The organism is Pseudomonas sp. 8(2025), from assembly GCF_052665325.1.
Window position 1 is genome coordinate 445,198 of record NZ_JBQOIE010000001.1, and the last position, 55,917, is coordinate 501,114.

General features: G+C 61.3%; 54 protein-coding genes (2 of these 54 cut by a window edge). 42 read left to right on the plus strand and 12 right to left on the minus strand.

Features of this window, described 5'->3' with window-relative positions:
- The 9 genes from ACUXVH_RS02130 to coaA form a co-directional block, all read left to right on the plus strand.
- On the plus strand, positions 1–1,121 hold the 3' portion of the coding sequence (locus ACUXVH_RS02130) for an OprD family porin (protein WP_065365060.1). Its footprint begins 277 nt before the window's first position; only the last 1,121 of its 1,398 coding nucleotides appear in the window; its start codon lies off the left edge, out of view; it ends in the stop codon at positions 1,119–1,121.
- Positions 1,122–1,393: 272 nt separating this feature from the next.
- Complete coding sequence (locus ACUXVH_RS02135; protein WP_011064112.1) at positions 1,394–2,032, plus strand: peroxiredoxin; 639 nt, start codon at positions 1,394–1,396, stop codon at positions 2,030–2,032.
- A gap of 310 nt (positions 2,033–2,342) precedes the next feature.
- Complete coding sequence (gene ssuE / locus ACUXVH_RS02140; protein WP_011064111.1) at positions 2,343–2,936, plus strand: NADPH-dependent FMN reductase; 594 nt, start codon at positions 2,343–2,345, stop codon at positions 2,934–2,936.
- A gap of 89 nt (positions 2,937–3,025) precedes the next feature.
- Positions 3,026–3,991 carry a sulfonate ABC transporter substrate-binding protein gene (locus ACUXVH_RS02145; RefSeq protein WP_011064110.1) on the plus strand — a complete coding sequence of 322 codons (966 nt, stop codon included), beginning with the start codon at positions 3,026–3,028 and terminating at the stop codon, positions 3,989–3,991.
- A gap of 24 nt (positions 3,992–4,015) precedes the next feature.
- Positions 4,016–5,164 carry an FMNH2-dependent alkanesulfonate monooxygenase gene (gene ssuD / locus ACUXVH_RS02150; protein ID WP_015637415.1) on the plus strand — a complete coding sequence of 383 codons (1,149 nt, stop codon included), beginning with the start codon at positions 4,016–4,018 and terminating at the stop codon, positions 5,162–5,164.
- Positions 5,165–5,173: 9 nt separating this feature from the next.
- Positions 5,174–5,962, plus strand: a complete 789-nt coding sequence (gene ssuC / locus ACUXVH_RS02155) for an aliphatic sulfonate ABC transporter permease SsuC (protein ID WP_011064108.1) — start codon at positions 5,174–5,176, stop codon at positions 5,960–5,962.
- Complete coding sequence (gene ssuB / locus ACUXVH_RS02160; protein ID WP_011064107.1) at positions 5,959–6,765, plus strand: aliphatic sulfonates ABC transporter ATP-binding protein; 807 nt, start codon at positions 5,959–5,961, stop codon at positions 6,763–6,765. Before ssuC ends, ssuB begins: the two co-directional genes overlap by 4 nt.
- Positions 6,766–6,799: 34 nt before the next feature.
- Positions 6,800–7,015: a TOBE domain-containing protein gene (locus ACUXVH_RS02165; RefSeq protein WP_011064106.1), complete on the plus strand. Its 216-nt coding sequence runs from the start codon at positions 6,800–6,802 to the stop codon at positions 7,013–7,015.
- 117 nt (positions 7,016–7,132) lie between these two features.
- The gene (gene coaA / locus ACUXVH_RS02170) at positions 7,133–8,050 is read left to right on the plus strand and encodes a type I pantothenate kinase (protein ID WP_011064105.1); all 918 of its coding nucleotides are present in this window, start codon (positions 7,133–7,135) and stop codon (positions 8,048–8,050) included.
- A gap of 8 nt (positions 8,051–8,058) precedes the next feature.
- Here the strand turns inward: coaA and ACUXVH_RS02175 are convergent, their stop codons facing one another.
- Both ACUXVH_RS02175 and ACUXVH_RS02180 read right to left on the minus strand, forming a co-directional pair.
- A complete protein-coding gene (locus tag ACUXVH_RS02175) occupies positions 8,059–8,697 on the minus strand; it encodes a TetR/AcrR family transcriptional regulator (RefSeq protein WP_065365062.1) in 639 nt (212 codons plus the stop codon).
- A 140-nt stretch (positions 8,698–8,837) separates the two neighbouring features.
- Positions 8,838–10,214, minus strand: coding sequence for a glutamine synthetase family protein (locus ACUXVH_RS02180; RefSeq protein WP_011064103.1), 1,377 nt, complete (start codon positions 10,212–10,214; stop codon positions 8,838–8,840).
- Positions 10,215–10,492: 278 nt separating this feature from the next.
- On the opposite strand from ACUXVH_RS02180, the gene ACUXVH_RS02185 reads away from it, so the two are divergent.
- From ACUXVH_RS02185 to ACUXVH_RS02220, 8 genes are all read left to right on the plus strand, one after another.
- Positions 10,493–11,275, plus strand: a complete 783-nt coding sequence (locus ACUXVH_RS02185) for a gamma-glutamyl-gamma-aminobutyrate hydrolase family protein (RefSeq protein WP_065365063.1) — start codon at positions 10,493–10,495, stop codon at positions 11,273–11,275.
- 38 nt (positions 11,276–11,313) lie between these two features.
- The gene (locus ACUXVH_RS02190; RefSeq protein WP_011064101.1) at positions 11,314–12,672 is read left to right on the plus strand and encodes a glutamine synthetase family protein; all 1,359 of its coding nucleotides are present in this window, start codon (positions 11,314–11,316) and stop codon (positions 12,670–12,672) included.
- A gap of 56 nt (positions 12,673–12,728) precedes the next feature.
- Positions 12,729–14,093: an aspartate aminotransferase family protein gene (locus ACUXVH_RS02195; protein WP_011064100.1), complete on the plus strand. Its 1,365-nt coding sequence runs from the start codon at positions 12,729–12,731 to the stop codon at positions 14,091–14,093.
- A 184-nt stretch (positions 14,094–14,277) separates the two neighbouring features.
- Positions 14,278–15,375: a polyamine ABC transporter substrate-binding protein gene (locus ACUXVH_RS02200; RefSeq protein ID WP_026020018.1), complete on the plus strand. Its 1,098-nt coding sequence runs from the start codon at positions 14,278–14,280 to the stop codon at positions 15,373–15,375.
- Positions 15,376–15,564: 189 nt separating this feature from the next.
- The gene (locus ACUXVH_RS02205; RefSeq protein WP_015637412.1) at positions 15,565–16,659 is read left to right on the plus strand and encodes a polyamine ABC transporter substrate-binding protein; all 1,095 of its coding nucleotides are present in this window, start codon (positions 15,565–15,567) and stop codon (positions 16,657–16,659) included.
- A gap of 71 nt (positions 16,660–16,730) precedes the next feature.
- Positions 16,731–17,873 (plus strand): ABC transporter ATP-binding protein, encoded by a 1,143-nt coding sequence (locus ACUXVH_RS02210; protein WP_041120308.1) that lies wholly within the window; start codon positions 16,731–16,733, stop codon positions 17,871–17,873.
- Between the two features lie 35 nt (positions 17,874–17,908).
- A complete protein-coding gene (locus tag ACUXVH_RS02215) occupies positions 17,909–18,790 on the plus strand; it encodes an ABC transporter permease subunit (RefSeq protein WP_169892555.1) in 882 nt (293 codons plus the stop codon).
- On the plus strand, positions 18,787–19,677 hold the full coding sequence (locus tag ACUXVH_RS02220; protein WP_011064095.1) for an ABC transporter permease subunit: 891 nt from the start codon (positions 18,787–18,789) through the stop codon (positions 19,675–19,677). Before ACUXVH_RS02215 ends, ACUXVH_RS02220 begins: the two co-directional genes overlap by 4 nt.
- Before the next feature lie 148 nt (positions 19,678–19,825).
- Here ACUXVH_RS02220 and ACUXVH_RS02225 read toward each other — a convergent pair whose 3' ends face one another.
- Positions 19,826–20,467 carry an HD domain-containing protein gene (locus tag ACUXVH_RS02225; RefSeq protein WP_065365064.1) on the minus strand — a complete coding sequence of 214 codons (642 nt, stop codon included), beginning with the start codon at positions 20,465–20,467 and terminating at the stop codon, positions 19,826–19,828.
- Positions 20,468–20,672: 205 nt separating this feature from the next.
- Here ACUXVH_RS02225 and ACUXVH_RS02230 point away from each other — a divergent pair, with 205 nt between their 5' ends.
- Positions 20,673–21,641, plus strand: a complete 969-nt coding sequence (locus tag ACUXVH_RS02230) for a GlxA family transcriptional regulator (RefSeq protein WP_065365065.1) — start codon at positions 20,673–20,675, stop codon at positions 21,639–21,641.
- Between the two features lie 90 nt (positions 21,642–21,731).
- On the opposite strand, the gene ACUXVH_RS02235 is transcribed toward ACUXVH_RS02230, so the two are convergent.
- A complete protein-coding gene (locus tag ACUXVH_RS02235) occupies positions 21,732–24,152 on the minus strand; it encodes a penicillin acylase family protein (RefSeq protein ID WP_065365066.1) in 2,421 nt (806 codons plus the stop codon).
- A gap of 95 nt (positions 24,153–24,247) precedes the next feature.
- Entirely contained in the window at positions 24,248–24,835 is a 588-nt protein-coding gene (locus ACUXVH_RS02240; RefSeq protein ID WP_019093425.1) for a DUF6436 domain-containing protein, read from the minus strand.
- A 110-nt stretch (positions 24,836–24,945) separates the two neighbouring features.
- Between ACUXVH_RS02240 and ACUXVH_RS02245 the strand changes: the two genes are divergently transcribed.
- Entirely contained in the window at positions 24,946–25,884 is a 939-nt protein-coding gene (locus ACUXVH_RS02245) for an alpha/beta hydrolase (RefSeq protein WP_065365067.1), read from the plus strand.
- Positions 25,885–26,018: 134 nt separating this feature from the next.
- On the opposite strand, the gene ACUXVH_RS02250 is transcribed toward ACUXVH_RS02245, so the two are convergent.
- Positions 26,019–26,771 (minus strand): DUF2059 domain-containing protein, encoded by a 753-nt coding sequence (locus ACUXVH_RS02250; protein ID WP_011064089.1) that lies wholly within the window; start codon positions 26,769–26,771, stop codon positions 26,019–26,021.
- Positions 26,772–26,932: 161 nt separating this feature from the next.
- On the opposite strand from ACUXVH_RS02250, the gene ACUXVH_RS02255 reads away from it, so the two are divergent.
- Entirely contained in the window at positions 26,933–27,565 is a 633-nt protein-coding gene (locus ACUXVH_RS02255; RefSeq protein WP_011064088.1) for a 2OG-Fe(II) oxygenase, read from the plus strand.
- A gap of 2 nt (positions 27,566–27,567) precedes the next feature.
- Positions 27,568–28,056 carry a DUF523 domain-containing protein gene (locus ACUXVH_RS02260; protein ID WP_011064087.1) on the plus strand — a complete coding sequence of 163 codons (489 nt, stop codon included), beginning with the start codon at positions 27,568–27,570 and terminating at the stop codon, positions 28,054–28,056.
- 149 nt (positions 28,057–28,205) lie between these two features.
- On the opposite strand, the gene ACUXVH_RS02265 is transcribed toward ACUXVH_RS02260, so the two are convergent.
- On the minus strand, positions 28,206–28,991 hold the full coding sequence (locus ACUXVH_RS02265) for a transporter substrate-binding domain-containing protein (protein ID WP_065365068.1): 786 nt from the start codon (positions 28,989–28,991) through the stop codon (positions 28,206–28,208).
- 132 nt (positions 28,992–29,123) lie between these two features.
- Between ACUXVH_RS02265 and ACUXVH_RS02270 the strand changes: the two genes are divergently transcribed.
- The gene (locus tag ACUXVH_RS02270; protein ID WP_011064085.1) at positions 29,124–29,561 is read left to right on the plus strand and encodes a DUF4399 domain-containing protein; all 438 of its coding nucleotides are present in this window, start codon (positions 29,124–29,126) and stop codon (positions 29,559–29,561) included.
- Between the two features lie 60 nt (positions 29,562–29,621).
- Here ACUXVH_RS02270 and serA read toward each other — a convergent pair whose 3' ends face one another.
- On the minus strand, positions 29,622–30,851 hold the full coding sequence (serA, locus tag ACUXVH_RS02275) for a phosphoglycerate dehydrogenase (protein WP_011064084.1): 1,230 nt from the start codon (positions 30,849–30,851) through the stop codon (positions 29,622–29,624).
- Between the two features lie 204 nt (positions 30,852–31,055).
- On the opposite strand from serA, the gene ACUXVH_RS02280 reads away from it, so the two are divergent.
- The 4 genes from ACUXVH_RS02280 to ACUXVH_RS02295 all read left to right on the plus strand — a co-directional run bounded on the left by ACUXVH_RS02280 (position 31,056) and on the right by ACUXVH_RS02295 (position 35,257).
- Complete coding sequence (locus ACUXVH_RS02280; protein ID WP_065365070.1) at positions 31,056–32,450, plus strand: FAD-binding oxidoreductase; 1,395 nt, start codon at positions 31,056–31,058, stop codon at positions 32,448–32,450.
- A 43-nt stretch (positions 32,451–32,493) separates the two neighbouring features.
- On the plus strand, positions 32,494–33,159 hold the full coding sequence (locus tag ACUXVH_RS02285; protein ID WP_011064082.1) for a fumarylacetoacetate hydrolase family protein: 666 nt from the start codon (positions 32,494–32,496) through the stop codon (positions 33,157–33,159).
- A 164-nt stretch (positions 33,160–33,323) separates the two neighbouring features.
- Positions 33,324–34,250 (plus strand): SdiA-regulated domain-containing protein, encoded by a 927-nt coding sequence (locus ACUXVH_RS02290; protein WP_065365071.1) that lies wholly within the window; start codon positions 33,324–33,326, stop codon positions 34,248–34,250.
- Between the two features lie 101 nt (positions 34,251–34,351).
- Positions 34,352–35,257 carry an SdiA-regulated domain-containing protein gene (locus ACUXVH_RS02295; protein ID WP_065365072.1) on the plus strand — a complete coding sequence of 302 codons (906 nt, stop codon included), beginning with the start codon at positions 34,352–34,354 and terminating at the stop codon, positions 35,255–35,257.
- Between the two features lie 73 nt (positions 35,258–35,330).
- Here the strand turns inward: ACUXVH_RS02295 and rpiA are convergent, their stop codons facing one another.
- A complete protein-coding gene (gene rpiA / locus ACUXVH_RS02300) occupies positions 35,331–36,002 on the minus strand; it encodes a ribose-5-phosphate isomerase RpiA (RefSeq protein ID WP_016963479.1) in 672 nt (223 codons plus the stop codon).
- Between the two features lie 202 nt (positions 36,003–36,204).
- Here rpiA and ilvA point away from each other — a divergent pair, with 202 nt between their 5' ends.
- From ilvA to ACUXVH_RS02320, 4 genes are read left to right on the plus strand one after another with little or no spacing between them, the layout of a single operon-like run.
- Positions 36,205–37,719, plus strand: a complete 1,515-nt coding sequence (ilvA, locus tag ACUXVH_RS02305) for a threonine ammonia-lyase, biosynthetic (protein WP_011064078.1) — start codon at positions 36,205–36,207, stop codon at positions 37,717–37,719.
- Positions 37,720–37,759: 40 nt separating this feature from the next.
- Complete coding sequence (locus tag ACUXVH_RS02310) at positions 37,760–38,188, plus strand: DUF2269 family protein (protein ID WP_011064077.1); 429 nt, start codon at positions 37,760–37,762, stop codon at positions 38,186–38,188.
- Between the two features lie 15 nt (positions 38,189–38,203).
- Positions 38,204–39,460 carry an SDR family oxidoreductase gene (locus ACUXVH_RS02315; protein WP_065365073.1) on the plus strand — a complete coding sequence of 419 codons (1,257 nt, stop codon included), beginning with the start codon at positions 38,204–38,206 and terminating at the stop codon, positions 39,458–39,460.
- Positions 39,457–39,924, plus strand: a complete 468-nt coding sequence (locus ACUXVH_RS02320) for a DUF2269 family protein (protein WP_011064075.1) — start codon at positions 39,457–39,459, stop codon at positions 39,922–39,924. The genes ACUXVH_RS02315 and ACUXVH_RS02320 overlap by 4 nt, the downstream gene beginning before the upstream one ends.
- A gap of 50 nt (positions 39,925–39,974) precedes the next feature.
- Here the strand turns inward: ACUXVH_RS02320 and ACUXVH_RS02325 are convergent, their stop codons facing one another.
- Entirely contained in the window at positions 39,975–40,631 is a 657-nt protein-coding gene (locus ACUXVH_RS02325; RefSeq protein ID WP_019093432.1) for a histidinol-phosphatase, read from the minus strand.
- A 144-nt stretch (positions 40,632–40,775) separates the two neighbouring features.
- On the opposite strand from ACUXVH_RS02325, the gene ACUXVH_RS02330 reads away from it, so the two are divergent.
- Both ACUXVH_RS02330 and ptsP read left to right on the plus strand, forming a co-directional pair.
- Complete coding sequence (locus tag ACUXVH_RS02330; protein WP_011064073.1) at positions 40,776–41,255, plus strand: RNA pyrophosphohydrolase; 480 nt, start codon at positions 40,776–40,778, stop codon at positions 41,253–41,255.
- Positions 41,256–41,277: 22 nt separating this feature from the next.
- A complete protein-coding gene (gene ptsP, locus ACUXVH_RS02335) occupies positions 41,278–43,557 on the plus strand; it encodes a phosphoenolpyruvate--protein phosphotransferase (protein ID WP_011064072.1) in 2,280 nt (759 codons plus the stop codon).
- Between the two features lie 73 nt (positions 43,558–43,630).
- Here ptsP and ACUXVH_RS02340 read toward each other — a convergent pair whose 3' ends face one another.
- Positions 43,631–44,377, minus strand: coding sequence for an NRDE family protein (locus ACUXVH_RS02340; protein WP_011064071.1), 747 nt, complete (start codon positions 44,375–44,377; stop codon positions 43,631–43,633).
- Positions 44,378–44,500: 123 nt separating this feature from the next.
- Here ACUXVH_RS02340 and ACUXVH_RS02345 point away from each other — a divergent pair, with 123 nt between their 5' ends.
- From ACUXVH_RS02345 to ACUXVH_RS02385, 9 genes are all read left to right on the plus strand, one after another.
- Positions 44,501–45,283: a sulfite exporter TauE/SafE family protein gene (locus ACUXVH_RS02345; protein ID WP_026020005.1), complete on the plus strand. Its 783-nt coding sequence runs from the start codon at positions 44,501–44,503 to the stop codon at positions 45,281–45,283.
- Positions 45,284–45,364: 81 nt separating this feature from the next.
- The gene (lgt, locus tag ACUXVH_RS02350) at positions 45,365–46,174 is read left to right on the plus strand and encodes a prolipoprotein diacylglyceryl transferase (protein WP_011064069.1); all 810 of its coding nucleotides are present in this window, start codon (positions 45,365–45,367) and stop codon (positions 46,172–46,174) included.
- A 46-nt stretch (positions 46,175–46,220) separates the two neighbouring features.
- Positions 46,221–46,925: a thymidylate synthase gene (gene thyA / locus ACUXVH_RS02355; RefSeq protein ID WP_445493769.1), complete on the plus strand. Its 705-nt coding sequence runs from the start codon at positions 46,221–46,223 to the stop codon at positions 46,923–46,925.
- Positions 46,926–47,156: 231 nt separating this feature from the next.
- Positions 47,157–48,263: a tyrosine-type recombinase/integrase gene (locus ACUXVH_RS02360; protein WP_445493771.1), complete on the plus strand. Its 1,107-nt coding sequence runs from the start codon at positions 47,157–47,159 to the stop codon at positions 48,261–48,263.
- Positions 48,260–50,608 carry a site-specific integrase gene (locus tag ACUXVH_RS02365; protein WP_445493773.1) on the plus strand — a complete coding sequence of 783 codons (2,349 nt, stop codon included), beginning with the start codon at positions 48,260–48,262 and terminating at the stop codon, positions 50,606–50,608. Before ACUXVH_RS02360 ends, ACUXVH_RS02365 begins: the two co-directional genes overlap by 4 nt.
- The gene (locus ACUXVH_RS02370; RefSeq protein ID WP_445493775.1) at positions 50,605–52,686 is read left to right on the plus strand and encodes a tyrosine-type recombinase/integrase; all 2,082 of its coding nucleotides are present in this window, start codon (positions 50,605–50,607) and stop codon (positions 52,684–52,686) included. The genes ACUXVH_RS02365 and ACUXVH_RS02370 overlap by 4 nt, the downstream gene beginning before the upstream one ends.
- Positions 52,683–53,189: a hypothetical protein gene (locus ACUXVH_RS02375; protein WP_445493777.1), complete on the plus strand. Its 507-nt coding sequence runs from the start codon at positions 52,683–52,685 to the stop codon at positions 53,187–53,189. The genes ACUXVH_RS02370 and ACUXVH_RS02375 overlap by 4 nt, the downstream gene beginning before the upstream one ends.
- A complete protein-coding gene (locus tag ACUXVH_RS02380) occupies positions 53,186–54,019 on the plus strand; it encodes a thymidylate synthase (protein ID WP_204149668.1) in 834 nt (277 codons plus the stop codon). Before ACUXVH_RS02375 ends, ACUXVH_RS02380 begins: the two co-directional genes overlap by 4 nt.
- A 132-nt stretch (positions 54,020–54,151) precedes the next feature.
- Complete coding sequence (locus tag ACUXVH_RS02385) at positions 54,152–55,135, plus strand: hypothetical protein (RefSeq protein WP_445493780.1); 984 nt, start codon at positions 54,152–54,154, stop codon at positions 55,133–55,135.
- 51 nt (positions 55,136–55,186) lie between these two features.
- Here ACUXVH_RS02385 and ACUXVH_RS02390 read toward each other — a convergent pair whose 3' ends face one another.
- Positions 55,187–55,663, minus strand: a complete 477-nt coding sequence (locus tag ACUXVH_RS02390) for a helix-turn-helix domain-containing protein (protein WP_445493782.1) — start codon at positions 55,661–55,663, stop codon at positions 55,187–55,189.
- Positions 55,664–55,840: 177 nt separating this feature from the next.
- Between ACUXVH_RS02390 and ACUXVH_RS02395 the strand changes: the two genes are divergently transcribed.
- Positions 55,841–55,917 carry the beginning of a metallophosphoesterase gene (locus ACUXVH_RS02395; RefSeq protein WP_445493784.1) on the plus strand. The gene runs 658 nt beyond the window's last position, so 77 of the gene's 735 nt are visible here — the first part of the coding sequence; it begins with the start codon at positions 55,841–55,843; its stop codon lies beyond the right edge, outside the window.

Here is a 55,917-nt window from a genome sequence, read left to right on the forward strand (position 1 = left end):
CCGGTGGCGGCACCAACGGCGCGACCACCACTTCTTCCGGTGGCACTGTTTTCCCGACTCACTCCTCCAGCGGCAAGAACGCTCAAGCGGTGAACGATTATTCCAGCCTGGGTCTGACCGGCAAGGTCAAGGTTTCCCAGACCGAGCTGAAAATCGGCACCCTGATGCCTAACAACCCGGTGATCAAGTACAACGACGGTCGTCTGCTGCCACAAACCTTCCAGGGTGGCCAGATCACTTCGAACGAGATCAAGGACCTGACCCTGACTGCCGGTCAGATCGAGCACGCCAAAGGCCGTAACTCGAGCAACAACGAAGGTCTGTCCATTGCTGGCGCCAACGCCGGCTCCAACTATGATGCCGGCAAGTTCAGCAACAAGTTCTACTACGGTGGTGCTGACTACAAGATCACCAAGGATCTGACCGCTTCGTACTACTACGGCGAGCTGAAGGACTTCTACTCGCAGAACTTCCTGGGCCTGGTGCACAACTGGTCCATCGGTCCTGGCGTACTGAAAAGTGACCTGCGCTACTACCGCAGCCGTGACAACGGCTCCAACGGCGACACCGCGGCCTACTACACCACCGGCTACTACCCGGACAAAGGCCTGTCGGCGATCACCAAAGGCAAGGTCGACAACAACCTGTACAGCTACCTGGCCCTGTACTCGGTTGAAGGCCACACCTTCGGTGGCGGCTACCAGTACAGCAACGGTGACAGCGATTTCCCTTGGTTGAACCAGGGTGACGGCTCGTCCAACAGCACCATCACCGACATGCAGATCCAGAAGTTCGCCCGTGCCGGCGAGCGTACCTGGCAGGCTCGCTACGCCTATGACTTCGCCAAGGTCGGCCTGCCTGGCCTTACCGCCGGTATCATCTACCTGCGTGGCAACAACATCGACACAGCCGGTAAGGTTGGCGCTGCACAGAAAACCACTCTGGGCACTGGTGGCACCGAGTGGGAACGCGACCTGACCCTGTCCTACGTGGTTCCGCAAGGCCCACTGAAGAACCTGGGTCTGACCTGGAAAAACGCCATGTGGCGTAACGACATTCCGGGCCAGCGCGACCAGGACGAAAACCGCCTGATCGTCAGCTACTCGATCCCGCTGAAGTAATTGCGGTTGAAGCCTCGCCCGGCGCAATGCCGGGCGAGGTGTTGTTTCAAGTCAGGCCCACCCCCGTGAGCCCTTCCTGAATCCCCCTCTTTTTACAGCTACTCAAGGCCTTCTCGAACCTTGTTGAGAAGGGTGGTCTTCGCTCGTCCGCGAGTCCAGTGAAGAGATTTTTAATATTCAATTCAGTTATTAATAAATCGATATATATTCTTTTTAAATAGTCTCCCGTGCAGGCAGAGTAGCTTCATCACGCACTCACAGGAGCAGCACCCATGAGCCTCAGACTGGGCGACATCGCCCCCGACTTCGAACAGGATTCCAGTGCCGGCAAGATTCGTTTCCACGAGTGGCTGGGCGATAGCTGGGGCGTGCTGTTTTCCCACCCGGCGGACTTCACGCCGGTGTGCACCACCGAGTTGGGCTTTACCGCCAAGCTCAAGGACGAATTCGCTCAGCGCGGGGTGAAGGCCATTGCCCTGTCGGTGGACCCGGTGGACTCCCATCACAAGTGGATCGAAGACATCAACGAGACCCAGAACACCCGGGTCAACTTCCCGATCCTGGCGGATGCCGATCGCAAGGTCTCGGACCTCTATGACCTGATCCACCCCAATGCCAACGACACCCTGACCGTACGCTCGCTGTTCGTCATCGACCCGAACAAGAAGATTCGCCTGACCATCACCTACCCGGCCAGTACCGGGCGCAACTTCCATGAAATCCTGCGGGTAATCGATTCGCTGCAACTCACCGACAACTACAAGGTGGCCACCCCGGCCAACTGGCAGGACGGTGACGAAGTGGTGATCGTGCCTTCGCTCAAGGACGAGGAAGAGATCAAGCGTCGCTTTCCAAAGGGCTATCGCGCAGTGAAGCCCTATCTGCGCCTGACGCCGCAACCCAACCGCTGATACACCAACCGCCGTAGGAGCTCGCTTGCCGACAAAGGCGGTCGTGAGGCCGGAGCAAGTTTCGCGGACCCTTTCGCGGGCAAGCCCGCTCCTACGGAGCACGCAGGAGCAACAGATCCATAAAGCAGGGGTTTAAGGCCGTTCCGACGGCCTATTTTTTTGCCTGCGGAAAATACTTCCTTATATATTATTAAGGAATAAACAAATGAATAAATAAGATTTATAGATATAAAAATAGGCTGTTAAGGTCTCTCCAATTCGGCGAGATCGCATCCCGCGAATCGCTTTCTTCGTTCAAGGAATTCTCTGCATGCTGGTGGTCTCTCTCGGTGGCAGTCCCAGCCAACGCTCCCGTTCCGGGGTGCTGCTGGAGTTGGCCAAGCGCTGGTTACAGCAGCAAGGCGTGGAAGTGGTCAGCTACCAGGTACGGGACTTCCCGGCCGAGGATCTGCTCCACGCGCGCTTCGACAGCCCCAAGGTCATCGACCTGCTGCAACAGATCGAACAGGCCGATGGCCTGCTGATTGCGACGCCGGTGTACAAAGCGTCGTTTTCCGGGGCCCTGAAAACCCTGCTCGACCTGCTGCCCGAGCGGGCCCTGAGCCACAAGGTGGTGCTGCCCATGGCTACCGGCGGCAGCATTGCCCACATGCTGGCGGTGGATTACGCATTGAAGCCGGTGCTTTCGGCCCTCAAGGCCCAGGAGATGCTCCAGGGCATCTTTGCCGAGGACAGCCAGATCGCCTACGGCGAGGGCAGCGCCCAGCCGCAATTGGCCGAGGCCCTGGAGCAACGCTTGAAAGAAGCGCTCGAGCAGTTCCACAGCGCCATGGCCCGTCGCCCCAAGCCGCTGGATCCGCATCTGCTCAATGAACGCCTGTTGAGTGCTCGCTGGAGCATTTGAGCCTCACCCCCGATTGAAATACTCGCCTTACTCGCCCGCCAACGGGCAAGCAGGTGCAGCCACAACCCCACAGCAAAAAGGAGAGCGCCATGCGCCCTGTCATTTTGCGTCGCGGTCTGGTCGCTCTGTTTGCTGCGGCTGTGTCCTTCGGCGCCATTGTTCAAGCTCAGGCCGAGACCTTGCGGATCGGTTATCAGAAGTACGGCACCCTGGTGCTGCTCAAGGCCAAGGGTTCCCTGGAGAAGCGCCTGGCGCAGCAGGGCGTCGAGGTGCAGTGGACTGAATTTCCCGGAGGCCCACAGTTGCTGGAGGGCCTCAATGTCGGGTCCATCGACTTCGGCGTGACCGGCGAGACCCCGCCAGTCTTTGCCCAGGCCGCCGGTGCCGACCTGCTGTATGTGGCCTACGAGCCGCCGGCCCCCCATAGCGAAGCGATCCTGGTGCCCAAGGGTTCGCCGATCCAGTCGGTGCAGGACCTCAAGGGCAAGAAGGTGGTGCTGAACAAGGGCTCCAACGTCCATTACCTGCTGGTCCGCGCTCTGGAAGACGCCGGCCTGAAATACAGTGATATCCAGACCGTGTTCCTGCCGCCGGCTGATGCCCGCGCCGCATTCGAGCGGGGCAGCGTCGATGCCTGGGCCATCTGGGACCCTTACCAGGCAGCCGCCGAGCAGCAGCTACAGGCTCGTACCCTGCGTGACGGCTCGGGCATCGTCGACAACCACCAGTTCTACCTGGCCACCAAACCCTACGCGCAACAGCATCCCGAGGTGATTACCGCCCTGGTGGAAGAAGTACGGGCGGTGGGCGAGTGGTCCAAGGGCAATCCGCAGGAGGTCACCCAACAGGTGGCACCGCTTTTGGGCCTGCCGGCCGACATCACCCTCACTTCGGTTAAGCGCCAGGGCTATGGCGCGGGCTTCCTGACCCCGGAAGTGATCGCCGCGCAGCAGAAAATCGCCGACAGCTTCTACCAGCTCAAGCTGATTCCCAAGCCGTTGAGCATCAAAGACGTGATCTGGACGCCCACCGCCGCCGTGGCCAAAGCGCCGTAATTCGACCCCTTAGGAGACAACTCCATGAGCCTCAATATCTTCTGGTTCCTGCCTACCCACGGCGACGGCCATTACCTTGGCACCGCCGAAGGCGCTCGCGCCGTCGATCATGCTTACCTGCAGCAGATCGCCCAGGCTGCCGATCGCCTGGGGTTCGGCGGCGTGCTGATCCCCACCGGACGCTCCTGCGAGGACTCCTGGCTGGTGGCGGCGTCGCTGATCCCGGTGACCCAGCGTCTGAAGTTCCTCGTGGCCCTGCGCCCGGGGATCATCTCCCCGACGGTAGCGGCGCGCCAGGCAGCGACCCTGGACCGGTTGTCCGGCGGCCGGGCGCTGTTCAACCTGGTGACCGGGGGGGATCCGGACGAACTGGCCGGCGACGGCCTGTTCCTCGACCATGAGGAGCGCTACCAGGCTTCGGTGGAGTTCACCCGTATCTGGCGCCGGGTGCTGGAAGGTGAAACCGTGGACTACGACGGCCAGCACATCAGCGTGAAGGGCGCCAAGCTGCTCTATCCGCCGCTGCAGCAACCCCGTCCGCCGCTGTATTTTGGTGGCTCCTCGGAAGCGGCCCAGGACCTGGCCGCCGAGCAGGTGGAGATGGTCCTGACCTGGGGCGAGCCGCCGGCCGCAGTAGCCGAGAAGATCCAGCAGGTGCGGGACAAGGCCGCCAAACTCGGGCGCACCGTACGCTTCGGCATCCGCCTGCATGTGATTGTGCGGGAAACCAACGCCGAGGCCTGGCAGGCTGCCGAGCGGCTGATTTCCCATCTGGACGACGACACCATCGCCCGGGCCCAGGCGTCCCTGGCGCGCTTCGATTCCGTAGGCCAGCAGCGCATGGCCGCCTTGCATGGCGGCCGCCGCGACCAGTTGGAAGTCAGCCCCAACCTCTGGGCCGGGGTCGGCCTGGTGCGCGGCGGTGCCGGTACGGCCCTGGTGGGCGACGGCCCGACCGTGGCGGCCCGCATGCAGGAGTATGCGGACCTGGGCATCGACACATTCATCTTCTCCGGCTATCCGCACCTGGAAGAGGCCTACCGGGTGGCCGAACTGCTGTTCCCGCACCTGGACATCGAACGCCCCAAGCTGCCTGAGGCGGCGGGTTACGTCAGCCCGTTCGGGGAGATGGTCGCCAACGACATCATTCCCAAAGCCGTGTCCCAGAGCTGAGGTGCGGCCATGAACGGACAACGCATAGTGCAGCGTCTGGCGCCTTGGGGCCTGCCGCTGCTGTTGTTGGCGGTGTGGCAACTGTCGGTGTCGGCGGGCTGGCTGTCGACCCGCATCCTGCCGGCCCCCAGCGCGGTGATCGAGGCCGGGGTCAGCCTGGTACGCAGTGGCGATATCTGGACCCACCTGGCCATCAGCGGCTGGCGCGCCGGCCTGGGTTTTGTCATTGGTGGCGGCATCGGCCTGGCGCTGGGCTTTATCACCGGCCTGTCGAAATGGGGTGAGCGGCTGCTGGACAGCTCGGTACAGATGATCCGCAATGTGCCGCACCTGGCGCTGATTCCCCTGGTGATCCTGTGGTTTGGCATCGATGAGTCGGCGAAGATTTTCCTGGTGGCCCTGGGCACGCTGTTCCCGATCTACCTCAACACCTACCACGGCATCCGCAACGTCGACCCGGCATTGGTGGAGATGGCGCGCAGCTACGGCCTGTCCGGCTTCGCCCTGTTCCGCCAGGTGATCCTGCCCGGCGCCCTGCCTTCGATCCTGGTGGGGGTGCGCTTTGCCCTGGGCTTCATGTGGCTGACCCTGATCGTCGCCGAAACCATTTCCGCCAGCTCCGGCATCGGCTACCTGGCAATGAACGCCCGGGAGTTCCTGCAGACCGACGTGGTGGTGCTGGCGATCGTTCTGTACGCGGTGCTCGGCAAGCTGGCGGACCTGGCCGCGCGTGGCCTGGAGCGGGTCTGGCTGCGCTGGCATCCGGCCTATCAGGTCGCCAAAGGCGGTGCCCAATGACGGCTCAACAACCTCCGCGGCTGCTGCAGGGCATTCCCCTGGCGGTGCGCAAACTGCAAAAGACCTTCGGCTCGCGGCAGGTGCTGCGGGAAATCGACCTGCACATTCCCGCCGGCCAGTTCGTGGCGGTGGTGGGGCGCAGCGGCTGCGGCAAAAGTACCTTGCTGCGCCTGCTGGCCGGTCTCGACCAGCCCAGTGCTGGCGAACTGTTGGCCGGTTCCGCGCCCTTGAGCGCTGCCATTGAAGACACCCGGCTGATGTTCCAGGAGGCGCGCCTGCTGCCCTGGAAAAAGGTCATCGATAACGTCGGGCTCGGGCTCAAGGGCAACTGGCGCCCCCAAGCCCTGCAGGCTCTGGAAGCCGTGGGCCTGGCGGACCGCGCCCAGGAATGGCCGGCGGCCCTGTCCGGTGGGCAGAAGCAGCGCGTGGCCCTGGCCCGCGCCCTGATCCACCAGCCGCGGCTGTTGCTGCTGGACGAGCCGCTGGGGGCGCTGGATGCCCTGACGCGGATCGAGATGCAGCAGTTGATCGAACGCCTGTGGCAGCAGCATGGCTTCACCGTGCTGCTGGTCACCCACGATGTCAGCGAAGCGGTGGCGATCGCCGATCGGGTGATCCTGATCGAAGACGGCGAGGTCGGTCTCGACCTGCACGTCGAGCTGCCACGCCCGCGGGTACGGGGTTCCCATCGCCTGGCGGCGCTGGAGACCGAAGTCCTCAACCGCGTGCTGTCATTGCCCGGCTCGCCGCCGGAACCGGAACCCGTTTCACCCTTGCCCACGCAACTGCGCTGGGCACTTTAAAACAGCCGCTCATTTCGACCCCAGGAGAAACACCATGACCATCAAGGCCATCAACGTACGCAACCAGTTCAAGGGCACCATCAAGGAAATCGTCGAAGGCGACGTGCTGTCGGAAATCGACGTGCAGACCGCTTCCGGCATTGTCACTTCGGTGATCACCACCCGCTCGGTGAAAGAGCTGGAGCTGTCGATTGGCAGCGAAGTGATCGCCTTTGTGAAGTCCACCGAGGTATCGATCGCCAAGTTGTGAACGGCGCCCGATCACGGCCCCGAACGGTGCGAGCCCTTCGGGGCTTTTTCATGGGCGCTGTAAATACCGGTCAGATTTGATACTTTCCCTGCTTTCGGCAAGACCTGAACAGTAAACATGACAACAGAGCAGGGTCCAAATGTGGGGTATCTGGAGTTCGATCGCGACCATTGGGCCGCTCTGCGGGCCGGTGAGCCGATGAGTCTTGCGCCATCCGAGATGGAGACGCTGACCAGTCCGACCCAGCCCATGGCGTCCGAAGAAGTGCGGCAGATCCTCCTGCCGCTGTCGCGCCTGCTGCATTTGCATGCGGCGCAGGTGCAATCGCTGAAGGTGCCGCAGACCGGTTTCAAGGCCCCCTACGTGATCGGTGTTTCCGGCAGCGTGGCGGTGGGCAAGAGCAGTTTTGCCCGGGTCCTGGCGGCGCTGCTGGCCTATTGGCCGGGCAAGCCCAATGTGCACCTGGTGACCACGGATTCGTTCCTGTTCCCGCTGGCCACCCTGCAGGAAAAAAACATCCTGCACCGCAAGGGCTTTCCAGAGTCCTATGACGAACCGCTGTTCTTGGATTTTCTCCAGGCGGTGTGCCGCCGGGGCGAAGCGGCGCGGATTCCCATCTATTCCCATGTGCGCTACGACATCCTGGCCGATGAGGCGCAGTCGGTGGAGGCGCCGGACATCATCATCCTGGAAGGCTTGAATGTGTTGCAGGGTGAGCAGGGCGAGGGCCTGAACGCCCTGGATTTCATCGACTTCTCGATCTATGTCGACGCTCCCGAAGCGACCATCAAGACCTGGTACCTGGAGCGGTTCGTCTACCTGAAGAACACTGCCTTCCAGTCGGGGGATTCCTACTTCAACAAGTACAAAGGCCTGTCCGATTCCGAGGCGCTGTCAGTGGCCTCCGATACCTGGGACCGGGTCAACCTGAAGAACCTGGTTGAAAACATCCTGCCGACTCGGGAGCGAGCCAACCTGATCATCCACAAGTCGGCGGACCACAGCATCGACCGGTTGCTGCTGCGTCAGGCCTGAGCCGGCGTTCAGGGCGGGGTGGAGCGCTTGGCCAGGTAGGGCGGCAGGTACAGGCCCAGGTAGGCATCGAAGACGCGCATGCCTTCCTCGGCCATGCGCGGGGTGATCTGCCCGTGCTGCTGCACGGAGCGGGCATACACCCGATCTCCCAGCTCCATGGCCAGGGCGAACACGTCGACATCGACGGGTAGCGTCGGCAACTCGAAATGATGATCGAACAGCTTGTGCATCAGGTCCCCCAGCTCGATGTCGTGCTGGCGGTCGGCCTGGGTGACTTCGGTCAGGCCGTGCTGGGCGAGGATCAGTTGGCGGGCCGCCGCGTCCTCGCCGTAGATGTCGAGCATGCGTTGCTCCACCAGGCGTGACAGGTCGCGCCAGCTGCTGAGCCGCTCATGGTCGATAGGTTCCAGCAGGCAGGCGCGGAACGCCGCGTGGACATCGGCGGTAAGGGCTTCCAGCAGGGCCGGGACGCTGGCGAAGAAGTGATAGACCGAGGATGGCGGGATCTGCGCCTTGTCGGCCACGCTGTAGATCGACAGGCTGGCCACGCCCTCGGCCGCCAGCAAGGTCCGTGCGGCGTCGAGTATGGAGTCGATCCGGGCCTGGCTGCGTGCACGGGGTTTGCGAAGCGGGGCGGTGCGCGTCATCAGTCTCTCCTACAGGGCAGCGGGCATTGTACGCGAGTGGGCCGTTGTCCCTGTAGCCGCAGCCTGGGCGCATCCGAATCACGGGCATAAAAAAACGCCGCCGGGATGAACCCGGCGGCGTTCTTCAATGCAGCTGGCGCTTACACAGTGTGCAGGTACCAGTTGTACTCGAGGTCGGAGATGGAGTGTTCGAACTCCTCCAGCTCACTTTCCTTGCAGGCGACGAAGATATCGATGTATTTCGGATCGATGTACTTGGCCATGACTTCGCTGTCGTCCAACTCGCGCAGGGCATCACGCAGGTTGTTCGGCAGGCTCTGCTCGTTCTGCTCGTAGGAGTTGCCTTCGGTAGGCGCCCCCGGCTCGATCTTGTTGGTCAGGCCGTGGTGCACGCCCGCCAGGACCGAAGCCATCAGCAGATAGGGGTTGGCGTCGGCGCCGGCGACCCGGTGTTCGATGCGCACTGCATCGGCCGAGCCGGTGGGGACGCGAATGGCCACGGTACGGTTGTCCAGGCCCCAGCTCGGCGAGTTCGGCACATAGAACTGCGCGCCGAAACGGCGATAGGAGTTGACGTTCGGGCAGAGGAAGGCCATCTGCGCCGGTAGGGTCTCGAGCACACCGCCGATCGCGTGACGCAGTGCGGCGTTCTGCTCGGGATCCTCGCTGGCGAAGATGTTCTTGCCATCTTTGTCCAGAACCGAAATGTGAACGTGCAGACCGTTGCCCGCCTGGCCCGGGTAAGGCTTGGCCATGAAGGTGGTGTCCATCTCATGGTCGTAGGCGATGTTCTTGATCAGGCGCTTGAGCAGGACCGCGTAGTCGCAGGCCTTGATCGGGTCGGCCACGTGGTGCAGGTTGACTTCGAATTGTGCCGGGGCACTTTCCTTGACGATGGCGTCGGCCGGGATGCCTTGTTCCTTGGCACCTTCCAGGATGTCCTGGAGGCAGTCGACGTATTCGTCGAGGTCGTCGATCAGGTAGACCTGGGTGGAGTGCGGGCGCTTGCCGGAAATCGGCGAGCGTGGTGGTTGTGGCCGGCCGTTCACGTTCTCCTGGTCGATCAGGTAGAACTCCAGCTCGAAAGCGGCGCAGATGGTCAGGCCCAGTTCGTCGAACTTGGTCACCACCTGGCGCAGGACTTCCCGTGGATCGGCAAAGAAGGGGTCGCCTTCGAGTTCGTGCATGGTCATCAGCAATTGCGCGGTAGGGCGCTTCTGCCAGGGCTCGTTGCACAGGGTATCGGGGATTGGATAGCAGATCCGGTCGGCGTCGCCGATGTCCAGACCCAGGCCGGTGCTTTCCACCGTAGAGCCATTGATATCCAGGGCAAACAGGGAGGCCGGCAGGTTGATGCCTTTCTCGTAAACCTTGTGGAGGCTGGTGCGTTCGATGCGCTTGCCGCGCACCACACCATTCATATCCGCAATCAGAAGGTCAACGTACAGAACCTCAGGATGTTCCTTAAGGAACGCGTTCGCTTCGTTGAGCTGAACGGCACGCGGGGGTACCGACATGATGCAACACCTTTGTTGTTAAAAATATCAATCATTGATCTTTTCTGGTTTCAGTCAACCCGAACGGCATGCCGAAGTCAAGTAAGGCCTTTTATGCCCTAATAAAGGGCTGGCAAGGCTCTTTTGGGGCAAAACAGGGCGTTTTTTGGGGCTCGGCCGCCTTGGGTACCGCAGGCTTGAGCGGGCCGTGTTGTATTTTTTACGGGGGTGTTGTGTAAAAAAATGAACAAGGCTAAGCTCGAATCAAACCCATAACAGCAATAATACCGGGGTGTTTCATGTCTCGCCTGCCGTTAATCGGCGTCACCGCCTGCTCCAGGCAGATCGGTCTGCATGCTTATCACATCAGTGGCGACGAGTATGTCCACGCAGTAGCCAGCGCAGCCCAGGGCGTGCCGGTGATTATCCCGTCCATGGCGGAACTGCTTTCCCCGTCCGATATTCTGGACGGTCTGGACGGCATTCTCTTTACCGGCTCTCCCTCCAATATCGAACCTTTCCATTACCAGGGTCCTGCCAGCGCGCCGGGCACTGCTCATGATTCTGCACGGGATGCTGCCACCCTGCCGCTGCTGAACGCCGCCGTCGCAAGTGGCGTTCCGGTGCTGGGCATCTGCCGCGGCTTCCAGGAAATGAACGTGGCCCTGGGCGGCAGCCTGCATCAGAACGTGCAGCAGGTGCAGCCTTTCATGGACCACCGGCACACCGAACAGCCCGGCCAGCCCCTGGACGCCTGGTACGCGCCGGCCCACGACCTGCATATCAAGGCCGGTGGTGTTCTGGCGGAGCTGGGCCTGCCGGAGCGGATTCAAGTCAACTCGATCCATGCCCAGGGCGTCGAGCGTCTGGCCCCGGGGCTGCGGGTCGAGGCGCTGGCTCCCGACGGGTTGGTAGAGGCGGTTTCGGTAGAAGCCAGCAAGGCTTTCGCACTAGGGGTGCAATGGCACCCCGAATGGCAGGTAAGCTGCAACCCTCACTACCTGGCCATCTTCCAGGCTTTTGGTGATGCCTGCCGCAAGCGGGCAAGACAACGCGACGCCGAAGCGTCACACAAGGCCTGACTTAATAGAGAGTCAGGAAACTCAGCCTAGAGGCATTTATGAGTAACAACCTCGACCAGCTCACCGATTGGTTGAAAGACCACAAGATCACAGAAGTCGAATGCATGATCGGCGATTTAACCGGGATCACCCGGGGCAAGATCTCGCCGACCAACAAGTTCATTGCCGAAAAAGGCATGCGCCTGCCCGAGAGCGTGCTGCTGCAGACCGTGACCGGCGACTATGTCGAAGACGACATCTATTACGAACTGCTGGACCCGGCCGACATCGACATGGTCTGCCGCCCGGACCAGAACGCGGTGTACCTTGTGCCCTGGGCCATCGAGCCTACTGCCCAGGTGATCCATGACACCTACGACAAGCAGGGCAACCCCATCGAGCTGTCGCCGCGCAACGTCCTGAAGAAGGTCCTAAAACTCTACGCCGACCACGGCTGGCAGCCCATCGTGGCGCCGGAGATGGAGTTCTACCTGACCAAGCGCAGCGACGATCCGGACTACCCGCTGCAGCCGCCGATCGGCCGCTCCGGCCGCCCGGAGACCGGGCGCCAGTCGTTCTCCATTGAGGCTGCGAACGAATTCGACCCGCTGTTCGAAGACGTCTATGACTGGTGCGAACTGCAGGAGCTGGACCTGGACACGCTGATCCACGAGGACGGCACGGCGCAGATGGAGATCAACTTCCGTCACGGCGATGCCCTGTCCCTGGCCGACCAGATCCTGGTGTTCAAGCGCACCATGCGCGAAGCCGCGCTCAAGCACGACGTGGCCGCCACCTTCATGGCCAAGCCCATGACCGGCGAGCCCGGCAGCGCCATGCACCTGCACCAGAGCATCATCGACATCAACACCGGCAAGAACGTCTTCTCCAATGAAGACGGGACCATGAGCCAGCTGTTCCTCAACCACATCGGTGGTTTGCAGAAGTTCATTCCCGAGCTGCTGCCGCTGTTCGCCCCCAACGTCAACTCGTTCCGTCGTTTCCTGCCCGATACCTCGGCGCCGGTGAACGTCGAGTGGGGCGAAGAGAACCGCACCGTGGGCCTGCGGGTGCCGGATGCCGGGCCACAGAACCGTCGCGTGGAAAACCGCCTGCCGGGCGCCGACGCCAACCCGTACCTGGCCATCGCCGCCAGCCTGCTGTGTGGCTACATCGGCATGGTCGAAGGCCACAACCCGAGCGCGCCCGTGGTGGGCCGTGGCTACGAGCGCCGCAACCTGCGCCTGCCACTGACCATCGAAGACGCGCTGGAGCGTATGGAAAACAGCAAGACCATCGAGAAGTACCTGGGCCAGAAGTTCATCACCGGCTATGTCGCGGTGAAGCGGGCCGAGCACGAAAACTTCAAGCGCGTGATCAGTTCGTGGGAGCGGGAGTTCCTGTTGTTCGCCGTCTGATCCGCCGGGCGCCACTGCCCGCCAGTGGCGCCTTCACTGACACTAAGGAGAGATTGATGACTCATAAAAACCCGCAAACCCGCGAGTGGCAAACCCTCAGCAGTGATCACCACCTGGCACCGTTCAGTGACTTCAAGCAATTGAAGGAAAAGGGCCCGCGGATCATCACCCATGCCAAGGGTGTGTACCTCTGGGACAGTGAAGGCAATCAGATTCTCGACGGCATGGCCGGCCTGTGGTGCGTAGCCATCGGCTATGGCCGTGACGAACTGGCGGAAGCCGCCAGCAAGCAAATGCGCGAACTGCCCTATTACAACCTGTTCTTCCAGACTGCCCACCCACCGGTGCTGGAGCTGTCCAAGGCGATCGCCGATATCGCGCCAGAAGGCATGAACCACGTGTTCTTCACCGGTTCCGGCTCCGAAGGCAACGACACCATGCTGCGCATGGTCCGCCACTACTGGGCGATCAAGGGCCAGCCGAACAAGAAAACCATCATCAGCCGGGTCAATGGCTACCACGGTTCCACTGTGGCCGGTGCCAGCCTCGGCGGCATGACCTACATGCACGAGCAGGGCGACTTGCCGATCCCGGGTATCGTCCATATCCCGCAGCCTTACTGGTTCGCCGAAGGCGGCGACATGAGCCCCGAAGAGTTCGGTATCTGGGCCGCCAACCAGCTCGAAGAGAAGATCCTCGAACTGGGCGTGGACAATGTCGGGGCCTTTATCGCCGAACCGATCCAGGGCGCCGGTGGCGTGATCGTGCCGCCGGACAGCTACTGGCCGCGGATCAAGGAAATCCTTGCCAAGTACGACATCCTGTTCGTCGCCGATGAAGTGATCTGTGGCTTCGGGCGCACCGGTGAGTGGTTCGGTAGCGATTTCTACGACCTCAAGCCGGACATGATGACCATCGCCAAGGGCCTGACCTCCGGCTACATCCCCATGGGTGGGCTGATCGTGCGCGATGAAGTGGTGGCGGTGCTCAACGAGGGCGGCGACTTCAACCACGGTTTCACCTATTCCGGGCACCCGGTGGCCGCTGCCGTGGCCCTGGAAAACATCCGCATCATGCGCGAAGAGAAAATTATCCAGCGCGCCCATGAAAAAGCGGCACCGTATTTGCAGAAACGTCTGCGCGAGTTGAGCGACCACCCGCTGGTGGGCGAGGTTCGCGGGGTAGGGCTGCTGGGGGCCATCGAACTGGTCAAGGACAAGGCCACCCGGGCGCGTTACGAAGGCCGAGGCGTGGGCATGATCTGCCGGCAGTTCTGCTTCGACAACGGCCTGATCATGCGCGCGGTGGGTGACACCATGATCATTGCGCCGCCCCTGGTGATCAGCGAGGCGGAGATCGACGAGCTGGTGGCCAAGGCGCGCAAGTGTCTGGACCTGACCTTGAGTGTGCTCGAGGGCTGAGTGCTAGGCTTTGAGCGCGGTGCTTGCGGGCACTGCGTTCAAAGCAGATGTAAAAGCCTGGTCTTTTCTTGAAAGCCGGCCTTGGATCTTGCCAGACTACCCGCCGTTTTGGTTGCCCGGATATTGGCCGCTGAGCGAGTGGTTAAAAAGAATAATTGGAGCATTACGCATGAAGGCATTAGGTATGAAGTTAGCTGGCAAGACCCTCCTCGCCATGTCCCTGATGGGCGTGATGGCGGCGGCGGCACAAGCGGACGATAAAGTGCTGCACGTTTACAACTGGTCCGATTACATCGCGCCGGACACTATCAAGAAGTTTGAAGCCGAGTCGGGCATCAAGGTTGTCTACGACGTGTTCGACAGCAATGAAACCCTGGAAGCCAAGTTGCTCGCCGGCAAGTCCGGTTATGACGTTGTGGTGCCTTCCAACAACTTCCTGGCCAAGCAGATCAAGGCCGGTGTCTACCAGGAACTGGACCGCTCCAAGTTGCCGAACTGGAAGAACCTCAACGAATCGCTGCTCAAGGCGGTTTCGGTGAGCGACCCGGGCAACAAGCATGCCTTCCCTTACATGTGGGGCTCGATCGGTATTGGCTTCAACGCCGAGAAGGTCAAGGCCGCGCTGGGTGCCGATGCACCGACCAACTCCTGGGACCTGCTGTTCAAGCCTGAGAACGCTGAGAAGCTGAAGGCCTGCGGCGTCAGCTTCCTCGATTCGCCAACCGAGATGATTCCGGTGGCGCTGCACTACCTGGGCTACCCGACCGACAGCCAGGACAAGAAGCAACTGGCTGAAGCCGAAGCGCTGTTCCTCAAGATCCGTCCTTCGATCGCCTACTTCCACTCCTCCAAGTACATCTCCGACCTGGCCAACGGCAACATCTGCGTCGCCGTGGGTTACTCGGGCGACATCTACCAGGCCAAGGCCCGTGCCGCCGAAGCCGGTGACAAGGTCAAGGTCAGCTACAACATCCCCAAAGAAGGTGCTGGCAGCTTCTATGACATGGTGGCCATCCCCAAAGACGCGGAAAACGTCGAAGGCGCCTACAAGTTCATGACCTTCCTGCAAAAGCCTGAAGTCATGGCCGAAATCACCAACGCCGTGCGTTTCCCCAACGGTAACGCAGCTGCAACCCCATTGGTCGATAAAGACATCACCAGCGACCCGGGCGTCTACCCGCCAGCTGAGGTGCAGGCCAAGCTGTACGCGATCGCCGACCTGCCGGCCGCGACCCAGCGCATCCTGACCCGCAGCTGGACCAAGATCAAATCCGGCAAATAAGCCGATTTGCAGCACTCCCTGTTGCCGTCGTCGTGGCGAGGGCGGCAACAGGAAACAATTAAATGACAGAAAGTTTTGCTGGATTGGTTTATCGAGGGTAAGTTGCGCGCCGGTTTTGTTGCTGGGCAGCTTGGAGGCTGTCAGGTAGCGCGGGGCAACTTGGGCCCAACTATTTAAGAGGACCTCCACTTGCCTATTTCTTTATTTCGCAAAGCCATGCTGGCCGCCGCCGGCCTGACGCTGATGGCTGGCGTCCAGGCTGCACCGACCGTGCATATTTATAACTGGTCCGATTACATCGGTCAGAACACCCTGGCCGAGTTTGAAAAGGCCACCGGTATCAAGCCGGTGTATGACGTATTCGATTCCAATGAAACCCTGGAAGGCAAGTTGCTGGCCGGCCGTACCGGTTATGACGTGGTCGTGCCGTCCAACCACTTCCTGGGCAAGCAGATCAAGGCCGGGGCTTTCCAGAAGCTCGACAAGAGCCTGCTGACCCACTATTCGAACCTTGACCCGGTACTGCTCAAGCGTCTGGAAATGAACGATCCGGGCAACCAGTACGCGGTGCCGTACCTGTGGGGGACCAACGGCATCGGCTACAACGTCGACAAGGTCAAGGCCGCCCTGGGCGTGGACAAGATCGATTCCTGGAGCGTGCTGTTCGAGCCGGAGAACATCAAGAAGCTCAACAGCTGCGGCGTGGCCTTCCTCGACTCCGCCGACGAGATGATGCCCACGGTCCTCAACTACCTGGGCCTGAACGCCAACAGCACCAACCCCCAGGACTACAAGAAGGCTGAGGCCACGTTGCTGGCAGTGCGTCCTTACGTGACCTACTTCCATTCGTCCAAGTACATCTCGGACCTGGCCAACGGCAATATCTGCGTGGCCATCGGGTTTTCCGGCGATGTGTTCCAGGCCAAGGCCCGGGCCGCCGATGCCGGCAAGGGTGTGAACATCGCCTATGCGATTCCGAAGGAGGGCGGTGCCCTGTGGTTCGACATGCTGGCGATCCCCAAGGATTCGACCAACGTCAAGCAGGCCCACGCCTTCATCAACTATTTGCTGCAACCTGAAGTGATCGCTCAGGTCAGTGACTATGTCGGTTATGCCAACCCCAACCCCGGGTCGGACAAGCTGATGGAGCAGTCCATCCGCACCGACGAAGCGGTCTACCCACCGCAGGAAGTGCTCGACAAGACCTACGTGTCCACCGAGTTGCCACCCAATATCCAACGCTTGATGACCCGCAGCTGGACCAAGGTCAAGACGGGTAAATAGTTCCACAGGCTCAAACTATCCAAGGTCCGCCCGCATGGGGCGGGCTGCAAATTTTGTTGGGAGTTTCGCAAATGGCAGTTGCCTCCGGCGCCTATAAGAAAGCCCTCGAGGGCGACCAGACACCTAAGCAGGTGCTGGTCAAAATCGACCGGGTCACGAAGAAGTTCGACGAGACGGTTGCCGTGGACGATGTGTCCCTGGAAATCAAGAAGGGCGAGATCTTCGCCCTGCTCGGCGGTTCGGGTTCAGGCAAGTCCACCTTGCTGCGGATGCTGGCCGGCTTCGAACGGCCAACGGAGGGGCGAATCTTCCTCGATGGTGTAGACATCACTGACATGCCGCCCTACGAGCGGCCGATCAACATGATGTTCCAGTCCTACGCCCTGTTCCCCCACATGACCGTGGCCCAGAACATCGCCTTCGGCCTCAAGCAGGACAAGATCCCTGCCGCCGAGATCGACGCCCGGGTGGCAGAGATGCTCAAGCTGGTGCAGATGAGCCAGTACGCCAAGCGCAAGCCGCACCAGCTCTCCGGCGGCCAGCGCCAGCGCGTGGCCCTGGCCCGTTCCTTGGCCAAGCGTCCCAAGCTGCTCTTGCTGGACGAGCCCATGGGCGCCCTGGACAAGAAGCTGCGCTCGCAGATGCAACTGGAACTGGTGGAGATCATCGAGCGCGTGGGCGTGACCTGCGTAATGGTGACCCACGACCAGGAAGAGGCCATGACCATGGCCGAACGCATCGCCATCATGCACCTGGGCTGGATCGCCCAGATCGGCAGCCCGATCGACATCTACGAGACCCCGGTCAGCCGCCTGGTCTGCGAATTCATCGGCAACGTCAACATCTTCGAGGGTGAAGTGGTGGACGATGCCGAGGGCCACGCGCTGATCACCTGCAAGGACCTGGACCGCAGCATCTATGTCGGCCACGGCATCAGCACTTCGGTGCAGGACAAATCGGTGACCTACGCGATCCGCCCGGAAAAGCTCCTGGTGACTGCCGAGATGCCGACCTGCGAGTACAACTGGTCCAGCGGCAAGGTCCACGACATTGCCTACCTGGGCGGCCACTCGGTGTTCTACGTCGAGCTGCCGAGCGGCAAACTGGTGCAATCCTTCGTCGCCAACGCCGAGCGCCGTGGTGCGCGGCCGACCTGGGGTGACCAGGTCTACGTCTGGTGGGAAGACGACAGCGGCGTGGTACTGCGCTCATGAACATGCGAAAGCTCAAGCGCCGACTCAATCGAATAATTCCCGGTGGCCGTCAGCTGGTCATCGGGGTTCCGTTCATCTGGCTGTTCCTGTTCTTCATGCTGCCGTTCTTCATCGTCTTGAAGATCAGCTTCGCCGAAGCGGACGTGGCCATTCCGCCGTACACCGAGATCTACAGCTACGTCGACCAGAAGCTGCAGTTGCTGCTGAACCTGGGCAACTACGCGATGCTCGGCGACGACGAACTCTATATCGCCGCCTACCTCGGTTCGCTGAAGATGGCGTTCTTCAGCACCATCCTCTGCCTGCTGATCGGCTACCCGATGGCCTACGCCATCGCCAGTGCCCGCAAGGAATTGCAGACGGTGCTGGTGCTGCTGATCATGATGCCGACCTGGACCGCGATCCTGATCCGCGTCTATGCCTGGATGGGCATCCTCAGCAACAACGGCCTGCTCAATGGCTTCCTGATGTCCATGGGCTGGATCAACGAGCCGCTGCAGATCCTCAACACCAACATCGCGGTGTATATCGGTGTGGTCTATTCCTACCTGCCGTTCATGATCCTGCCGCTGTACGCGAACCTGGTGAAACACGACACCAGCCTGCTGGAGGCCGCGGCCGACCTGGGTTCGAGTACCTTCAACAGCTTCTGGAAAATCACCGTGCCGCTGTCCAAGAACGGCATCATCGCCGGCTGCATGCTGGTGTTCATCCCGGTGGTGGGTGAGTTCGTGATTCCGGAACTGCTGGGCGGTCCGGAAACCCTGATGATCGGCAAGGTGCTGTGGCAAGAGTTCTTCAACAACCGTGACTGGCCAGTGGCATCCGCCCTGGCGGTGGTGATGCTGGCGATCCTGATTGTGCCGATCATCCTGTTCAACCGCAGTCAGGCCAAGGAAATGGAGGGCAAGGAATGAAGCGCTTCAGTTTCTCCAGCCTGATGCTGGTGCTCGGCCTGTTGTTCATCTACCTGCCGATGCTGATCCTGGTGATCTACTCGTTCAACGCTTCCAAGCTGGTGACGGTGTGGGGCGGCTGGTCAATCAAGTGGTACATCGGCCTGCTGGATAACCAGCAACTGATGGGCTCGGTGATGCGCTCCCTGGAAATCGCCTGCTACACCGCTGTAGCGGCGGTGGCACTGGGCACCCTGGCGGCGTTCGTGCTGACCCGGATCACCCGCTTCAAGGGCCGTACCCTGTTCGGTGGCCTGGTCACCGCGCCGCTGGTAATGCCGGAAGTGATCACCGGTCTTTCCTTGCTGCTGCTGTTCGTGGCCATGGCCCAGGCGGTCGGCTGGCCTCAGGAGCGCGGCATCGTCACCATCTGGATCGCCCACACCACGTTCTGCGCCGCCTATGTGGCTGTGGTGGTGTCGGCCCGCCTGCGTGAGCTGGACCTGTCCATCGAAGAGGCGGCCATGGACCTGGGCGCGCGGCCGTGGAAGGTGTTCTTCCTGATCACCATCCCGATGATCGCGCCTTCGCTGGCGGCGGGCGGCATGATGTCCTTCGCCCTGTCCCTGGATGACCTGGTACTGGCCAGCTTCGTCTCCGGCCCGGGTTCCACCACCTTGCCGATGGAAGTGTTCTCGGCGGTGCGCCTGGGGGTGAAGCCGGAGATCAACGCCGTGGCCAGCCTGATCCTGCTGGCGGTGTCCCTGGTGACCTTCCTGGTCTGGTTCTTCAGCCGGCGCGCCGAAGAAGCCCGCAAGCGGGCGATCCAGCAGGCCATCGAGGAAAGCGCTGCCGACTCCTGGAAACAGCCGGACGTGCGTCGGGCCCAGGCGCCGGAAACCGCCTGAGTTGCGGTTGTGTCATCAAAAAACCTCGCCCCGGTTTCCGGGAGCGAGGTTTTTTATTGGCCCTTGCCGGGGCAAGCACCCTCCACAAGCGGATTGGGCTTGCGGGTCTCTTCGCTGGCCAGCCAGCTCCTGCAGCGCTGGTGATGGGTCAGGATTGCCAGGGTGAACGGCGAATCACCTCGACGAAATTCAACGCCTTGAACCCTGGCTGCTGGTCGGCCAGGACGTCGGTCTTGACGTTGCCGAAGGTGGTTTGCGGGCGATGGCGCAGGCCGTCGGCGAAGGCGCAGATGATGCATTCCTTGAAGCCTTCACCGCGCGGGTGGGCGTGGACCACGGCTTCACGCTGGGCCGCGGGGAACGCGGCGTAGTCGATGCCTAGCACATCCATCTCGACCCCGGCGGTGACCAGGGCCACGGTAGGGCGCAGGTGCTGGGGGATGCCTGGGGTGGTGTGCAAGGCGATGGACAGCCAGACCTGCTCGATATCGTCGGCGCTGAGGCCGTAGGGCTGGAGAAAGTCGCGTGCGGCGTTGGCGCCGTCGACTTCGAAGCGCTGGTCGGCGCTGCGCAGGCCCTCCACCAACCCCAGGTCGTGGAACATGGCGCCGACGTAGAGCAACTGCGGGTCGTAAGCCAGCTGCCGGCGTTCGCCGCTCAGGGCGCCGAACAGGAACACCCGGCGCGAGTGGTGATAAAGCAGGTCGGATTCGACATCGCGGATGTACTCGGTGGTGGCCCGGGCCAGGGCGCTGTCGGGTATCTGGATCCCGGCGATGGTGGAGCTCATGGGGCGTTCCTCGTGGCGGGCGCCGTTCTGGCGCTGGAGCCTTCAGTCTGTTACCGGCCCTTTCGGCCCACAATCGCACCGGGGCTGCGATCCCGGCCAACCTGCGTGCATTTCCTGCCAGTGCTATGTTCCCCCGAGCTTTGCTTGCGACAATTGCCCGCCGCTCGGGGTTGCCGGGCGCGGGTCATAGAGGGCTGTTTGCACCATGGGTAGAAGCGTTGCCGTGCTGGTTTTTCCGGGTGTCCAGGCCCTCGATGTCACCGGGCCCATGGATGTGTTTTGCGAAGCCAACCGGTTTCTGCCGGCCGAGGATCACTACCGCTTGCGGGTGATTGGCGTCGAGGCTGGGGCGCAGGCCTGTTCCAATGGCCTGCTGTTACACGCCCATTGTTCCTTCACCCAGGCCCTGGAGCCCTTTGACCTGTTGCTGGTGGCAGGCGGCCCGCAGGTGCCTGGCAGCCAGTTCAGCCCGGCCTTCTACGCCTGGCTGCGCGAGGCCTGCGCCCGGGCCAAGGGCTTCGGCTCGATCTGCAACGGCGCGTTCATCCTGGCCCGGGCCGGGTTGCTGGAAGGGCGCACGGTGACCACCCACTGGAGCGATGCGCCGGCGCTGGCTGCGCTGTGCCCTGGCACCCGGGTCGAGGCTGATCGACTGTACGTCCAGGACGGCAGGCTGTTCACTTCGGCGGGGGTCACCGCCGGCATCGACCTGTCGCTGTACCTGCTGGCCCAGGATCATGGTGCGGGGGTGGCCCTGAGCGTAGCCAAGCGTCTGGTGGTGTTCACCCAGCGCACGGGGGGGCAGTCGCAGTTCAGCCCGTTTCTGTTGCCCCAGGCCGAGACCACCTCCACCGTGGCTCGGGTCCAGCAGCATGTGCAGGACCGGTTGCAGGCGGACCTGAGCATTGCCGAGCTGGCCCGGGCGGTGAACATGAGCCCGCGCAATTTTGCCCGAGTGTTCGTTCGAGAAGCGGGGGTGACTCCGGCGGAATTTGTCGAAGGCGCGCGGATGGATGCGGCGCGGGGGATGCTCGAACGCAGCGCGGCGCCGCTCAAGACCGTGGCCTACGCCTGCGGTTTTCGCGATGCCCAGCACATGCGCAGCGTGTTCAACCGGCGCCTGGGGCTGACCCCGCAACAGTTCCGCCTGAACTTCAGCACCGTACCCTTGTAGGAGCCGGCTTGCCGGCGAAGGCGTCCTTCAGCGGAGTGCAGGGCTTGCTGGCCTCTTCGCTGGCCAGCTCGCTTCTACACCCGCCGCTGGTCAGGGCGCGGGGACCCGGGGGCGTGCCGGCAGCAGCTTCAGGGTGCTGCGGGTGTTGGCGGTGACTTCCTCGTCGCTGAAGTGCGCCTGCTGGTAGACCCCTTCGATATAGGCTTCGGCCTGATCGTCGTAGTGCTTGTCGAACAGCACGCCACTCTGGCCCACCGGGTTGATGGTCAGGCTGTGGGCCGGGTCGGCGAAGTCGATGATGCGCCGGGTCGAGGGCCCGTAGACTACTGACCAGGGCGCCGGGCCGATCTTGGCGGTGAGGTTGTTCGGCACCTCGTGGCTACCGGGGGCGTCCAGGGGGCCGACGTTGAACAGCCGGTCCAGGGGCTTCTGCATGCCCAGCGGGTGGCCGTGGGTCAGCGTGTGGGCCTGGCCCCAGCGCCATTGCGCCGGGTTGGCGCCCAGGGTCAGGCGCAGGTGGTCGATACTGGCGCGCCAGGCCAGCTTGACCGTGTCGGCGCGGCTTTCGCGCTGGGGCGTGGTGCGGTTGTCCCACCAGGGCGAATCGGGGTCCGCCGCCAGCCGGGGCAGGGCGGCGTCCACCACCCGGGCCTGGATCAGGGCGTCGAAATAGGCGTCGCCGAGTTTTTCATGGAAAGTGGCATCGGCCAGGTTGAACAGGAACTGGTTGAACAGCGTCGCGCTGGTGGATTCCAGCGGATAGTCGCCCTGCCATTTCGCCAGTTGCTCCACCAGCTTCAGTTCCTCGGGGTCGCTGACCACTTCACGCAACACCGGCAACAGCGGCGCCAGCAGGCGCGGCCCGTAGGCGGTGGTGGTGCCCAACTGCAGTTTCTGGGTGTTCTCCAGGTCCCATTTCTGGCTCTTGTCGCTGAGCTGCCGATCCAGTTGCTGACCACGGTCGGCCAGGTTGTAGTAGCCGGGGATCTCCATGCCGGTGGGGGATACCGGCTGGAAGTTGGCCGAGACGATATAGCCCCGGGCCGGGTTCTCTTCCTGGGGGTTGGCGCTGAAGGGGTAGAAGCCTTCCTTGTCCGCCAGGCTGGTGCTGCCATCGAGGATGAAGGCCGGCTTGGCCCCCGCCGGGCGCTTGGGCAGGAGCGCCGCCGCCCACCAGCCGATGTCGCCCTTGGCGTTGGCCCAGACGATGTTCAGGCCCGGTGCATGGACCTTGGCGGCCGCAGCGCGGACCTTGGCCAGGGTGTCTGCGCGGTTGAGCTGGTAGAAGCCGTCGAGGATCGGGTTCGGGGTTTCCAGGAAACCCCACCACATGGCGATCGGCGCCTTGCCCACAGTGGTACCGAGCATGTCGTTGATGATCGGGCCGTGGGGCGACTGGCGTAGGGTCAGGGTCACCGGGGCCTGGCCCTTGACGGCGATCTGCTGCTCGCTGGTGATCAGGTCCACCCACTTGTCGTGGAACCAGACCTGATTGGGGTTCTCCGGGTTGACCTTTTCGGCGATCAGGTCGAGGTCATCGTTCTGGAACATGGTCAGGCTCCAGCCGAAGTCCAGGTTGTGGCCGAGAAAGGCGAAGGGCACCAGGGCCTGGTGATGACCGTAGAGTTCAAAGCCCGGGGCCGAGAGCTGGGCCTCGTACCACACCGACGGCAGCGAGTAGCGGATATGCGGGTCGCCGGCCAGCAGCGCGCGGCCGCTCTTGGTCCGCGAGCCGGAAACCACCCAGGCATTGCTGCCCTCGAATTGCGGCAGCCCGGCTTCTTCCAGGGCTTGCTGGCTCAGGCGGGCGATCCGGCCCAGGCCCTGCCAGTCGACGGCGGCCAGTGGCATTGAAGGTTGGGTCTTGCCCTTGGCCAGCACGCCCTTGGGCTGCCAGTCGAGGTCGAACACCTTCAGGTAGTCATTGCCCAGCTCGTCGCGGATGTAGGTCAGCAGCGGCTCGGTGCGAAAGGCCATGGCAAAGCTGTAGGCCATGAAACCGGCGACGCTGACGGTGTCTTCTGCGGTGAAAGGCCGCTTGTGGATGCCCAGGACGTCGAACTCGATGGGGCTGACGTGGCTGTCCTGATACTGGTTGATGCCGTCCAGATAGGCCTCCAGGGCCTTCCAGGCGGGTGACTGATGGTCGAGCCCGGCGATATAGCTGTCGGCCCGTTCGCGAATCCGCAGGCTGCGGAACAGTTTGTCGGTGTCCACCAGCTTGGGCCCCAGCACCTCTGCCAGCTCGCCCCGGGACAGGCGCCGCAGCACTTCCATCTGGAACAGCCGGTCCTGGGCGTGCACGTAGCCCAGGGCGCGGTACAGGTCGGCTTCGTTTTCGGCGCGAATGTGCGGCACCCCGCGTTCGTCGTAACGCACGGTGACCGAGCCTTGCAGGCCATTGAGCTCGACCTGGCCCTGACGCGTCGGCTGCTTGCTGTACAGGTAGCCGGCAAGCCCTGCCAGCAGGGCGAGGATCAGTACGGCGACGACGGTCAGGCTGCGTTTCATGCGGGCTCCTTGCTGTTGTTGTATTCAATGCCGCCTTGGGAGAGCTGCAGAGATTTAGCACAAGTCAGGGGCCCCGCGCAGGAGGCAGTCCTTGATTAGTCGCGAATGCCTTGTTCGGCCGGCCAGGGGCAGTAGCAGCCGATGGCCAGGGTGTGGGTGGCGCTGACCGGGCGATTGTCCTCAAGGGCCTGGAGGATGGGCTCGATGAAGCTGTTGCTGGAATTGCAGGTCAGGCCTTCGCTGTAGGGGCCGAAGTAGGCCAGCTTGCCGTTGCGGTCCCAGATCGCCACTGCCGGGCTGGCGGGGATCTGTTCCGCTCCGGGCAGGCTGTCGAGGTGCTTCAGGCGGCTCAGGGTGGCGGGTAGCTGGCCGTGGCTGCCGGGCTTCTGTACGGCATAGAACTCCACGCCCCGCGGGCCATAGGTTTCGATCAGCTCGGCCAGGTGCTGCTGGTTACCGACATTGCAGGGGCAGGCCGGGTCCCAGAAATGCACCAGGCGGATCGCCCCGGGGCCGGCCAGTTCGGCGGGCAGTTGCAACGGGTCGCCGGAGAACATCGCGGTGTGCTCGCTGAACGCCCGCAGATAGCGGCCCTGGAACCATTCGTAGGCGTTCCACAACACCACGGCGCAGATCAGGACGAGCAGGCTGGCAAGCAGGGGCGTGCGGTAAGACTGGCGCATTAAGATCGGTCCTCGAAGGTCGCGTAGCTTGCCATGCTTGCCGCGACAGATGAATATCGCAGGCCCAGAAAGCCCGTTTTGTCGCCGGTACCCCCGCTTTGGAATTCTCTATGCCCGCCACTTTCGACCCCGACCACCTGCGTGCCAGCCTGCAACCTCTGGTCGCCGGGGAGCCTTTGTCGGTGGAGGGGCAGGCCTACCAGCGCTTCTATGGGCTGGATTTCGCCGGGCGGGCGCTGGTGCCGCGCAGCCGCCTGGGGCGTTTCCAGGTGGACGGCTACGACGTGGTGAGCCAGGTCTGGTGGCCGGAGCAGCCACGGGCCACGCTGTTTCTGTTCCACGGCTTCTACGACCACATGGGCTTGTACCGGCATGTGATCGAGTGGGCGCTGCAACGGCGTTTCGTGGTGATTTCCTGCGACCTGCCCGGGCACGGCCTTTCCAGTGGCGAGCGGGCCAGTATCGATGATTTCGCGGTGTACCAGCGGGTGCTGCAAGGCCTGTTCGCCGAGGCCCGGTCCCTGGAACTCCCCGAGCCCTGGCACCTGTTCGGGCAAAGCACCGGCGGCGCGATCATCATGGACCACCTGCTCAACCAGGGCGCCGAGAGCCCGGCCCAGGGGCAGGTGATGCTGCTCTCGCCGCTGGTGCGGCCGCGGGCCTGGGGCTGGTCGATGCTCAGTTATTACGCGCTGCGGCCCTTCGTCACCGGCATTGCCCGGCGCTTCAGTGAAAACTCCAACGACCCGGATTTCCTCGCGTTCCTGCAGGTCGACCCGTTGCAGCCGCAACGCTTGCCGACGGCCTGGGTGGGAGCGCTGTCGCGCTGGATCAAGTGCCTGGAGGCGGCGCCCCGCAGCTCCAGGCAGCCGTTGATCGTTCAGGGGGATGCGGACATGACCGTGGACTGGCAGCACAATCTGCAGGTGATTCGTGGCAAGTTCGCCGCGCCCGAGCTATTGATGCTGCCCGATGCGCGGCACCATCTGGCCAATGAAATCCCGTTGTATCGCGATCAGTACTTCGCCTTTCTGACCCAGCACCTCTAAAGATTGGTGCAGCCGCTGCCGCAGGCTGCGAACGGCCCGAAGGGACGCAAGAGCCCAAGGCTACTGCAGGCTCGTCAGGCGATTGCCAGGCAAGGGCCTGCGGGCTCGGCAGCGGTCACAGGCGAGTTGCCGGGTTAGGGGGCGAGGCTGGAAGTGCTCTGGCCGACCGCCAGGCCTGCGCGAATCGCTGCCAGGGCGGCCTGGTAGTAGGCCTTGCCTTCGCTGGATTCGGCGAAGGTGGCGAACTCTTCCAGCTCCGTGTCGGACAGATCCCGATAGACGTACAGCAAGGTGTTGTTCAGGTCGTTGCCGATCTGCTGCATCAGCCGCTGGCGCTGGCCGTTGAGCATGCCCTGGGCCTGGCCGCCCCCCAGCAGGCCGGGAATCATCTGGCTCAGGCTGTCGGCGGCGACACCGGCAATCGCCAGGCTCACCTCTGCACCCGCTTCCCGGGCCGGCAGGGCCTGGGCCAGGTGGCCGATGATCAACTGGCGGTTGTCGCTGGCCTGCATCTTCGGCAGGCCTTGGGCGTTCTTGGCCAGCTGGTCGCGGCGGGTCGCCAGCAGTTCGGCGGCGACGATCTTGCGGCCCAGGGGCGACTGGAAGAAGGCCAGGGCCGGTGCGGGGTCCGCCAGGTTCTGCCGCAGTTGGGCCTCGGCGCGACGGTCCACGGCCTGGGGTGCGAAGCGCTGGTTGCTGTTGTCCACCAGGGCTTGATAGACCGCCGGCGGCAGGCTGCTCTGGTAGCGCTGCTGGGCGGCGCTGAGGGCATCGTTGAAATGCGCGCGCTGTTGCGCCCAACCGGCGACCTGGTACAACTGGTCGTGGCTGTCTGCCCAGGCAGGCAAGGCGCAGAAGATCAACAGTGAGAAAAGCAAACGGCGCATAAGGACTCCTGTCAGCAGGCGACTATTCTCCGGGGCAAGAGGGTGGTTGTCGAGAATTCGTATCAGCATCCCTCGGCAAACCGATGATGTGTAAGCCCATTGAAAAAAATGCTTCATCCTCCGCTCTGCGGCTCTGTCAGATTTTTCTGAGGCTGGATACTATGCGCGCCATGCAAATACCCTCTGATCATCCGCTGTTGTTGAACATTGTCGACGACCTGGCCGCCTGTGGCTGGTCGCAGCAAAATGTCTTCCTGTCCGAGGCTCTGACCCTCGAACTGGCGGCTGAGTGCCGTAAACGTGCGGCTGAAGGTGAACTGGCGCCGGCGGCGGTAGGACGCGGGCCGGCCCAGGAGATCCGCGAGGGTATACGCGGCGACCATATCCAGTGGCTCGAGCCCGGTCAGGCCCAGGCCTGCGATAGCTACCTGGAACTGATGGACAGCCTGCGCGAGGCTCTGAACCGAGGCCTGTTCCTCGGGCTTGAAGATTTCGAATGCCATTTCGCGATGTACCCGCCGGGAGCCTTCTACAAGCGCCACGTGGATCGCTTTCGCGATGACGACCGGCGCATGGTCTCGGCGGTGGTCTACCTCAATGAGGAGTGGCTGCCTGAGCAGGGCGGGCAATTGCGCATGTACCTCAATGACCGGGGGCAATACGATGTAGTCCCTGTCGGGGGGCGGCTGGTGGTGTTTCTTTCCGGCGAAGTCCCCCATGAAGTCATGCCTGCGACCCGGGAACGCCTGTCCCTGACCGGCTGGTTCCGGCGCCGTGGTAACGAGCCGTTCTGAATATGCACAAGATCCTGGTCAGCCGCTGCCTGTTGGGCCACCGCGTACGCTATGACGGCGGTGCCAGCGGCCCGTTCGATCAACTGGCCGCCTGGCAGCAAGAGGGACGAGTGGTTGCCTTGTGTCCGGAGGTTGCTGGTGGTTTGCCCACGCCACGGGCGCCGGCGGAGATCCCCGGCGGGCAGGGTGTCGATGTGCTCGAGGGGCGGGCACCGGTGATGACCTGCGAAGGTGAAGATGTCAGCGCCCAGTTCCTGGCTGGCGCCCGCCAGGCCCTGGAGCTGGTGGAAAAGCACCGGATCCGCGTTGCCGTGCTCAAGGCCCACAGCCCATCCTGCGGCAACCTGCTGACCTATGACGGCAGCTTCAGCGGGGTCAAGGTTTCGGGGGAGGGCGTCACCGCCGCGTTGCTCAAGCAGCACGGGGTGCAAGTCTTCAGCGAGCTGCAACTGCCCGAGGCCGCCAGCGCCCTGGCCGCATTGTCCTCGTAGCCGCTGCCGAGCTTTAGCGAGGCTGCGAAAAGGCCCTAAGGGCCTTGCTTGACGATTTCCCGCCGACCTCTGGCGGCCATGAAGCCCCTGGGTCCCTTCGGGCCGTTCGCAGGCTGCGGCTACAGGTCAATCCAGGCAGCTTGTGTCGTTTACTGCCCGGCTTCGGCCTTCGGCGGTTTGCTCGCGTCCATGCCGAACCATTTCTCCGACAGGGCCATCAGGCGCCCGTCGGCCTTGATCCGCTGCAAGGCGCTGTCCAGGCTCGCGCGAAACGCCGGGTTACCTTTCTGGAAGGGGATCGCCAGGCTCAGGGTCGGTCCGACCTTGGCGCCTTCCTTCACCGGCAGGCGGCTGTCGCGAATGGCGTAGGGAATCAGCAGGCGATCGCTGATGGCAGCGTCGATCTGCTTGTCCGCCACGTCCCTGATCGGCTGCTGGGCATCGGCGTAGCTGCGCAGGTTGATCCCTTCCACAGTCCGCGCCTGATCGACGAACTGGCTGCCCTGGGCCACCCCCAGCGCCTGGCCGCGCAGGGCCTGCAGGGAAAACAGCGGACGCTGCTCTTCCTTGCGCACAATCAACTGCGCACTGGAATAACTGTAGGGTTCGCTGAAATCGAAACGATCCTTGAGTTCCGGGGTCATTGCTATGTGGTTGATCGCCACGTCGAACTTGCCGCTTTCCACTCCCGGGAGCAGTTCGGCGGCCTTGGTCACCACGAAGTCCGCGCGTACGTCCAGTTCACTGGCCAGCAGTTGCCCCAACTCCACCTCGAAACCGGTGAGTTTGCCGTCGTCCTTGAAATTGAAGGGTGGTGTATCGGCTTCCAGGGCGATGCGCAGCTCGCCGCGGTCATTGATATCGTCCATCAGTTCGGCTTGAGCGCAAGTGCTCGCAAGGGGCAGCAAAAGTAACAGGCCAGGCAGGAAACGCATGGTCACTCCTTGAATTTATATGAGCGATGCGCCGTTCAGGCTCGCTTTGCTAAGGTGTTGAGTGCCTTCGACAACGAATTGCCACGAAGTTGTCATAACCGTAAAAGATTTGCGGAAAAACTGGAGAAGATAATGAAAATTTTTATGTCGCGTGCTGCTTTGGCCGGTCTGTTGCTGGGAACCTCGATGCTGGCCGGTGCAGCGGAAATTCCGCGTACCGAGGCACCTGCCGGCGCCAAGGTGACTATCGTTTCCCCGGCCGACGGGGCCACCGTGGACAAGACCTTCAAGGTCAAGTTCGGCGTTGAAGGCATCGCCCTGGCTCCGGCGGGCGATCAGACCGCCAACACCGGCCACCATCACCTGCTGATCGATGTCGATCAGTTGCCTGCCGAGAACCTGCCGATCCCGATGGACGCCAACCACCTGCACTTCGGCAAGGCCCAGACCGAAACCGAAGTGACCCTGACACCCGGCAAGCACACCCTGCAACTGGAACTGGGGGACAAGAACCACGTGCCTTTCAACCCGGTGATCGTTTCCAAGAAAATCACAGTAACAGTGAAATAATCGTAAACACGATAAAAAAGGGAGCCCAGAGGGCTCCCTTTTTTGTGCCGCAATCGAGGCTTAGAACAGCACGCGGCAACGGATGGTACCGTTGATGTGCTGCAGCTTCTCTTGCGCCAGGTCCGAGTACTCGGCGTCGACGTCGATCACCACGTAGCCGACCTTCTCGTTGGTCTGCAGGAACTGACCGGAGATGTTGATGCCGTTTTCGGCGAAGACCTTGTTGATCTCGCTCATTACGCCCGGAATGTTCTCGTGGATGTGCAGCAGACGGTGCTTGCCCGGGTGGGCCGGCAGCGCCACTTCAGGGAAGTTGACCGAGGACACCGAGGTACCGTTGTCGCTGTACTTGACCAGTTTTTCTGCCACTTCCAGGCCGATGTTGGCCTGGGCTTCAGCGGTGGAACCGCCGATGTGCGGGGTCAGGATCACGTTGTCCAGGCCGCGCAGCGGGCTTTCGAACTCTTCGTCGTTGGAGCGCGGCTCCACCGGGAATACGTCGATGGCCGCGCCGATCAGGTGCTTGTCCTTGATCGCGTCCGCCAGGGCGTCCAGCTCGACCACGGTGCCGCGGGCGGCGTTGATCAGGATGCCGCCCTTCTTGATGGCGCGGATTTCCTTCTCGCCGATCATCCACTGGGTGGCCGCGGTTTCCGGCACGTGCAGGGTGACGATGTCGGACATGCCCAGCAGTTCGTGCAGGTTGCCCACCTGGGTGGCGTTGCCCAGTGGCAGCTTGGTCACGGTGTCGTAGAAGAACACCTGCATCCCTAAGCCTTCGGCCAGGACCGACAACTGCGTACCAATGGAGCCGTAGCCGACGATACCCAGCTTCTTGCCACGGATTTCGAAGGAGTTGGCCGCGCTCTTGATCCAGCCGCCACGGTGGCAGGAAGCGTTTTTCTCGGGGATGCCGCGCAGCAGCAGGATGGCCTCGGCCAGCACCAGCTCGGCAACCGAACGGGTGTTGGAGTACGGCGCGTTGAACACCGCGATGCCGCGCTCGCGAGCGGCGGACAGGTCAACCTGGTTGGTACCGATGCAGAAGCAGCCCACTGCGACCAGTTTCTTCGCGTGGTCGAAGATCTCTTCGGTCAGTTGAGTGCGGGAGCGAATGCCGATGAAGTGTGCATCGGCGATCTTTTCCTTGAGCTGGGCTTCCGGCAGAGAACCGGTGAGGTACTCGATGCTGGTGTAGCCGGCGGCCTTGAGGACGTCGACAGCGGATTGGTGGACGCCTTCGAGGAGAAGGAACTTGATCTTGCTCTTATCGAGAGAAGTCTTGCTCATCTGCGTAAACCTGTGTCCCGGAGAAAAATGGCAGGGAAGTGGACAGCTTGAGCTGACCTGGGCGGCACTGGGCCGACACCGCAGAAAGGCCCTTGGGCACTCTCCTGCGGGGGCGGTATGCTAGCATACGCGCCCCGCTAAACACTCATTCCTGCGACGTGAAGCGTTCTCAGGATGACCATGAATTGTTCGAGAGTTCTGTCGATGACCAATCCTGCCCTGATTGATGAGCTGAAGACCCTGGTTGAGCCTGGCAAGGTGCTGACCGACGCTGACTCCCTGAATGCTTACGGCAAGGATTGGACCAAGCATTTCGCCCCGGCCCCGACAGCCATTGTGTTTCCGAAAACCATCGAGCAGGTCCAGGCCATTGTGCGCTGGGCCAATCAGCACAAGGTTGCGCTGGTGCCTTCGGGCGGTCGCACCGGGCTTTCGGCGGCAGCGGTGGCAGCCAACGGCGAGGTGGTGGTGTCCTTCGACTATATGAACCAGATCCTCGACCTGAACCTGACCGACCGCACCGCGGTGTGCCAGCCGGGCGTGGTCACCGAGCAGTTGCAGAACCTGGCGCAAGAAAACGGCCTGTACTACCCGGTGGATTTCGCTTCTGCAGGTTCCAGCCAGATTGGCGGCAATATCGGTACCAATGCCGGCGGAATCAAGGTCATTCGCTACGGCATGACCCGCAATTGGGTGGCTGGCATGAAGGTGGTCACCGGCAAGGGCGACCTGCTGGAGTTGAACAAGGACCTGATCAAGAACGCCACCGGCTATGACCTGCGCCAACTGTTCATCGGCGCCGAGGGCACCCTGGGCTTCGTGGTCGAGGCCACCATGCGCCTGGACCGGGCACCGAAGAACCTCACGGCGATGGTCCTGGGCACCCCTGATTTCGACTCGATCATGCCCGTGTTGCACGCCTTCCAGGGCAAGCTGGATCTGACGGCCTTCGAGTTCTTCTCCGACAAGGCCCTGGCCAAGGTCCTGGCCCGTGGCGACGTACCGGCACCGTTCGAGTCCGACTGCCCGTTCTATGCGCTGCTGGAGTTCGAAGCCACCACCGAGGAAGTGGCCAACCACGCCCTGGAAACCTTCGAGCACTGTGTCGAGCAGGGCTGGGTGCTGGACGGCGTGATGAGCCAGAGCGAAACCCAGTTGCACAACCTGTGGAAGCTGCGCGAATACATCTCCGAGACCATTTCCCACTGGACGCCGTACAAGAACGACATTTCGGTCACTGTGTCGAAAGTCCCGGCCTTCCTTCAGGAAATCGACGCCATCGTCGGCAAGCATTACCCGGACTTCGAAATCGTCTGGTTCGGCCACATCGGCGACGGCAACCTGCACCTGAACATCCTCAAGCCGGACAACCTGAGCAAGGACGAGTTCTTTGCCAAGTGCGCGACGGTCAACAAGTGGGTGTTCGAGACGGTCGAGAAGTACAACGGCTCGATTTCCGCGGAACACGGCGTGGGCATGACCAAGCGTGATTACCTGACCTACAGCCGCTCGCCGGTGGAGATCGAGTACATGAAGGCGGTCAAGGCAGTGTTCGATCCGAACGGCATCATGAATCCGGGCAAGATCTTCGCGATCTGAAGCCGGGTAGTGTCCAGATAAAGCACACAAGCAGGAGTCGGTAATGAGCTATCAGCACCAGTATGTCGACGGTACCCGGATCCATTTTCCGGTGGGCAAGGTGGTGTGCATCGGTCGCAACTACGCCGAGCACGCCAAGGAGCTGGACAACCCGGTACCTACCGAACCCCTGCTGTTTATCAAGCCGGGCAGTTGTGTGGTGCCCCTGGAAGGTGGGTTCGCCATTCCCACCGAGCGTGGTTCGGTGCACTACGAAGCGGAAATCGCGGTGTTGATCGGCAAGCCGCTCTCCACCAAACCCAGCCGCGAAGAAGTGCTGGATGCCATTTCCGGCTTTGCCCCGGCACTGGACCTGACCCTGCGGGACAAGCAGGCCGAACTCAAAGCCAAGGGCCTGCCCTGGGAAATCGCCAAGTCGTTCGACGGCGCGGCGGTGATCGCGCCCTTTGTGGTGGGCAGTACTTTCGCCGACCTGACCGACATCGGCATCCGCCTGACCATCAACGGTGAAGTACGCCAGGACGGCAACAGCGCCATCATGCTCAACCCCATAGTGCCGATGATCCAGTACATGGCCGGTTGTTTCTCCCTGCAGGCCGGCGATGTGATCCTCACCGGCACGCCGGTCGGGGTTGGGCCGCTGAATGTCGGCGATGAGCTGGTGCTGGAGCTTCCCGGTGCCAGCCGTTTCACCAGCAGCGTCCGTTGATCCGAATCTTTCTGCGCTGGGCCCGGTAATCCAGGGCCCGGCGCAGAGAGATCACCGGCTTTAACCGTTTTTTCACATTTTTCCCGGATAATTCCGAAGCTTATGGTTCGCGGATCTGAAATCCTTGTGCTATTACCTTTGGCCGCGCTTCTGGAATCTGTGTGATGGACGCCCACCCTCTACCTAAACCTCGCCTCATCCGCCGCTTGCGATTGCGCATGCGCTGGTATTCCTGGCTGCTGTTGGCGGGCGTGATCTGCTATGGCGTAGCCAGCCTCATGCATTGGGATGACCGTGGGGCACTCTGGGTCCAGGAAGGTTTTGTCAGTACCGCCGAACGCAGCTCCAGTATCTGGCTGCCCAGCTACCGGGCGGTGATCGATGCCAAGGTCCTGCCAGGCATGGAGCGGGACGAAGCCTCCGATCTTTCCTATAACCCCCAGACCAAGACCCTGTTTTCGGTAATGGGCAAGCACCCATTCCTGGTGGAGCTGTCGCTGCAAGGCGACGTCCTGCGCAAGATGCCTCTGGTGGGCTGGAGCAACCCGGAAGGGGTTGCGGTCCTGGAGAATGGCCTGCTGGCAATTGTCGATGAGCGCGAGCATTCGCTGGTGATCGTCAAGGTCGATGCCAATACCCAGTCGCTGAATGTCGCGGACTTCCCCAAATACGACCTGGGCCCTTCGGCAGACCAGAACAAGGCATTCGAAGCCATTGCCTGGAACCCGCGCAAGCAACAGTTGCTGCTGGGGGAGGAGCGCCCGCCGGCGTTGTTTACCTGGAGCAGCGACGGTAGCCAGGTACTCAAGGGCGACAAGCAGAAGCTGGCCAGCGACGAACTCGACTTGCGCAACCTTTCGGCCCTGGGTATCGACCCGCGCACCGGCCATACCCTGGTGCTGTCAGCTGATTCCCATCTGTTGCTGGAACTGGACGAGCAGGGCGAACAGGTCAGCTTCATGGCCCTGCTCGGTGGCTTCAATGGCCTGGAAAAAACCATTCCCCGGGCCGAAGGGGTGGCCATGGATGAGGCCGGCAACCTGTACATGGTCAGCGAGCCCAACCTGTTCTATCGCTTCGAGAAGCAGTGAGTCCCGGCCTGGCACCCGAGCCGGGCCATTCAGGGCATTAAGCTTTAATTCAGGCGGCTGTGATATTTCATCAGCCTGTCCTGATTTCGAGCCTGCCCGCCATGTATCGCCTCACCCGCCTGCAACCCCTTTACCTGCTCCTCTGCCTGATGGCCGTGCTGTTGGCGGTGTTTGTCCATAACCACAGGTTGTGGCAGCGCGCCTGGTTCGATTGGCAATCCTACTGGCAGGTGGCGGCCCCCCAATCCCTGGGGTTGGGCGATTACCGTGTCGTGCTGGAGGCGCAGCCCATCGAGGGCCTGGATGAGGTCTCGGCGCTGACCTACGATCCACTGCGCAACAGCCTGTTCACCGTGACCAACAAGAATTCCGAACTGATCGAGCTGTCCCTGGACGGGCAGATCCTGCGCCGCATCGCTCTGGTGGGCTTTGGCGATCCGGAAGCGGTGGAGTTCATCAGTGCCAATACCTATGTGATTAGCGACGAGCGCCAGCACCGGCTGATCAAGATCCAGCTGGACGATGAAACCACGGCGGTGGATGCGGCAGAAGCCGAGCAGATCACCCTGGGCGTGCACCTTGCCGGCAACAAAGGCTTCGAGGGGCTGGCCTACGACTCCCAGGGCAAGCGCCTGTTCGTCGCCAAGGAACGCGACCCGATGCTGATCTATGAAGTGCAGGGCTTCCCCCACCAAGATCCGCAGCAGTCCTACGGGATGCATGTGGTGAACAACCCTAAGCGCGATGCCGGCCTGTTCGTGCGCGACCTCTCCAGCCTGCAATACGACGAGCGCAGTGGCCACCTGCTGGCACTGTCGGACGAGTCGCGGCTGGTGGTGGAGCTGGATGTCGAGGGGCGCCCGCTGAGTACCCTGGCCCTGGGCAAGTGGCGCCAGGGCCTGAGCAAGGCGGTGCCTCAGGCGGAAGGGATGGCCATGGATGACGCCGGCACCCTGTACCTGGTGAGCGAACCGAACCTGTTCTACGTCTTTAAGAAACCGATGTAGGAGCCGGCTGGCCAGCGAAGAGGCCTTCAAAGCCGCCTTCGCCCGCGCGCCGGCTCCTATCCCCGGGGCAGGCTCAGGCCTTGAGGGTCTTCACCCCTTCGGCGGTACCCAGCAGCAACACGTCAGCGGGGCGTGCAGCGAACAGGCCATTGGTGACCACGCCGACAATGGCATTGATCTGGCTTTCCAGTTCCACCGGATTGGTGATCTGCATGTTGTGCACATCGAGGATGATGTTGCCGTTGTCGGTGATCACGCCTTCGCGGTACACCGGGTCGCCGCCCAGTTTCACCAGTTCACGGGCCACGTGGCTGCGGGCCATGGGGATCACTTCCACGGGCAGCGGGAAGTTGCCCAGCACCGGCACCAGCTTGCTGGCGTCGGCGATGCAGATGAACGTCTTGGCCACGGCGGCGACGATCTTTTCCCGAGTCAGGGCGGCGCCGCCGCCCTTGATCAGGTTCAGGTGCTCGTCGCTTTCGTCGGCGCCGTCGATGTAGAACTCCAGGTCGCTCACGGTGTTGAGCTCGTAGACCGGAATCCCGTGGCCCTTGAGGCGGGCGGCGGTGGCTTCGGAACTGGCCACGGCGCCGTCGAAGGCGCCCTTGTGCAGGGCCAGGGCGTCGATGAAGCAGTTGGCGGTGGAGCCGGTGCCGACCCCGACGATGCTCTTGTCATCGAGTTTCGGGAGGATAAGGTCGACGGCGGCCTGGGCAACGGCCTGTTTGAGTTGATCCTGGGTCATGCGGGCTCCGAAGCGGGCAAGGGGGGCACAAAGGCCGGCATTATAGGCGCCGCGGCAGATCAGGTCATTGCCCGTTTGGCTAATCGGCCGGGCTTCAGAGAAGGCGAGGGGGCGGCTAAAACCTCTGTATTCGTGTGGTCGCCCGGGCAAACGCTGGGTTAGACTCCCTGGCCCTGCCCAACCCGCTCAGTGATGCTTTCCGATGCTCGAACAGTACGTCAAGAAGATCCTCACCTCGCGCGTTTATGACGTTGCCGTAGAAACCCCATTGCAGACTGCCCGCCAGCTCTCCGAGCGGCTGGGCAATCAGATCTGGCTCAAGCGTGAAGACTTGCAGCCGGTGTTCTCGTTCAAGATCCGTGGTGCCTACAACAAGCTGACCCAGCTCAGCGATGCCGAGCGCGCCCGCGGCGTGGTCACCGCGTCGGCGGGCAACCACGCCCAGGGCCTGGCCCTGGCGGCCAAGGTGCTGGGGGTCAAGGCCACTATCGTGATGCCCAAGACCACCCCCGAGATCAAGGTCGAGGGCGTGCGCTCCCGTGGCGGCAAGGTGGTGCTGCACGGCGATACCTTCCCTGAAGCGCTGGCCTACTCCCTGAAGCTGGTGGACGAGAAGGGCTACGTCTACATCCATCCCTACGATGATCCGCACACCATTGCCGGGCAGGGCACGGTGGCCATGGAGATTCTGCGCCAGCACCCCGGCCCGCTGGATGCGATCTTCGTTCCGGTCGGCGGCGGCGGCCTGATCGCCGGCATCGCGGCCTATGTGAAATACCTGCGCCCGGAGATCAAGGTCATCGGTGTCGAGCCGGACGACTCCAACTGCCTGCAGGCGGCCATGGCTGCCGGTGAGCGCGTGGTGCTGCCGACCGTGGGGATCTTCGCCGACGGCGTGGCGGTGGCGCAGATTGGCCAGCACACCTTCGACATCTGCAAGGATTATGTGGATGAAGTGATTACCGTCAGTACCGACGAGATCTGTGCGGCAATCAAGGATATCTACGACGATACCCGCTCGATCACCGAACCTGCCGGCGCCCTGGGCGTTGCCGGGATCAAGAAGTACGTCGAGCAGCGCGGTATCAGCGGGCAGACCCTGGTGGCCATCGACTCTGGGGCCAACGTCAACTTCGACCGCCTGCGCCACGTGGCCGAGCGCGCCGAGCTGGGCGAAGGCCGCGAAGCCATCATCGCCGTGACCATCCCCGAGAAGCCCGGCAGCTTCAAGGCCTTCTGCGAGGCGGTGGGCAAGCGCCAGATCACCGAATTCAACTACCGCTACAACACCGGCAGCGAGGCGCACATCTTCGTCGGCGTGCAGACCCACCCGGAAAACGATCCGCGCAGCGCCCTGATCGCCAGCCTGACCGAGCAGGGCTTTCCGGTGATCGACCTGACCGACAACGAACTGGCCAAGCTGCACATCCGCTACATGGTCGGCGGCCATGCCGAGAAGGTCAGCGACGAAGTGGTGCTGCGTTTCGAGTTCCCGGAGCGTCCGGGGGCGCTGTTCAACTTCCTCAACAAGCTGGGCGGGCGCTGGAATATCTCGATGTTCCACTACCGCAACCATGGTGCGGCGGATGGCCGGGTAGTCGCCGGCCTGCAAGTGCCGGCCGATGAACGTCACCTGGTGCCCGCGGCGCTGGAGCAGATCGGCTATCCGTACTGGGATGAAAGCGACAACCCGGCCTACCAGCTGTTCCTCGGCTGAACGACTACGCTGAGGATCGGAGCCTTAAGGAAGCGAAAACATGGAAACACTGACCACGCTGAAGACGCTTCATGTACTGGCCACCGTGCTGCTATTGGGCAGTGCGCTGGGGCTGGCGATCTGGGTCTGGCGCCTGCGCCGCCAGGGGGATGCCACGGTTTATAGCCGGGTGCTGCACCGTCCGGGCCTGTTCGGCTGGCTGTTGCTGGCGCTGGGCATGCTGACATTGCCGTTCAGCGGTTGGTGGCTGGTGCATCTGGTGGGTTGGCCGCTGGGGCAGACCTGGGTCCTGGGTTCCAGCGTGCTCTACACCCTGGGGGCCCTGGCCTGGCTGTGGCTGATGGTGCGCCTCAACCGCCTGCGGGTGGCCAAGGTCGCCAGCGGCCTGGCGTTCACCCTGGTGCTGGCGGTGTTCAGCGCCGCATGTTTCGTGACCATTGCCGGTCTTATGGGCGCCAAGCCGGTCTAACTCTCAAGGATTGCCATGAAGGTCGTTCTGGTGGGGGCCACAGGGTTTGTCGGCCGTCATCTGCTGGCGGCATTGCACGCTGCCGGCCATCAGTTGATTGCCACCAGCCGCCGCCCGCAGCCCCAGGGGTTGCCCGGGGTGGAGTGGTGCCAGCTGGATCTCGATTGCCTGGGCCGCGAGCCCCAGCCCTTTGCCCTGCCTGCCGACACCGACCTGCTGATCAACGCCGCGGGGCTGTTGAGCACTGATGCGCGGGCGTTGAGCCTGACCCAGGACCTGGGTACCCGCGCGCTGTTCGATCTGGCGGCGGCCCGGGGCGTGCGGGTATTGCAGATTTCCGCATTGGGGGCCGGGATCCTGCCCCAGGTGCCGTTCCTTGCCAGCAAGGCGGCGGCGGATGATTACCTGCTGCAGTTGGGAGTACCGGCGGTGGTGCTGCGGCCCTCGCTGGTGCTCGGCGCTGCCGGTGCCAGCAGTGGCTGGCTGACGAGGCTGTCGCCCTGGCCGCTGATTCCCTTGCTATCCGCCAAGGCGCAGATGCAGCCCTTGCATATAGAGGACTTGAGCGCCGCGGTGCTGGCGCTGCTCAGGCAGTGGCCGCAGGAATCCATGGTTCTGCCCCTGGTCGGCCCGGAACGCATGACCATGGCGCAACTGCTCGATCGCCTGCGGTCGGCCCAGGGCTGGGCCCCGGCGCGCTACTTCAAGCTGCCAGCGGTCTTGCTGCGGCTGGTGGCCGCTGCTGGCGATCGCCTGGGCTGGCGAGCCTTGAACCGGCAGAGCCTGGCCATGGCCCGCCACGACAACCTGGCGGATCCAGAGGTGCTGGCCTCGGTCTGCGGGTATCACGCGGCGCCGCTGGCGGCCCGCTTGCAGGACTGGCCCCAGGCGGCGCAAAGCACCCAACTGGCCCTGCGCCCGCTGTTGCTGGCAGTGATGGTGCTGATCTGGCTGGGTACCGCGCTGGTGTGCATCGGCCCGGGTTACGACTGGGGCCTGCGGATCATGGCCGAGGCTGGCGTGCAGGGCATCTGGGCGGCCCTGGCGGTGATCGGCGGTTCACTCTGTGATGCGCTGCTGGGTGTCGGCCTGCTGCTACGGCGCTGGCGCCGGCGGGCCTTGCAGGCACAGTTGGGGCTGATGCTCGGCTACACCCTGATCATCAGCCTGATCCTGCCGCACTTCTGGTTTGACCCTTATGCCGCCGTCGCCAAGAACCTGGTGCTGATGGTGGCGACCCTATGGCTGCTGTGGACCGAACCCCACCAATGAGCGCTTACCTGCTGTTGAAAACCCTGCATATCCTGTCCTCCACCGTGCTGTTCGGCCTCGGCGCGGGGTCGGCCTATTACGCCCTGCGGGCCTGGCGCAGTGGCCGGGTGGAAGTGATTGCCGTGACCTTCAAGCACCTGGTGTTCGCCGACTGGGCCTTTACCGCCACCACGGCGGTATTCCAGCCGTTGAGCGGGCTGGGGCTGGTGCACCTGGCAGGCTGGTCGCTGCAGCAGGCGTGGCTGATGTGGAGCCTGGGCCTGTATGTGGTGGCGGGGCTGTGCTGGCTGCCGGTGGTCTGGTTGCAGATCCGAGTGCACAAGATGGCCGAGCAGGCCCTGCAGGACGGGACGCCGATGCCGCTGCGGGCAACCCTTTATATGCGCTGGTGGTTCGCCCTGGGCTGGCCGGCGTTCCTGGCCTTCATGGCGATTTTCTATCTGATGGTGGCCAAGCCGGCGTAGGTTTTTTCGCTGGCAAGCCAGCGCCTACAGCCGGCTCGCCGGCGAGCTGCCTAGTCGCGCAGGCTGATGACCTGCCAGCCACGTTTCTCGGCCTCGGCCCGCAGGTTCGGATCCGGGTCAACGGCCACGGCGGTGGTCACTTGCTCCAGCAGGGGCAGGTCGTTCATCGAATCGCTGTAGAAGTAGCTGTCTTCCAGGCTGTGGCCGGTCTCTTCTAGCCAGCGGTTGAGGCGGGTGACCTTGCCTTCACGGAAACACGGCACATCGGTACTGCGCCCGGTGTAGCGGCCATCCTGCATTTCGCATTCGGTGGCGATCAGGGTTTCCACGCCCAGGCGTTCGGCGATCGGCGCGGTCACGAAACGGTTGGTCGCGGTGATGATCACCAGCTTGTCGCCGGCAGCGCGATGCTTGTCCAGCAGGGCCTGGGCCTTGGGCAGGAGGATTGGCTCGATGCAGTCGCGCATGAAGTCGCGGTGCCACTCTTCGAGCACGGCCATGTCGGTGCGGCCGAGGATTTCCAGGCAGAAGTTCAAGTAGGCGGCATTGTCGAGCTTGCCGGCCAGGTAATCCTGATAGAACTCGTCGTTGCGGGTCTTGTAGGCGACGGCGTCGAGGAAGCCCCGCTCGCACAGATAGTCGCCCCAGGCGTGGTCGCTGTCGCCGCCCAAAAGCGTGTTGTCCAAGTCGAATAAAGCCAGGCGCATTGCAGTTACTCGCTGAAAAGTCGCGGAAAAAGGTGCCCAGAATACGGTCTTTTCACAAGAGTGCACATAAGGTAAGCAGCCTCGTTGCTGCATTCCCAAGCTTTGTGGAACAATGCGGCGACATGCGTTTGCGAGGTTGTAGCCGTGATCGACCCCGATGGTTTCCGCCCCAATGTCGGGATCATTCTGACCAATGATGCCGGACAGGTGCTATGGGCTCGCCGTATCAATCAAGATGCCTGGCAGTTTCCTCAAGGGGGAATCAACCCCGATGAGACGCCGGAAGACGCCTTGTATCGCGAGCTGAACGAAGAAGTGGGGCTGGAGCGCGAAGATGTGCAAATTCTCGCCTGCACCCGGGGCTGGTTGCGCTATCGTTTGCCGCAGCGTCTGGTCCGGACCCACAGCCAACCGCTGTGCATCGGCCAGAAGCAGAAATGGTTTCTCCTGCGCCTGATCTCCAACGAGCAGCGGGTGCGGATGGATTTGACCGGTAAACCGGAATTCGATGGCTGGCGCTGGGTCAGTTATTGGTATCCGTTGGGCCAGGTGGTGACATTCAAGCGCGAAGTGTATCGCCGCGCTCTCAAAGAGCTTGCCCCGCGCCTGCTAGTGCGCGACTGACGACGGAGTTCGACCCCGAGCCATGCTCAATACGCTGCGCAAGATCGTCCAGGAAGTTAACTCCGCCAAGGATCTCAAGGCGGCGTTGGGGATTATTGTATTGCGCGTCAAAGAGGCCATGGGCAGCCAGGTCTGCTCGGTCTATCTGCTGGACCCGGAAACCAACCGTTTCGTCCTGATGGCCACCGAGGGCTTGAACAAGCGATCCATCGGCAAGGTCAGCATGGCGCCCAACGAAGGCCTGGTAGGCCTGGTGGGCACTCGCGAAGAACCCCTCAACCTGGAAAACGCCGCCGACCACCCGCGCTATCGCTACTTCGCCGAAACCGGTGAGGAGCGTTACGCCTCGTTCCTCGGTGCCCCGATCATTCACCACCGCCGGGTGGTGGGCGTGCTGGTTATCCAGCAAAAGGAGCGGCGCCAGTTCGACGAAGGCGAAGAAGCCTTCCTGGTGACCATGAGCGCCCAACTGGCCGGGGTTATCGCCCATGCCGAGGCCACCGGTTCGATCCGTGGCCTGGGTCGCCAGGGCAAGGGCATTCAGGAAGCCAAGTTCGTTGGCGTACCGGGCTCGCCCGGCGCGGCGGTGGGCAGCGCGGTGGTGATGCTGCCGCCGGCCGACCTGGATGTGGTGCCGGACAAGCACGTCACCGACATCGACGCCGAACTGGCCCTGTTCAAGAGCGCCCTGGAAGGGGTGCGGGCCGATATGCGCGCGCTGTCGGAAAAGCTCGCCACTCAATTGCGCCCTGAAGAGCGCGCGCTGTTCGACGTCTACCTGATGATGCTCGACGACGCCTCCCTGGGCAGTGAAGTGAAGGCCGTGATCAAGACCGGGCAATGGGCCCAGGGCGCGTTGCGCCAGGTGGTCACCGATCACGTCAACCGTTTCGAACTGATGGACGATGCCTACCTGCGCGAGCGGGCCTCGGACGTCAAGGACCTGGGCCGCCGGCTCCTGGCCTACCTGCAGGAAGAGCGCCAGCAGACCCTGGTCTATCCCGACAACACCATCCTGGTCAGTGAGGAACTGACCCCGGCCATGCTCGGCGAGGTGCCGGAAGGCAAGCTGGTGGGCCTGGTCTCGGTGCTGGGTTCGGGCAACTCCCACGTGGCGATCCTGGCCCGGGCCATGGGCATCCCGACGGTGATGGGCCTGGTGGACCTGCCGTACTCCAAGGTCGACGGCATCCAGATGATCGTCGACGGCTACCACGGCGAGGTCTACACCAACCCCAGCGACGTGCTGCGCAAGCAGTTCGCCGATGTGGTGGAAGAAGAACGGCAACTGGCCCAGGGCCTGGATGCCCTGCGCGACCTGCCCTGCATCACCCCCGATGGCCATCGCATGCCGCTGTGGGTCAACACCGGCCTGCTGGCCGATGTAGCCCGGGCGCAGAAGCGCGGGGCCGAAGGCGTGGGCCTGTATCGCACCGAAGTGCCGTTCATGATCAACCAGCGCTTCCCCAGCGAGAAGGAACAGCTGGCGATCTATCGCGAACAGCTGGCGGCCTTCCATCCGCAACCGGTGACCATGCGCAGCCTGGACATCGGCGGCGACAAGTCGCTGTCGTACTTCCCGATCAAGGAAGACAACCCCTTCCTTGGCTGGCGCGGGATCCGCGTGACCCTTGACCACCCGGAGATCTTCCTGGTACAGGCCCGGGCGATGCTCAAGGCCAGCGAAGGCCTGAACAATTTGCGCATCCTGCTGCCGATGATTTCCGGCATCCACGAGCTGGAAGAAGCCTTGCACCTGATCCACCGGGCCTGGGGCGAAGTGCGCGATGAAGGCACTGACGTACCGATGCCGCCAGTGGGGGTGATGATCGAAATCCCCGCCGCGGTGTACCAGACCAAGGAACTGGCGCGCCAGGTGGATTTCCTCTCGGTGGGCTCCAACGACCTGACCCAGTACCTGCTGGCGGTGGACCGCAACAACCCACGGGTGGCCGATCTCTACGACTACCTGCACCCGGCGGTGCTGCAAGCGCTGCAGAACGTGGTGCGTGATGCCCATGCCGAAGGCAAGCCAGTGAGCATCTGCGGCGAGATGGCCGGTGATCCGGCGGCGGCGGTGCTGTTGATGGCGATGGGCTTCGACAGCCTGTCGATGAACGCCACCAACCTGCCGAAGGTGAAGTGGATGCTGCGTCAGGTCAGCATGACCAAGGCCAAGGAACTGCTGGCGGAAATGATGACCATCGACAACCCGCAAGTTATCCACAGTTCGCTGCAACTGGCGCTGAAGAAACTCGGGCTGGCGCGGATGATCAATCCGGCTTCGAGCAAGACCCTGTAACCGGGTTGTTTTCTTCGCCGGCAAGCCGGCTCCTACAGAAGCGTTCGTGGGAGCCGGCGTGCCGGGGAACGCTTCAGACCTTCAGTTCGACCTCTCCCAGATGCCCGCCATAGGGGCCGAAGCTACGCTCCAGCAGATGCCGCGAGCCATCGGCGTGGACGATCAGTGCCGTGCTGGCTCGTGTGCCGTAGCTGGGGCTGGCGATGAACACGCTGGACAGCAGGCTTTCGGTGGCCAAGCCCACTCCGGTGTCCGGCAGATCGGCGAAGGGCGCTGTCTGCGGGTCGCTCAACAGCGCCAGCAGTGCCTGGGGCTGTGGATCATGCAACACCTCCTGCAACGCCGCCCTGGCCTTGAGCAGCTTGGGCCAGGGCGTATCCAGCCCGGCATTGGAAAGGCCGTAGACCCCAGGCTCCAGCCGTTGCGGCTGCGGGTCCCGAGCGTTGTAGTGCCACAGTTGCTCGGCATTGCCCAGCAGCAGGTTGAACCCGGCGTACTCCACCGAGCGCCCGACTACATCGCGCAAATAATCATCCAGGGGCACGTCGCCGGCGAGAAAGCGCGCCACCAGTTCACCCCGCGAGCGCCGCGCCGGAGGCTGGTGCGGGTTGCGGATATTGGTCAGGGCGGCAAAGCGGCCCTCGGCGCCGACCCCGAGCCAGGTGCCGCCGGCTTCCAGGTCGCGACCGGCGTGGATCTGCGGCAGTTCCGGCCACTGCCCCAGGGGCAGGCTCGGCCGCGCGTAGAATTCATCACGGTTGGCCGCGACGATCAGTGGCTGAGCATGACCCGGCCGCCAGGCGAAAACGATCAAGCACATTAAGGTGGCCCCCTGTGTGTTTTTGCCCACTTTACGCACAGATCCGGCGGGTATCCATCGCCATCCAGTGGAGTCCGGGGCGGCGCTTCCGTTACCATGCCGATCTATTTTTCGGATGCTCCCATGGAATTTCTGCTCTATCTGCTGCTGGGCGCCTGTGCGGGCGTGCTGGCCGGGCTGTTCGGCGTGGGCGGCGGGATCATCATAGTCCCGGTGCTGGTGTTCAGCTTCACCCTGCAAGGCTTCGATGTCTCGGTGCTGACCCACCTGGCGGTCGGCACCTCCCTGGCCAGCATCATCTTTACCTCGGTCAATGCGGTGCGCGAGCACCATCGGCGTGGCGCTGTGCGCTGGCCGATCTTCGCCTGGATGACCGTGGGTATCCTCCTGGGCGCCGGTTTCGGCGCACTGACCGCCGAGGCGATCTCCGGCCCGCACCTGCAGAAAATCATCGGTGTGTTTGCCCTCGTGGTGGCCCTGCAGATGACCCTGGAGCTCAAGCCCAAGGCCAGCCGCCAAGTGCCCGGCAAGCTGGGCCTGACGGCCGCCGGCGGTGTGATCGGCTGGGCCTCGGCGATCTTCGGCATTGGCGGTGGCTCCCTCACCGTGCCTTTTCTCACCTGGCGCAGCGTGCCCATGCAGCAGGCGGTGGCCACCTCATCGGCCTGCGGTTTGCCCATTGCCCTGGCCAGTGCCTTAAGTTTCATGATTCTGGGCTGGCATGATCCGCTGCTCCCGGCCCATAGTCTCGGTTTCGTTTATTTGCCGGCCCTGTTGGGCATTGCCCTGACCAGCATGGTGTTTGCCCGCATCGGCGCGCGCCTGGCCCACAAACTGTCGCCACGCCTGTTGAAACGCATGTTCGCCGCGCTACTGTTCTGCGTGGGGCTCAGCTTCCTGTTCTGAGTGGTGACGCAATCCTGGCTTAATCCTGGGCTGGCAGTTTGCCCCGGGAATCTGAAGTTCTAACCCTTACGAGGAGTCGCAATGCTGCCTTACCCGCAGATTGATCCGGTGGCCCTGGCCATCGGCCCGCTGAAAATCCACTGGTACGGCCTGATGTACCTGATCGGCATTGGCGGTGCCTGGTTGCTGGCGTCGCGCCGCCTGAACCGTTTCGATCCGACCTGGAGCAAGGAGAAGCTCTCGGACATGGTGTTCTGGATGTCCATGGGGGTGATAGTCGGTGGTCGCCTGGGTTATGTGCTGTTCTACGACCTGAGCGCCTATTTGGCCAACCCGACGCTGATCTTCGAAGTGTGGAAGGGCGGCATGTCGTTCCACGGTGGTTTCATCGGTGTGATGCTGGCGGCCTGGTGGTTCGGCAAGCGCAACAACAAGACCTTCTTCGAGCTGATGGATTTCGTCGCGCCGATGGTGCCGATCGGCCTGGGCGCCGGGCGCATCGGCAACTTCATCAACGCTGAATTGTGGGGCAAGCCCACCGATCTGCCCTGGGCCATGGTGTTCCCGCCGTTCAGCGATCCGGCACAATTGCCGCGCCATCCCTCGCAGCTGTATCAGTTCGCCCTGGAAGGCGTGGCGCTGTTCCTGATCCTCTGGCTGTTCTCGCGCAAACCCCGGCCGACCATGGCGGTTTCCGGTATGTTCGCCCTGTTCTACGGGATCTTCCGTTTCATCGTCGAGTTCGTCCGGGTGCCGGACGCCCAGCTGGGCTACCTGGCCTGGAACTGGCTGACCATGGGTCAGGTCCTGTGCGTGCCGATGATTCTCGGTGGCCTGGGGTTGATCTGGCTGGCTTATCATCGCGCTCCGGCCAAGAGCGCGGCGCAATAAATTCGAACCCCGGGGCGTGCCCCGGGTTCAAGGATGCAGGTAATTCATGAAGCAATATCTTGATCTGGTGGCCCACGTCATCAACAACGGCACCAAGCAGGCCAACCGCACCGGTGTGAACACCATCAGCTTCCCCGGGGCCATGCTGCGCTACGACCTCAAGGAAGGTTTCCCGGCCATCACCACCCGCAAGATGGCCTTCAAGTCGGCCATCGGCGAGATGGTCGGCTTCCTGCGCGGGGTGAACAACGCCGCCGAGTTTCGTGCGCTGGGCTGCAAGGTCTGGGACCAGAACGCCAACGAAAACGCCCAGTGGCTGGCCAACCCGTTCCGCCAGGGCGACGACGACCTGGGCGAGATCTACGGCGTGCAGTGGCGCAAGTGGCCGGCCTACAAACAGATCAAGACCAGCAACCAGGCGGCCATCGACCTGGCGCTGAGCCAGGGCTACCGGCAGATCGCCGCAGGCGAGGAAGACGGCCAGGGCTACGTGGTGCTGTACAAGGCCATCGACCAGGTGCGCCAGTGCGTCGACACCATCATCAACGACCCGGGCAGCCGGCGGATCCTGTTCCACGGCTGGAACTGCGCCCAACTGGATGAAATGGCCTTGCCGCCGTGCCACCTGCTTTACCAGTTCCACCCCAATGTCCAGACCCGGGAAATCTCCCTGACCCTCTACATCCGCTCCAACGACCTGGGCCTTTTATACCCCCTCGAAGAACCAGCACAGTACGCAATGGCTGCGTAGTACGGCTCTACCTTCCAAGCTCATTTATTGTGCCCCGGTACAAAATGCACATTGTGTATAGTACGGGCCGCTTTGAGGAGAATGGAAGCAGTGAAGGTCATCGCAGTTAGGGGCACCCCCCTAGATTTCAGAGAGTCCCCAACCAGGCGGGACGACCCATCCGAAGAATCCCCAATTCAGGAAGCCGTGAACGTCACAGGGACAGCCGTCTTTGATGATGATGAGCGCCTAATGCCTTTGATTTCGGGTTACCTATCCTACGCGCTCCGGGAAGCCGATATATCCCAGCAGACGGCCATCACCTATGGTCGCAACCTTGGGTACACATGCGAGTACCTGATGAACCGCCGTGAGTTTCGAGATTGCGAGCGTGACTCTGCATTCTTGGAAATTCGTACCCACGTGATCGAGGAGTACTTCGCTCACCTGCGCGAGGCAGAAGGGCTTTCCAAGAAGACGGTGCGCAACCGGGATTCGTCTTTGATGGCGTTTTTCAACGATTCGCTATGCCGGGGAGTGGACGACTCACCCGCGCCTCGTACCGCGCCTAACCCCTACACTGAGGGGTACCTATCCCCCCGTCCTAACAAGAACCTGGTGGTGGCCTGTTCCCTGAATGATCTCAGAGAGCTCATCCTAGCTACGCGGAGTGAGCGTGAACGCTGCTTGCTCCAGTTCATGTACGACTCAGGCGTGCGCCGCTCAGAAGTCCCGCGAGTGACTCTCAAGGCCATTGATGATGCCCTTCGATTCCAGGACACGCTGTTCATCTCGCCTGGCGTCTCAGAGCCGGTGAACGCGGACTACTGCCCACTGCACATTGATGGAAGCAAAGGCCCTGCGGACTCCTTCAAACCCCGCCAGACGTTGGTCAGCCGCGCCACTCTGCTGCGTATCAAGAAGTACCATGCTTCGCCGCTGTACAACATGACTAAGCGTCAATTCAAGGGGGCTGAGAACACCCCTGCTTTCCTGAATGCGGAGGGAGGGGCGTACACCCCTCGCTCGATCGCCAAGCTCTTGGAGCGCACATCCGAGCGAGCGCTGAACCTGCTGAAAATTGACAGGATGATCTCTCCCCACAAGTTGAGACACGGGAACGCCTATGCCCTGTTGAGAACGCCAGACATCGGCACCGATTACCTTGACCGGCTGGTGAGCGTGCAAAAGACGCTGGGTCACTCGCGCCTCAGCACGTCGGAAACCTATACCCAGATCCCCTACGACCTCTACCAGAAGCTCGTACGCCCCGGAACTGAAACTAAGACGAAAGCAGGCGAGATGGCCGAGCTTTCCCAACAGACGCGCCTGAAAATTGATGCGGGAGATATGAAATGAGTCGGCTGACTAGCGCTCAGGTAGATGCTGTCATTGAATCGTTTGTGGCCCGCGTCACTGATGATCGTGAATCGCTGCTCAGGGTATCCCTCAGCAGGGGCGAGGACTTGGCTGTAGCCCCGAACTACGTAATTGAGCAGACAAACCTCAGCCCAATGGCGATCTCTAAGCGCACATCATACTTTGAGCCGATCTTCGATGCGATGCGCGCCGAAGGCATCATTGTCCCAGGTCACTCGTCAAACGCTTGCGATTGGCGCCGTAGGTTGCTTGCTTGGTATGAAGGCATGTCTATGGAGGAGAAGTTGGCCATCCCGGTGTTTGGCAATAGCATCAAGGATCGAGGCTTCTTGAGCGAGATTCCTGAGTTATCAGGCTTCAATGGCGCGAGGACGAGATATGAACTCGTGAGGATCACATTTGAGGAAATCCTTGATGATCTTCGAAAGCTCGGCGTACTTGATCCTGAATACCAAACTGTTGAACAACGGATTGCCTCTAAACCAGAGAGCAAACCCACGGAATCATTGCGAGACGCCTTCGACACTTTGCGCTCAGTCCGCATCCATCGCCTGTCCGACCTCGTAAGCCCGGAACCGGAGCGTCCCTTCCAGCACCTGCTGCACCTCTTCAGCGCTTCATCAATGAAGAGCAGTAGCGCGTCAGGGCAGTCGAATTTCATTGAGGCTTTCAAATACTATCGAGCCTATCTGAAGGAGGCCAACTACACAGGCTTGGAGGATATCCGAGAGCTCGTAACCCCCTACACCCTTCCAAAGTTCAGGGTATATCTGCAAGACAAGATTCTTGAGCGTTCGCTGTCGACCAGCCACAGCAGCACCCTGATGAGCTCGGCTCGGAAGATGATGGCCCGTGCAGTCCAGATTGAGGGCCTGGGGCTGACTAGCTTCGTCGCAGCTGTAGGGTTTGATACTGAACGTGAGACTGACCAGTACAAGCCTTACCCCCAAGCTGTGCGAAACCGAATCTCGCAAGTCATTGAGCAAGAGATCGAGGAAACCAATCGCTTGGCCCAGCCTTACGTTCCCAGCCAGGTAGGGGAAGATCCGCTGAACCCTGACGGAAGAGTACGCCGGGGCTTTAACACTCTCGATAACGCTCGGTGGATTTTTGAGAACAAACTCGACTGCAAGCCCCTGAACTTTGAATCAGTAGATAGAAATGACCCCTATCAACGGGCGTTTATGTCGATTATTTCGACTTCGTCAATTTCGATCTTCGAGGTTTATAAAAGCTGGGGCGTGCAGTATCAGGTTGATGGTCGAGTCATTGCGCCGTACATCGCTCGACTTGCCCAGGTCACCGGCATGAACGCTGACTCTTTGCTTGGACTGGAGCTGGATGATTTCATTGAGCGCCATGACTTAACGGATCGGCCTTGCTTGCTGTATTGGAAAGAGCGCTCTGAAGGCGCGAAGATGCTTCATCTTGATATCTTCCATGCAGAGATTTCTTGGCTGACCACCTCTCAAGGCCGTGTGGTCAAACAGATCTTTGACGATGTGACGCATCTGACCCGTGAGATCCGCTTGAATGCGCCTGTCGAGGCTCAGAACAAGCTCTTCATCTACCGCTCAAGCTCTCCCAGGAAATACGGGGTTGTAGATTCCTTTGAGAACTCAGGGGCTAACCAGCTCAAGAAGACTCTGGATAAGTTCTCTCAGGATCACGGGCTTCTTGACGAAGATGGCAATCCTCTCACGCTCTCACCGTCACGTTTCCGACCAAGCTTCGTGAGCGAGCTGATCGAGCGCGGCGTCTCTCCGCGTGAGATTCAGGTGCTACTGGGGCATAAGAACCTGAGCACCACCATGGCCTATCTGGATCAGATGGACTTCAACCCCATGGCGCGCCGAATGTTGAACAAGGTTCTCCATGAAATGCAGCAAGACACGTTGGAGGAGGCTCCGAAGCTCATCCCGACCACGACTATCGAGTCCGCGCCTGAAGCTATGCCGCTGCGTTCTGGCCTGGCGACCTGCATGAACGTCTTTGATCCACCAGCATTCATCAAGGCTTTGGCAAGCTACGACCCCAGCAAGCCCTGCACGCTTTTCAACATGTGCCTTTCATGCAGCAACAGCATTATCACGGTATCGCACCTGCCAGAGCTCTTTGCCATGCGGCGCGACTACCAAAGGATGATTGAGGTCAACCGGGTGCTCGATACACCCTACGGAGCCGTCATCCTGGACAACCTTGATGTGCTCAACAATCTTCTAGATCCTGATACTTCGGACTTTTCCGCAGAAGAGCTGACCAAGGCTGAGCGTCTCTCTGAAAACCTGCAGGTCAGCATTCTGACCGAGGGAGTAACGCTGTGAACCATGCCCTGATCCCTGAACTTGCTGCGTACAAACAGTGGCGTACAGCTGCTCACACCCTGCTGCTTGAGTTGCACAAGAACGTTGCCGATCCGACCCCTGTGTCGATGGAAGCCCTCTCTTGGTACCAAGCGCTGATGGCGCTGCCTGTCAGTAAGACATCGGTCTTGGGCGACGCCGTCTGGGACTTCAATGAAGATCATCCGAACGCCGCCAGGAACGTCCAAGGAGCCAAACTACGGCTCAATTTTGAATCGTATCCATTGCTCAACCAGTCGGCGGTCTTGGAGGTCAAGGTAGCCCTGTATTGCTGGCTGAAGATGCCAGCGGCAACGCGCTCGTTTGCCTCCCCAAGGAACATCAAGGCCAACACCGCCATCTCATGCATGAAGGCTGGATTGAGCTTTCTGGATACGATGTCAGGTCAGGCGCGTCAGCTGATGACGGATGAGTTCTTCGAGGTTGGACACCATGGTCTGACGTACTTCGACGCGGGCATGTACCGGGAGGCAGCGCTCGTTCATCCCTACGCCTTTGGCCCTGATCTCAAGAAGTTCTTTACCTTGGTCAGGTCGCCATTTTTCGAGGAGCAGATTTTCGAAGAGCCACTGCCTTACGTTCAGCTGGAATCGCTCGCCTGGGCCAAGGTAATCAAGCACGTCCCTGATTCCGAGCGCACATACCGTATTTTGCCAAACGATGTGTTCGAGAAGGCTTCCCGCGAGGCGTCGTTCGCAGTCGTCGATTTCCTAAGCACTCTAGGGGAGCCTGTAGATGACTTGGTAGCCCTTACCCGCCAAAACGCTAGCGGCTACTCGTTGGCCAACGCTCAAGAACTGTCGCGTTACAATTTCGAGTTGTACGTAGCGCTTAGGCTGCGGAGAAAAGGCTATGACTCCGGTGCGATGGCGAATGCACTGTCCGCAGCTTTTGGCTGCATTCCATCTACGTTCCAATCTGGCTCTGGTCGACATGATTTTAAGGCGACCGAAACGTTACTCAAGCTCTCAGATTCCAAACTGGACGATGATTTCCGCAGGTACATCAATTTCGTTTCGTACAGTGCCTGCTATCTCGTGGCGCAGTACACCGGTATGAGGCCCTCAGAGCTCTCCGAGATCCTGGTCGAGTCATGCATGGAGCAAGAGAGCGACTACTGGTTGCTGATCAGCAATGTGATCAAACATCGCCAAGGCTTGGCCAAGCTGTTCGACGACAAGTGGATCGCGATCCCGATTGTGCGTGACGCTATTCGTGCGGCTTGCCTCATCGCTAAGGTAAAGCAGAATCCTTACCTGTTCTCCAATGTGGATACTGTCGCGCAGGACGCCGAACCAAACTCAATGTCCTCGCTTGGAATCACTCACCAGTTCAGAGCCTTCTTCGAGGATATTCTGACGGATGAGGAGTTCGAGTCGCTGGAATTCTCGCCTTACACGTTGCGACACACCCTGGCTTACCAGATGGCCAGGGCTGAGCTAGGGCTCCCATTCATTTCCCACCAGTTGAAGCATTTTGGTGACCTCATCGGTAGTGCTGGCCAAAACAAGGCATTCAGTGCGGTGACGCTGGGGTACGGAGCAATCGCTGAAATCTTGTCCAAGGGGGGGCGTTCATCTAGCAAGACGCCAACGCAAATGGCAGAGGAGGAGTACATCCAGAGCTATTGCGATCCTGATGGGAACTACGCCGGCCCCAATGCAGAGAGCCACAAGGCGCGGATGAAGAAGGTGTTCAGTGGGTACATGGCGGCTGGCTACACCAAAGAGCAGATCATCGCCCAGATGGCCAAGAAGCGCATGGCGATCATCAACGTGGGACAAGGCTTCTGCTATGGCGGACAGCGCGAGGTATTTGACGAATCTTTGCCCTGCATCGGATCGCTGCGTTGCAATCCGAATCGGTGCAAAAACGCCGTGGTTACCAAGGCTCACGCTCCTAAATGGCGGGAGATCTATGTGCAGAACAGCTTGGCCTTAAGCTCTCCTAACTCAACAGGCGCGGAGGAGGAATTGCGTGCGGCGATGGAGGAAGCCAAGGGTGTGTTGGAGCATCTCGGTGAGGAGGTCGAGGTATGAAAGGCCAGGCGTTTGATGCCAAGAATAAGCTCGACTACGACCGGAACACTGAGCTGCTGGCTCAGGGGCTTATGCAGATTGCCTCTGATCCGAATTTGAAGCCAACGATGGCCGAGCTGAGCCGCATCACGGGGATTCATCGCAACACTATCCGGCAGCGTGACTTCCCGGCGCAGCGGCTTGAGGCGATCAAGGACAACCGCCGCATTGCAGTGCTCGCTCAGAGGGTCAAGGCTGAGAAGAAGCAGGATCCCAAGACGATTCTGATGCAACGCCTTGAAAAGAGTCGATTGGAAGTGCTTTATTGGTTCAATAGGTATCAGGAATCTGAGAACTCTTGTGCCACGCTCGACAAGAGATTGGACACTGTCCGCGAGTCTAGGGACTACTACGTCCAGCTCGCTGATGAGCTACGTCAGAAGATCAAAGAGCAAGAGACTGAAATTTTGAAATTGCGTGACGCACTGGATTTGGTCAGCGCGAACCTTGAGGAACCGAAATGAAGATGTACCACGATTTGCTGGCCGACGTGCTAGAGAATGGCGTCGAGAAAGGCGATCGCACCGGCACAGGCACGCTGAGTGTCTTTGGTCGCCAATTCCGCCATAACCTGGAGGATGGCTTCCCGCTCCTTACCACCAAGAAGCTCCATTTCAAGAGCATCATCAACGAGATGATCTGGTTCCTGAACGGTGACACCAACACCAAATGGCTCAAGGAGCACGGTGTCAGTATCTGGGATGAATGGGCGACTGAAGACGGTGACCTCGGCCCGATCTACGGCAAGCAGTGGACGGCCTGGCCTACCCAGGACGGCAAGACCATCAATCAGATCGACTACGTCGTCAACACACTCAAGACGAACCCGAATAGCCGTCGCATTCTCTTCCATGGGTGGAACGTCGAGTACCTTCCCGATGAGTCGGTGAGCCCACAAGAAAATGCACGTAATGGGAAGATGGCATTGCCACCGTGCCATTTGCTCTATCAATTCTATGTAGCCAACAATAAGTTGTCGGCGCATCTATATATTCGGTCGTCAGATCTACTACTTGGGAATCCCTATAATTTGGCTGGAGTTAGTTTTTTAACTCATATGTTGGCACAGCAGTGTGATTTGGGAGTTGGCGAAGTTGTAGTTACCATGGGTGATGCTCATATTTATTTGAATCATATTGAGCAAGTAAAGCTGCAACTTACTCGTGAGCCGCGCCCTCTTCCAAAGTTGGTGTTCAAGCGTAAGCCAGAGAGCATCTACGACTACAAATTTGAAGACTTTGAGATTGTGGGCTATGACCCACATCCTCATATCCCTGCTCCTGTATCGATCTAAATCCGTGGAGGGATTGAGTCCACCGGTAACAGCGCCCCAAGCGCTTGATACCATCTACCGGGCTCGTTCCCTCCCTCCTCAAAGCCAGCTGCTCTGGCGTCCGCTTGAGAACGCCCATTAGGATTCCAAGACATGGATCTGGTCGATACCCTGCGCAACAAAATTCAGGCCTTGGGCGACGAGGAATGCGTTCCAGGGCTCAAGGCCGTGCTTCTCCATATTGAGACCGCATTCCGGCATCTGTCGCGGGGACAGGAAAATGGTGAGGACACAGCATTCACCGACTCGATTTACCGTACGAATCAGGCATTCGAAGGAAGTGTCAAGGAAGCGTATCGAGTTCTTGCGGGTAAAGATCCTGGCCGAAAAAATCCCTATGAAATTGAGAATTACCTCGAAAAAAATAGCGTGTTCAAGCCACGGGTTCTGTCGCAACTTACAACCTATCGTACTGAGTGGCGGAACCCCTCCACGCATGATTACAAACTGAATTTCGACGAAAGCGAGGCTTTCTTGGCCATCGTCTCCGTTTCAGCATTTTCGTGCCTTCTCTTGGATCAGATCACTGAACGCGTCGCCTATAACACGGCTCAAGCGGAAGCAGAGCGAGAGCTTCAGGCCGCCATTCAGAGAATTAGCATTGCAAGAACAACTGGCCTTCTGGAATGGGTAGCGGAGTTGTGTTTGCACTTCTTGCCCCACTCCGAAGTGGATATGAGGTCAGGCCCCGCTCGTCGGCAGGCGCAGTTCTTCGGAGGTCTAGCGGGGTACATGGCAGGCGTTGCACCAGATCTTGCGATCCAAGCACCCTCTGCATTTGGACGCATGAGTTCGGATTTTCTAATCGTACACGGGGATGACCGAGTGGTGGTTGAAACCAAGTCTCGTTACGACTTAGAAATGTTTCGTTGGGCGTTGACGCGCATCCAAGAGCTACTGGGGGTCTACCGAGGCAAAGTTACCAAAGGGGTGATCATTCTAGGGTTGGAAGGAGATATGAAACCGCTTCGGCTCCCTACGGATGTCCTTGGCGCCGAGGTTATCGTTCTGATGCCGGCTGACCAGAGCGTGCCTGAAGAGTTGCTAACTCGCTTCTCTCAAAGGAGCCTGCTATAGCCGGCATGATTCTCCACATAACCTGCGCAATTCACCCTGAGATACAGCGGATCAGCGAGGTAGATCTTTGAGCCAGTAACGCCTGACAGTTGCTTCAGGCAAAGCCAGCGCCCGACTCACCTCCGCCTTCGACATGCCGCTGGCCTTGAGCTCCAGCACAGCTCGGATTCGATCTGGGCTACTGGGTTTGCCTCGCGTGCGCTTTACCAGCCCTTCACTAGCGTCCCAGTGCTTCTTCAGGCCTTGTAAGCCTCCCTGGGCTACGAAGCCCTCCAAATCCTTTGAAGCCTTCGCCATGACATCGATAGGTGATGACCCATCCTGGAGGGCCTGACACAGCGCGACGAGAGCCACGAGATCGAAATCCAGGGTGCGCGCGATCTTGCTCAGCTTGACCAAAGAGACCTGCGTTTTCCCCTGCTCCAATCGCGACAAATTGGCTTGGGAGCTGATCTCGGCAAGCTCCTCCTGAGCCGATCCTCTCAGGTCGCGCAGAGCTCGGACTATTGCTGCTATCTCGTTCTGCATGCTGAGCGCTCAAAACGAAGAATAGGGCCACAGCGCCATGCGTCGATAAATATCGAAAGCTAGCAATAATGGCGATCATCGTTTATCGTGGGCCTACTGATGGCAGCCTCGCCGCGTCCGAGCGACCGGGCCAGGGAGTGATCAATTTATTAGAAAGTCGACGTCAGCAGGCTTGGGATGAAGCTTCATATACTGTCTGATCTACATTGTGAGTTCGCCGATTTCGTCCCCCCTGTGGTGGACTGTGACGTGGT

Coding starts and splice junctions, on each gene's coding strand:
- coaA (WP_011064105.1), top strand. CDS start 7,133: ATGACAACAGAGCAGGGTCCAAATGTGGGGTATCTGGAGTTCGATCGC.
- ssuB (WP_011064107.1), top strand. CDS start 5,959: ATGACGGCTCAACAACCTCCGCGGCTGCTGCAGGGCATTCCCCTGGCG.
- ACUXVH_RS02145 (WP_011064110.1), top strand. CDS start 3,026: ATGCGCCCTGTCATTTTGCGTCGCGGTCTGGTCGCTCTGTTTGCTGCG.
- ACUXVH_RS02195 (WP_011064100.1), top strand. CDS start 12,729: ATGACTCATAAAAACCCGCAAACCCGCGAGTGGCAAACCCTCAGCAGT.
- ACUXVH_RS02365 (WP_445493773.1), top strand. CDS start 48,260: ATGAGTCGGCTGACTAGCGCTCAGGTAGATGCTGTCATTGAATCGTTT.
- ACUXVH_RS02180 (WP_011064103.1), bottom strand. CDS start 10,214: ATGTCGGTACCCCCGCGTGCCGTTCAGCTCAACGAAGCGAACGCGTTC.
- ssuC (WP_011064108.1), top strand. CDS start 5,174: ATGAACGGACAACGCATAGTGCAGCGTCTGGCGCCTTGGGGCCTGCCG.
- thyA (WP_445493769.1), top strand. CDS start 46,221: ATGAAGCAATATCTTGATCTGGTGGCCCACGTCATCAACAACGGCACC.
- ACUXVH_RS02175 (WP_065365062.1), bottom strand. CDS start 8,697: ATGACGCGCACCGCCCCGCTTCGCAAACCCCGTGCACGCAGCCAGGCC.
- ACUXVH_RS02165 (WP_011064106.1), top strand. CDS start 6,800: ATGACCATCAAGGCCATCAACGTACGCAACCAGTTCAAGGGCACCATC.
- ACUXVH_RS02185 (WP_065365063.1), top strand. CDS start 10,493: ATGTCTCGCCTGCCGTTAATCGGCGTCACCGCCTGCTCCAGGCAGATC.
- ACUXVH_RS02385 (WP_445493780.1), top strand. CDS start 54,152: ATGGATCTGGTCGATACCCTGCGCAACAAAATTCAGGCCTTGGGCGAC.
- ACUXVH_RS02285 (WP_011064082.1), top strand. CDS start 32,494: ATGAGCTATCAGCACCAGTATGTCGACGGTACCCGGATCCATTTTCCG.
- ACUXVH_RS02375 (WP_445493777.1), top strand. CDS start 52,683: ATGAAAGGCCAGGCGTTTGATGCCAAGAATAAGCTCGACTACGACCGG.
- serA (WP_011064084.1), bottom strand. CDS start 30,851: ATGAGCAAGACTTCTCTCGATAAGAGCAAGATCAAGTTCCTTCTCCTC.
- ACUXVH_RS02315 (WP_065365073.1), top strand. CDS start 38,204: ATGAAGGTCGTTCTGGTGGGGGCCACAGGGTTTGTCGGCCGTCATCTG.
- rpiA (WP_016963479.1), bottom strand. CDS start 36,002: ATGACCCAGGATCAACTCAAACAGGCCGTTGCCCAGGCCGCCGTCGAC.
- ilvA (WP_011064078.1), top strand. CDS start 36,205: ATGCTCGAACAGTACGTCAAGAAGATCCTCACCTCGCGCGTTTATGAC.
- ACUXVH_RS02360 (WP_445493771.1), top strand. CDS start 47,157: ATGCCTTTGATTTCGGGTTACCTATCCTACGCGCTCCGGGAAGCCGAT.
- ACUXVH_RS02200 (WP_026020018.1), top strand. CDS start 14,278: ATGAAGTTAGCTGGCAAGACCCTCCTCGCCATGTCCCTGATGGGCGTG.
- ACUXVH_RS02340 (WP_011064071.1), bottom strand. CDS start 44,377: ATGTGCTTGATCGTTTTCGCCTGGCGGCCGGGTCATGCTCAGCCACTG.
- ACUXVH_RS02225 (WP_065365064.1), bottom strand. CDS start 20,467: ATGAGCTCCACCATCGCCGGGATCCAGATACCCGACAGCGCCCTGGCC.
- ACUXVH_RS02260 (WP_011064087.1), top strand. CDS start 27,568: ATGCACAAGATCCTGGTCAGCCGCTGCCTGTTGGGCCACCGCGTACGC.
- ACUXVH_RS02250 (WP_011064089.1), bottom strand. CDS start 26,771: ATGCGCCGTTTGCTTTTCTCACTGTTGATCTTCTGCGCCTTGCCTGCC.
- ACUXVH_RS02210 (WP_041120308.1), top strand. CDS start 16,731: ATGGCAGTTGCCTCCGGCGCCTATAAGAAAGCCCTCGAGGGCGACCAG.
- ACUXVH_RS02245 (WP_065365067.1), top strand. CDS start 24,946: ATGCCCGCCACTTTCGACCCCGACCACCTGCGTGCCAGCCTGCAACCT.
- ACUXVH_RS02255 (WP_011064088.1), top strand. CDS start 26,933: ATGCGCGCCATGCAAATACCCTCTGATCATCCGCTGTTGTTGAACATT.
- ssuD (WP_015637415.1), top strand. CDS start 4,016: ATGAGCCTCAATATCTTCTGGTTCCTGCCTACCCACGGCGACGGCCAT.
- ACUXVH_RS02265 (WP_065365068.1), bottom strand. CDS start 28,991: ATGCGTTTCCTGCCTGGCCTGTTACTTTTGCTGCCCCTTGCGAGCACT.
- ACUXVH_RS02220 (WP_011064095.1), top strand. CDS start 18,787: ATGAAGCGCTTCAGTTTCTCCAGCCTGATGCTGGTGCTCGGCCTGTTG.
- ACUXVH_RS02325 (WP_019093432.1), bottom strand. CDS start 40,631: ATGCGCCTGGCTTTATTCGACTTGGACAACACGCTTTTGGGCGGCGAC.
- ACUXVH_RS02290 (WP_065365071.1), top strand. CDS start 33,324: ATGGACGCCCACCCTCTACCTAAACCTCGCCTCATCCGCCGCTTGCGA.
- ACUXVH_RS02135 (WP_011064112.1), top strand. CDS start 1,394: ATGAGCCTCAGACTGGGCGACATCGCCCCCGACTTCGAACAGGATTCC.
- ACUXVH_RS02235 (WP_065365066.1), bottom strand. CDS start 24,152: ATGAAACGCAGCCTGACCGTCGTCGCCGTACTGATCCTCGCCCTGCTG.
- ACUXVH_RS02240 (WP_019093425.1), bottom strand. CDS start 24,835: ATGCGCCAGTCTTACCGCACGCCCCTGCTTGCCAGCCTGCTCGTCCTG.
- ACUXVH_RS02280 (WP_065365070.1), top strand. CDS start 31,056: ATGACCAATCCTGCCCTGATTGATGAGCTGAAGACCCTGGTTGAGCCT.
- ptsP (WP_011064072.1), top strand. CDS start 41,278: ATGCTCAATACGCTGCGCAAGATCGTCCAGGAAGTTAACTCCGCCAAG.
- lgt (WP_011064069.1), top strand. CDS start 45,365: ATGCTGCCTTACCCGCAGATTGATCCGGTGGCCCTGGCCATCGGCCCG.
- ACUXVH_RS02390 (WP_445493782.1), bottom strand. CDS start 55,663: ATGCAGAACGAGATAGCAGCAATAGTCCGAGCTCTGCGCGACCTGAGA.
- ACUXVH_RS02295 (WP_065365072.1), top strand. CDS start 34,352: ATGTATCGCCTCACCCGCCTGCAACCCCTTTACCTGCTCCTCTGCCTG.
- ssuE (WP_011064111.1), top strand. CDS start 2,343: ATGCTGGTGGTCTCTCTCGGTGGCAGTCCCAGCCAACGCTCCCGTTCC.
- ACUXVH_RS02345 (WP_026020005.1), top strand. CDS start 44,501: ATGGAATTTCTGCTCTATCTGCTGCTGGGCGCCTGTGCGGGCGTGCTG.
- ACUXVH_RS02190 (WP_011064101.1), top strand. CDS start 11,314: ATGAGTAACAACCTCGACCAGCTCACCGATTGGTTGAAAGACCACAAG.
- ACUXVH_RS02310 (WP_011064077.1), top strand. CDS start 37,760: ATGGAAACACTGACCACGCTGAAGACGCTTCATGTACTGGCCACCGTG.
- ACUXVH_RS02270 (WP_011064085.1), top strand. CDS start 29,124: ATGAAAATTTTTATGTCGCGTGCTGCTTTGGCCGGTCTGTTGCTGGGA.
- ACUXVH_RS02380 (WP_204149668.1), top strand. CDS start 53,186: ATGAAGATGTACCACGATTTGCTGGCCGACGTGCTAGAGAATGGCGTC.
- ACUXVH_RS02320 (WP_011064075.1), top strand. CDS start 39,457: ATGAGCGCTTACCTGCTGTTGAAAACCCTGCATATCCTGTCCTCCACC.
- ACUXVH_RS02230 (WP_065365065.1), top strand. CDS start 20,673: ATGGGTAGAAGCGTTGCCGTGCTGGTTTTTCCGGGTGTCCAGGCCCTC.